Source organism: Halococcus saccharolyticus DSM 5350 (assembly GCF_000336915.1).
Lineage (GTDB): Archaea > Halobacteriota > Halobacteria > Halobacteriales > Halococcaceae > Halococcus > Halococcus saccharolyticus.
This window is the reverse complement of sequence record NZ_AOMD01000011.1, coordinates 36,946-93,165: the sequence shown is the minus strand read 5'-3', so window position 1 is coordinate 93,165 and position 56,220 is coordinate 36,946. Positions and strand designations below refer to the sequence as shown.

Annotated in this window: 56 protein-coding genes, 1 tRNA gene and 1 pseudogene (2 of these 58 cut by a window edge); 33 read left to right on the top strand and 25 right to left on the bottom strand. The window is 63.6% G+C overall.

All coding sequences use genetic code 11. The features are described from left to right. The 6 genes from C449_RS03105 to C449_RS03080 form a co-directional block, all read left to right on the top strand. On the top strand, window positions 1–397 hold the 3' portion of the coding sequence (locus C449_RS03105; protein ID WP_006076451.1) for a bacterio-opsin activator domain-containing protein. Its footprint begins 1,253 nt before the window's first position; 397 of the gene's 1,650 nt are visible here — the last part of the coding sequence; the start codon falls outside the window, past its left edge; it ends in the stop codon at window positions 395–397. 42 nt (window positions 398–439) lie between these two features. Further along, window positions 440–928 (top strand): Lrp/AsnC family transcriptional regulator, encoded by a 489-nt coding sequence (locus tag C449_RS03100; protein ID WP_006076450.1) that lies wholly within the window; start codon window positions 440–442, stop codon window positions 926–928. Window positions 929–1,043: 115 nt separating this feature from the next. Continuing rightward, window positions 1,044–2,183, top strand: coding sequence for a pyridoxal phosphate-dependent aminotransferase (locus C449_RS03095; RefSeq protein WP_049913860.1), 1,140 nt, complete (start codon window positions 1,044–1,046; stop codon window positions 2,181–2,183). A gap of 210 nt (window positions 2,184–2,393) precedes the next feature. Next, on the top strand, window positions 2,394–4,487 hold the full coding sequence (locus C449_RS03090) for a type II/IV secretion system ATPase subunit (RefSeq protein ID WP_006076448.1): 2,094 nt from the start codon (window positions 2,394–2,396) through the stop codon (window positions 4,485–4,487). Further along, the gene (locus C449_RS03085; protein ID WP_006076447.1) at window positions 4,484–6,535 is read left to right on the top strand and encodes a type II secretion system F family protein; all 2,052 of its coding nucleotides are present in this window, start codon (window positions 4,484–4,486) and stop codon (window positions 6,533–6,535) included. The genes C449_RS03090 and C449_RS03085 overlap by 4 nt, the downstream gene beginning before the upstream one ends. A gap of 4 nt (window positions 6,536–6,539) precedes the next feature. Further along, window positions 6,540–8,156, top strand: a complete 1,617-nt coding sequence (locus C449_RS03080) for a hypothetical protein (protein WP_006076446.1) — start codon at window positions 6,540–6,542, stop codon at window positions 8,154–8,156. A gap of 116 nt (window positions 8,157–8,272) precedes the next feature. Here C449_RS03080 and C449_RS03075 read toward each other — a convergent pair whose 3' ends face one another. Continuing rightward, window positions 8,273–8,575: a hypothetical protein gene (locus tag C449_RS03075; RefSeq protein WP_006076445.1), complete on the bottom strand. Its 303-nt coding sequence runs from the start codon at window positions 8,573–8,575 to the stop codon at window positions 8,273–8,275. 160 nt (window positions 8,576–8,735) lie between these two features. After that, window positions 8,736–9,104, bottom strand: a complete 369-nt coding sequence (locus C449_RS03070; protein ID WP_006076444.1) for a hypothetical protein — start codon at window positions 9,102–9,104, stop codon at window positions 8,736–8,738. Between the two features lie 275 nt (window positions 9,105–9,379). On the opposite strand from C449_RS03070, the gene C449_RS03065 reads away from it, so the two are divergent. Together C449_RS03065 and C449_RS03060 are read left to right on the top strand one after the other, a co-directional pair. After that, a complete protein-coding gene (locus C449_RS03065) occupies window positions 9,380–9,985 on the top strand; it encodes an HdeD family acid-resistance protein (RefSeq protein WP_049913852.1) in 606 nt (201 codons plus the stop codon). 320 nt (window positions 9,986–10,305) lie between these two features. After that, on the top strand, window positions 10,306–10,941 hold the full coding sequence (locus C449_RS03060; RefSeq protein WP_006076442.1) for a cyclase family protein: 636 nt from the start codon (window positions 10,306–10,308) through the stop codon (window positions 10,939–10,941). 197 nt (window positions 10,942–11,138) lie between these two features. Here the strand turns inward: C449_RS03060 and C449_RS03055 are convergent, their stop codons facing one another. Continuing rightward, window positions 11,139–11,552, bottom strand: coding sequence for a hypothetical protein (locus C449_RS03055; protein ID WP_006076441.1), 414 nt, complete (start codon window positions 11,550–11,552; stop codon window positions 11,139–11,141). A gap of 142 nt (window positions 11,553–11,694) precedes the next feature. On the opposite strand from C449_RS03055, the gene C449_RS03050 reads away from it, so the two are divergent. Next, complete coding sequence (locus C449_RS03050) at window positions 11,695–12,618, top strand: carbohydrate kinase family protein (protein ID WP_006076440.1); 924 nt, start codon at window positions 11,695–11,697, stop codon at window positions 12,616–12,618. A 109-nt stretch (window positions 12,619–12,727) separates the two neighbouring features. Then, on the top strand, window positions 12,728–12,973 hold the full coding sequence (locus C449_RS03045; protein ID WP_049913851.1) for a hypothetical protein: 246 nt from the start codon (window positions 12,728–12,730) through the stop codon (window positions 12,971–12,973). Window positions 12,974–13,044: 71 nt separating this feature from the next. On the opposite strand, the gene C449_RS03040 is transcribed toward C449_RS03045, so the two are convergent. After that, the gene (locus C449_RS03040; protein ID WP_006076439.1) at window positions 13,045–13,839 is read right to left on the bottom strand and encodes a BtpA/SgcQ family protein; all 795 of its coding nucleotides are present in this window, start codon (window positions 13,837–13,839) and stop codon (window positions 13,045–13,047) included. A gap of 172 nt (window positions 13,840–14,011) precedes the next feature. Here C449_RS03040 and C449_RS03035 point away from each other — a divergent pair, with 172 nt between their 5' ends. After that, complete coding sequence (locus C449_RS03035; protein WP_006076438.1) at window positions 14,012–14,749, top strand: beta-ketoacyl-ACP reductase; 738 nt, start codon at window positions 14,012–14,014, stop codon at window positions 14,747–14,749. A 42-nt stretch (window positions 14,750–14,791) separates the two neighbouring features. Here the strand turns inward: C449_RS03035 and C449_RS03030 are convergent, their stop codons facing one another. After that, the gene (locus C449_RS03030; RefSeq protein ID WP_049913850.1) at window positions 14,792–16,225 is read right to left on the bottom strand and encodes an MATE family efflux transporter; all 1,434 of its coding nucleotides are present in this window, start codon (window positions 16,223–16,225) and stop codon (window positions 14,792–14,794) included. A gap of 113 nt (window positions 16,226–16,338) precedes the next feature. Next, window positions 16,339–16,644, bottom strand: coding sequence for a hypothetical protein (locus C449_RS03025; protein WP_006076436.1), 306 nt, complete (start codon window positions 16,642–16,644; stop codon window positions 16,339–16,341). Window positions 16,645–16,786: 142 nt separating this feature from the next. Between C449_RS03025 and C449_RS03020 the strand changes: the two genes are divergently transcribed. Continuing rightward, complete coding sequence (locus C449_RS03020; protein ID WP_006076435.1) at window positions 16,787–18,040, top strand: MFS transporter; 1,254 nt, start codon at window positions 16,787–16,789, stop codon at window positions 18,038–18,040. A gap of 76 nt (window positions 18,041–18,116) precedes the next feature. Here the strand turns inward: C449_RS03020 and C449_RS03015 are convergent, their stop codons facing one another. The 3 genes from C449_RS03015 to C449_RS03005 form a co-directional block, all read right to left on the bottom strand. Next, window positions 18,117–19,451, bottom strand: coding sequence for an MFS transporter (locus C449_RS03015; RefSeq protein ID WP_006076434.1), 1,335 nt, complete (start codon window positions 19,449–19,451; stop codon window positions 18,117–18,119). A gap of 125 nt (window positions 19,452–19,576) precedes the next feature. Continuing rightward, window positions 19,577–20,179: a GNAT family N-acetyltransferase gene (locus tag C449_RS03010; RefSeq protein WP_006076433.1), complete on the bottom strand. Its 603-nt coding sequence runs from the start codon at window positions 20,177–20,179 to the stop codon at window positions 19,577–19,579. A gap of 345 nt (window positions 20,180–20,524) precedes the next feature. After that, window positions 20,525–22,345, bottom strand: a complete 1,821-nt coding sequence (locus C449_RS03005; protein WP_006076432.1) for a hypothetical protein — start codon at window positions 22,343–22,345, stop codon at window positions 20,525–20,527. A 193-nt stretch (window positions 22,346–22,538) separates the two neighbouring features. On the opposite strand from C449_RS03005, the gene C449_RS03000 reads away from it, so the two are divergent. The 3 genes from C449_RS03000 to C449_RS02990 all read left to right on the top strand — a co-directional run bounded on the left by C449_RS03000 (window position 22,539) and on the right by C449_RS02990 (window position 25,232). After that, window positions 22,539–23,657, top strand: coding sequence for a hypothetical protein (locus tag C449_RS03000; protein ID WP_152415641.1), 1,119 nt, complete (start codon window positions 22,539–22,541; stop codon window positions 23,655–23,657). A 69-nt stretch (window positions 23,658–23,726) separates the two neighbouring features. Further along, complete coding sequence (locus C449_RS02995) at window positions 23,727–24,140, top strand: Rieske (2Fe-2S) protein (protein ID WP_006076430.1); 414 nt, start codon at window positions 23,727–23,729, stop codon at window positions 24,138–24,140. A gap of 273 nt (window positions 24,141–24,413) precedes the next feature. Further along, window positions 24,414–25,232, top strand: a complete 819-nt coding sequence (locus C449_RS02990) for a formate/nitrite transporter family protein (protein ID WP_049913859.1) — start codon at window positions 24,414–24,416, stop codon at window positions 25,230–25,232. A 17-nt stretch (window positions 25,233–25,249) separates the two neighbouring features. Here C449_RS02990 and C449_RS02985 read toward each other — a convergent pair whose 3' ends face one another. From C449_RS02985 to C449_RS02970, 4 genes are all read right to left on the bottom strand, one after another. Beyond that, the gene (locus tag C449_RS02985; protein WP_445298233.1) at window positions 25,250–27,613 is read right to left on the bottom strand and encodes a heavy metal translocating P-type ATPase; all 2,364 of its coding nucleotides are present in this window, start codon (window positions 27,611–27,613) and stop codon (window positions 25,250–25,252) included. Window positions 27,614–27,697: 84 nt separating this feature from the next. Then, the gene (locus tag C449_RS02980; RefSeq protein ID WP_006076427.1) at window positions 27,698–28,156 is read right to left on the bottom strand and encodes a universal stress protein; all 459 of its coding nucleotides are present in this window, start codon (window positions 28,154–28,156) and stop codon (window positions 27,698–27,700) included. Window positions 28,157–28,216: 60 nt separating this feature from the next. Beyond that, window positions 28,217–29,470 carry a putative manganese transporter gene (locus C449_RS02975; protein WP_006076426.1) on the bottom strand — a complete coding sequence of 418 codons (1,254 nt, stop codon included), beginning with the start codon at window positions 29,468–29,470 and terminating at the stop codon, window positions 28,217–28,219. Window positions 29,471–29,857: 387 nt separating this feature from the next. Next, entirely contained in the window at window positions 29,858–30,250 is a 393-nt protein-coding gene (locus C449_RS02970) for a CopG family ribbon-helix-helix protein (protein WP_006076425.1), read from the bottom strand. Window positions 30,251–30,352: 102 nt separating this feature from the next. Here C449_RS02970 and C449_RS02965 point away from each other — a divergent pair, with 102 nt between their 5' ends. Further along, the gene (locus tag C449_RS02965; protein WP_006076424.1) at window positions 30,353–31,168 is read left to right on the top strand and encodes a hypothetical protein; all 816 of its coding nucleotides are present in this window, start codon (window positions 30,353–30,355) and stop codon (window positions 31,166–31,168) included. 47 nt (window positions 31,169–31,215) lie between these two features. Here the strand turns inward: C449_RS02965 and C449_RS02960 are convergent, their stop codons facing one another. Next, window positions 31,216–31,911, bottom strand: a complete 696-nt coding sequence (locus tag C449_RS02960; RefSeq protein WP_006076423.1) for a metal-dependent transcriptional regulator — start codon at window positions 31,909–31,911, stop codon at window positions 31,216–31,218. Window positions 31,912–32,318: 407 nt separating this feature from the next. Between C449_RS02960 and C449_RS02955 the strand changes: the two genes are divergently transcribed. The 4 genes from C449_RS02955 to C449_RS02940 all read left to right on the top strand — a co-directional run bounded on the left by C449_RS02955 (window position 32,319) and on the right by C449_RS02940 (window position 35,967). Beyond that, window positions 32,319–32,756 carry a DUF4870 domain-containing protein gene (locus C449_RS02955; protein ID WP_006076422.1) on the top strand — a complete coding sequence of 146 codons (438 nt, stop codon included), beginning with the start codon at window positions 32,319–32,321 and terminating at the stop codon, window positions 32,754–32,756. A 114-nt stretch (window positions 32,757–32,870) separates the two neighbouring features. Further along, window positions 32,871–34,046, top strand: a complete 1,176-nt coding sequence (locus tag C449_RS02950; RefSeq protein ID WP_006076421.1) for an NAD-dependent epimerase/dehydratase family protein — start codon at window positions 32,871–32,873, stop codon at window positions 34,044–34,046. After that, a complete protein-coding gene (locus C449_RS02945) occupies window positions 34,046–34,969 on the top strand; it encodes an NAD-dependent epimerase/dehydratase family protein (protein ID WP_006076420.1) in 924 nt (307 codons plus the stop codon). The genes C449_RS02950 and C449_RS02945 overlap by 1 nt, the downstream gene beginning before the upstream one ends. Further along, on the top strand, window positions 34,966–35,967 hold the full coding sequence (locus tag C449_RS02940; RefSeq protein ID WP_006076419.1) for an NAD-dependent epimerase/dehydratase family protein: 1,002 nt from the start codon (window positions 34,966–34,968) through the stop codon (window positions 35,965–35,967). Before C449_RS02945 ends, C449_RS02940 begins: the two co-directional genes overlap by 4 nt. 12 nt (window positions 35,968–35,979) lie before the next feature. On the opposite strand, the gene aglF is transcribed toward C449_RS02940, so the two are convergent. Then, a complete protein-coding gene (gene aglF / locus C449_RS02935) occupies window positions 35,980–36,768 on the bottom strand; it encodes a UTP--glucose-1-phosphate uridylyltransferase AglF (RefSeq protein ID WP_006076418.1) in 789 nt (262 codons plus the stop codon). Between the two features lie 126 nt (window positions 36,769–36,894). Here aglF and aglM point away from each other — a divergent pair, with 126 nt between their 5' ends. The 7 genes from aglM to C449_RS02900 all read left to right on the top strand — a co-directional run bounded on the left by aglM (window position 36,895) and on the right by C449_RS02900 (window position 40,809). Beyond that, the gene (gene aglM / locus C449_RS02930; RefSeq protein ID WP_006076417.1) at window positions 36,895–38,199 is read left to right on the top strand and encodes a UDP-glucose 6-dehydrogenase AglM; all 1,305 of its coding nucleotides are present in this window, start codon (window positions 36,895–36,897) and stop codon (window positions 38,197–38,199) included. Window positions 38,200–38,236: 37 nt separating this feature from the next. Beyond that, complete coding sequence (gene trmY, locus C449_RS02925) at window positions 38,237–38,833, top strand: tRNA (pseudouridine(54)-N(1))-methyltransferase TrmY (RefSeq protein ID WP_006076416.1); 597 nt, start codon at window positions 38,237–38,239, stop codon at window positions 38,831–38,833. Beyond that, a complete protein-coding gene (locus C449_RS02920; RefSeq protein ID WP_006076415.1) occupies window positions 38,833–39,207 on the top strand; it encodes a CHY zinc finger protein in 375 nt (124 codons plus the stop codon). The genes trmY and C449_RS02920 overlap by 1 nt, the downstream gene beginning before the upstream one ends. A gap of 66 nt (window positions 39,208–39,273) precedes the next feature. Next, window positions 39,274–39,346 (top strand) — tRNA-Pro (locus tag C449_RS02915). A gap of 178 nt (window positions 39,347–39,524) precedes the next feature. Then, a complete protein-coding gene (locus C449_RS02910) occupies window positions 39,525–39,827 on the top strand; it encodes a ribbon-helix-helix protein, CopG family (RefSeq protein ID WP_006076414.1) in 303 nt (100 codons plus the stop codon). Then, a complete protein-coding gene (locus C449_RS02905) occupies window positions 39,828–40,334 on the top strand; it encodes a hypothetical protein (protein WP_006076413.1) in 507 nt (168 codons plus the stop codon). 76 nt (window positions 40,335–40,410) lie between these two features. Then, complete coding sequence (locus C449_RS02900) at window positions 40,411–40,809, top strand: DUF7383 domain-containing protein (RefSeq protein WP_006076412.1); 399 nt, start codon at window positions 40,411–40,413, stop codon at window positions 40,807–40,809. A gap of 1 nt (window position 40,810) precedes the next feature. Here C449_RS02900 and C449_RS02895 read toward each other — a convergent pair whose 3' ends face one another. Then, window positions 40,811–41,581 carry a nucleoside phosphorylase gene (locus C449_RS02895; RefSeq protein WP_006076411.1) on the bottom strand — a complete coding sequence of 257 codons (771 nt, stop codon included), beginning with the start codon at window positions 41,579–41,581 and terminating at the stop codon, window positions 40,811–40,813. Between the two features lie 202 nt (window positions 41,582–41,783). Between C449_RS02895 and thsB the strand changes: the two genes are divergently transcribed. Continuing rightward, on the top strand, window positions 41,784–43,442 hold the full coding sequence (gene thsB, locus C449_RS02890) for a thermosome subunit beta (RefSeq protein ID WP_006076410.1): 1,659 nt from the start codon (window positions 41,784–41,786) through the stop codon (window positions 43,440–43,442). Between the two features lie 252 nt (window positions 43,443–43,694). Next, window positions 43,695–44,849 (top strand): MFS transporter, encoded by a 1,155-nt coding sequence (locus C449_RS02885; protein ID WP_006076409.1) that lies wholly within the window; start codon window positions 43,695–43,697, stop codon window positions 44,847–44,849. A 130-nt stretch (window positions 44,850–44,979) separates the two neighbouring features. On the opposite strand, the gene C449_RS02880 is transcribed toward C449_RS02885, so the two are convergent. Further along, window positions 44,980–45,936, bottom strand: coding sequence for a hypothetical protein (locus C449_RS02880; protein ID WP_006076408.1), 957 nt, complete (start codon window positions 45,934–45,936; stop codon window positions 44,980–44,982). A gap of 108 nt (window positions 45,937–46,044) precedes the next feature. Here C449_RS02880 and C449_RS02875 point away from each other — a divergent pair, with 108 nt between their 5' ends. Further along, window positions 46,045–47,031, top strand: a complete 987-nt coding sequence (locus tag C449_RS02875; RefSeq protein ID WP_006076407.1) for an alanine dehydrogenase — start codon at window positions 46,045–46,047, stop codon at window positions 47,029–47,031. Here the strand turns inward: C449_RS02875 and C449_RS02870 are convergent. Further along, complete coding sequence (locus C449_RS02870) at window positions 47,021–47,239, bottom strand: DUF7535 family protein (protein WP_006076406.1); 219 nt, start codon at window positions 47,237–47,239, stop codon at window positions 47,021–47,023. The two genes, C449_RS02875 and C449_RS02870, sit on opposite strands and share 11 nt — an antisense overlap. Before the next feature lie 117 nt (window positions 47,240–47,356). Here C449_RS02870 and leuS point away from each other — a divergent pair, with 117 nt between their 5' ends. Both leuS and C449_RS02860 read left to right on the top strand, forming a co-directional pair. Next, entirely contained in the window at window positions 47,357–50,056 is a 2,700-nt protein-coding gene (gene leuS / locus C449_RS02865; protein WP_006076405.1) for a leucine--tRNA ligase, read from the top strand. 53 nt (window positions 50,057–50,109) lie between these two features. After that, the gene (locus C449_RS02860) at window positions 50,110–50,610 is read left to right on the top strand and encodes a hypothetical protein (RefSeq protein ID WP_006076404.1); all 501 of its coding nucleotides are present in this window, start codon (window positions 50,110–50,112) and stop codon (window positions 50,608–50,610) included. Window positions 50,611–50,637: 27 nt separating this feature from the next. Here C449_RS02860 and C449_RS02855 read toward each other — a convergent pair whose 3' ends face one another. The 6 genes from C449_RS02855 to C449_RS18800 all read right to left on the bottom strand — a co-directional run bounded on the left by C449_RS02855 (window position 50,638) and on the right by C449_RS18800 (window position 54,167). Then, window positions 50,638–51,093 (bottom strand): peroxiredoxin, encoded by a 456-nt coding sequence (locus tag C449_RS02855; RefSeq protein WP_006076403.1) that lies wholly within the window; start codon window positions 51,091–51,093, stop codon window positions 50,638–50,640. A 37-nt stretch (window positions 51,094–51,130) separates the two neighbouring features. Beyond that, complete coding sequence (locus C449_RS02850) at window positions 51,131–51,550, bottom strand: Hsp20/alpha crystallin family protein (RefSeq protein ID WP_006076402.1); 420 nt, start codon at window positions 51,548–51,550, stop codon at window positions 51,131–51,133. A gap of 68 nt (window positions 51,551–51,618) precedes the next feature. Then, the gene (pheA, locus tag C449_RS02845; RefSeq protein WP_006076401.1) at window positions 51,619–52,425 is read right to left on the bottom strand and encodes a prephenate dehydratase; all 807 of its coding nucleotides are present in this window, start codon (window positions 52,423–52,425) and stop codon (window positions 51,619–51,621) included. Between the two features lie 65 nt (window positions 52,426–52,490). Next, complete coding sequence (locus C449_RS02840) at window positions 52,491–53,009, bottom strand: FxLYD domain-containing protein (protein WP_006076400.1); 519 nt, start codon at window positions 53,007–53,009, stop codon at window positions 52,491–52,493. A gap of 1 nt (window position 53,010) precedes the next feature. Then, entirely contained in the window at window positions 53,011–54,042 is a 1,032-nt protein-coding gene (locus tag C449_RS02835) for a hypothetical protein (RefSeq protein WP_006076399.1), read from the bottom strand. Then, window positions 54,039–54,167 carry a hypothetical protein gene (locus tag C449_RS18800; RefSeq protein ID WP_275039160.1) on the bottom strand — a complete coding sequence of 43 codons (129 nt, stop codon included), beginning with the start codon at window positions 54,165–54,167 and terminating at the stop codon, window positions 54,039–54,041. Before C449_RS18800 ends, C449_RS02835 begins: the two co-directional genes overlap by 4 nt. A gap of 119 nt (window positions 54,168–54,286) precedes the next feature. Here C449_RS18800 and C449_RS02830 point away from each other — a divergent pair, with 119 nt between their 5' ends. Continuing rightward, window positions 54,287–54,754, top strand: coding sequence for a hypothetical protein (locus C449_RS02830; RefSeq protein WP_006076398.1), 468 nt, complete (start codon window positions 54,287–54,289; stop codon window positions 54,752–54,754). A gap of 266 nt (window positions 54,755–55,020) precedes the next feature. On the opposite strand, the pseudogene C449_RS02825 reads toward C449_RS02830, so the two are convergent. Then, window positions 55,021–56,220, bottom strand: a pseudogene (locus C449_RS02825) (aldehyde dehydrogenase family protein) (it continues 223 nt past the right edge of the window).

Here is a 56,220-nt window from a genome sequence, read left to right as displayed (position 1 = left end):
ACTGGTCGAGGTCGGAGGAACGGTGCAGGAGTTCACGGCCGAGGACGGCGAGGCGCGGGTGGTGGCGGAGATCGCCACCGACGCCGACGTTCGCACCGTGGTCGACGCGTTCGAGGCGGCGTACCCGGGCGCGGAGCTGCTGTCGAAACGCACCGTCGAGCTCCCACTCCGGACCGAAGGCACGTTCCGGCAGTCCCTCGACGAGCGCCTCACCCAGAAGCAGCGCTCCGCACTCCGGGCGGCGTACTTCGCCGGGTACTACGACTGGCCCCGAGACTCCACCGCCGAGCAGGTCGCGAGTTCGATGGGGATCACCTCGCCCACCCTCCACAACCACCTCCGGAAAGCCCAGCGCGAGCTGGCGGCGGCGTTCCTCGAAAACGACCCCGACGCGTAGCCGGGCGGAAGTCTTTTGCCCCGGGCTGGTGGCCTCGGTAGTATGAGCGTTCGTGAGGAAGTGCTTTCGCTACTCGGCGAGAACGCACGCTACTCGACCGCCGACCTCGCCCGGCAGACCGGTGCCGATGAGGACGAGATCGAGGCCACCATCGAGGCGCTCGAAGACGAGGGCGTGATCCGGGGATACCAGGCGGTCGTCGACTGGCGGCGGATCGACGACGAACCGGTGCGCGCGCTGGTCGAGTGCAACGTCACGCTCGACCGCGAGACGGGCTACGACGACATCGCCGACCGGCTCGCGAAGTTCCCCGAGGTCGAGTCGCTCCGGCTGGTCTCCGGCGAGTACGACTTCTCGATGGGGGTCCGTGCCGACTCGATGAGTGCAGTCTCGCGGTTCGTCTCCGAGAAGGTCGCGCCGGTGCCCGAGATCACCCAGACCGTGACCCACTATCTGATGACGACCTACAAGGAGCGCGGGGTCGAGTTCGACGACGGCCACGACGACGATCGGCTGTCGGTCTCTCCATGAACGCCGAAACGGCAGAGCCGTTTCGAGCTCACCTCTGCTCACGGCGGCTTCGCCGCCGTTCGCATGGTCCGCGGAACCGTCGGTTCCGCGCTACTCGCCACCGGAGGTGGCTCACGTGAACCCCTCGGAGCGCACCCAACGCGTTCCTCCCTCGGGGATTCGACGGTTCTTCGAACTCGCCGAGGAGATGGACGACGTGATCTCGCTCGGGGTGGGAGAGCCCGATTTCACCGCACCCTGGAGCGCACGCGAGGCCGCCATCGACTCCCTCGAACGGGGCCGGACCTCCTACACTGCGAACCGCGGGATGGCCGAACTCCGCGAGGCGATCGCGACGACCGTCGACGAGCAGTACGATCTCGACTACGATCCCGACGAGGAGATCATCGTGACCGCGGGCGCATCGGAGGCGATCGACGTCGCCTTCCGCGCACTGCTCGACCCCGGCGATCGCGTCGCGGTCGCTCAGCCCGCCTACATCTCGTACGTGCCCGGCGTGATCTTCGCAGGCGGCGACCCAGTTCGAGTACCGACCCGCGAGGAAGACGCGTTCAAGCTCACCGTCGACACCCTGGAAGCACACGATGCGGGGGAGGCCGACGTGCTGGTGCTCTGCTATCCCAACAACCCCACCGGCGCGATCATGACTCGCGAAGAGCTCGCCCCGATCGCGGCGTTCGCCCGCGAGAACGACCTCACGGTTCTCTCGGACGAGATCTACGCCGAGCTCACGTACGGACGGGATCACACGTCGATCGCGACGTTGCCGGGAATGCGCGAACGGACGGTCGTGTTCAACGGCTTTTCGAAAGCCTACGCGATGACTGGCCTCCGGCTTGGCTACGCGCTCGCACCACCCGAAACGATCCGGGCGATGAACCGGATCCACCAGTATTCCTTGCTTTCGGCCCCGACGACCGCCCAGTACGCCGCACTCGACGCGCTCGAACACGCCGACGATGCGGTGGCGGAGATGCGCACCCAGTACGACCGCCGCCGCCGGTTCGTGCTCTCGCGGTTTGCGGAGATGGGAATCGACTGTTTCGAGGCCGAGGGAGCGTTCTACGTCTTCCCCGAGAGCCCGTGGCCCGACGCCGAGGCGTTCGCGGAGGCGCTGCTCGACGAGACGGGCGTGGCGGTCGTTCCCGGCGACGTCTTCGGTGCGGGCGGCGAAGGCCATCTCCGGGTGTCGTACGCCACCGGTCTCGAGGATCTCCGCGAGGCGATGGCCCGGATCGAGGCGTTCGTCGAGTAGCCCGTCGAGAGCGGTTCACACTAGCGGAACAGCCCGGTGTCGGTCGAGCCGTGGACCGGTCGTCCGAAACCCACGAACACGCTGCGAGTGGGACAAAGTTTTTGTACCATTGGCAGGCGACTATTAGTGATGAAATTCGGTGGTTTAAGGAGCTCTGAAAACGAAAACGAAGGAGATACGACACGAGGGAAATCGGAAGACGGAGCGGACGTGGGTGACACGGAGTCGGAGCCTACGGAACGGATCGCGGCCGCGGTCGAGACCGCGAGCACGCTTGCCCGAGTAGTCGATCGGCGAACGGTCGACACCGACCCATCTGTTGACGAGGATTCGTTTTTTGCGACCGCCGACGGACGGACGACGGTCGCCAACCGTTACGACCTCGCGAAGGCAGTCCCGATCGAAAAGCGTGCCCACTTTCGGGAAGTCACGCGGTACTGGGTCAACAAACCATACTCGTTCGTGGTGATCTTCCACTCCGCGAAGGAAAACGAGGAGAAGTACTACCTCGTCGAACCCCACGTCACGGAAATCGAGGCGGACTTAGAGGGGTTCCTGACCCGGAAGCTCAAGACGGCGATCAAGTATTCGAGCGACGAGGTCGTGGTCGAGGGGAGCGACGCCGACCGCGGGCGGGTCATCGAGACCGAGACCGCCCGACTGCTCGATCGCTATGGGTTGTACGACGGTCCGATCGCAGGGGCCGGCGAGTCGGGGGTAATCGCCCGACTGAAACGCGCACTCGGGATGGGGGCCGACGGCGACGACGAAGAACGCGACGGCAATCTCGACGGGATCGCGGCTCGTCCCGAGGCCGCGGTGCTCGACGAAGATGCAAAGAACCTCTCGGAATATCAGGTCGAGAAACTCCTCTACCGACTCAAGCGTGATTTCATCGGCTACGGCCGGATCGACGGCATCAAGCACGACGTCAACGTCGAGGATATCTCGTGTGACGGGTACAACAGCCCGGTGTTCGTCTATCACTCCGATCGCGAACAGCTGATATCCAACGTCCACCACGGCGAGGACGAACTCGACGATTTCGTCGTCAAACTCGCCCAGCGCTCGGGCAAGGGGATCTCGAAGCGCCAGCCCCAGGTCGACGCCACCCTTCCGGATGGGTCGCGCGCCCAACTTACCCTCGGCTACGAGGTGTCGGACCACGGGACCAACTACACCATCCGGCAGTTCAAGGACGTCCCGTTCACGCCGATCGACCTCATCAACTGGGGAACCTTCAGCCTGGAGGAGATGGCGTACGTCTGGCTCTGCATCGAGAACAACAAGTCGATGCTGTTCGCGGGCGGCACCGCGTCGGGCAAGACCACCAGTCTGAACGCGGTCTCGCTCTTTATTCCGAGCAAGGCGAAGATCGTCTCGATCGAGGACACGAGGGAGCTCGAGATTCCCCAGCGCAACTGGGTCGCCTCGGTTACCAGGCCATCGTTCAGCGCTGACGACGCCGGGGATGTCGACGAGTTCAAACTCCTCGAAGCGGGGCTCCGCCAGCGTCCCGACTACATCCTGATGGGCGAGGTTCGGGGCGAGGAGGGCCGGACGCTGTTCCAGGTGATGAGCACAGGTCACACCACGCTCACGACGTTCCACGCCGACAACGTCGGCGAGGTCATCAAGCGCTTCACGACCGATCCGATCAACGTCTCGAAGACGCTGTTCACCGCCTTGGATCTCGTGAGTATCCAGACAGCGACTCGCGTGCGGGGGCAGAAGGTCCGTCGGAACAAAGTCCTCACGGAGATCAACTACTACGACGCCGAGAACGACGAGATCAACGTCCAGGACGTGTTCCAGTGGCAGGCTGAAACCGACGAATTCCTTCGGATGGGCACATCGACCACTCTGGAGGAGATCAAGTTCGATCGCGGCTGGGGTCAGGAGCGTCTCTCGTCGGAGCTGTTCAAACGGAAGGTCGTGCTCGCCTATCTGATCGACAACGGGCTCAACACCTACACCGAGGCCGCCGCGACGCTCCAGGCGTTCATCAACGATCCCGAGACGATCCTCGGGCTGATCGCGAACGATCGGCTGGACGAGAGTCTCGACGATCTCCGTGGAATGGAAAGCGTCCTGATCGACACCGACCCGGCGGCGGAGGCAATGGTGCCCCGACCCGATCCCGATGAGGAGTTGGAGGATCTGACGGGTTCGATCCTCGACGAGGCCGACGATCGGCTGTTCGACGAGTACCGCCAGCAAGCGACGCCGCATCTCACCGCCGCGCTCGCTGACGGTGGGCGTGATACGGACGAAACTGGCCGTGGTGCGGAGGACGAGGAGTGAGCCACGAGATCGCAGGGGCGGGCTACGAAGGGGGATCGAGCACACTCGGCGATCGATTCTACCCGCTCTATCGATGGCTGTTCGACGCCGACGGCGACTTCGTCGACGACATGGAGCGGAAGATCGCCGAGGCGCGGATGGGCGACACCGTCGAGATGTACCTCTCGCGGGCACTCGCGATCGGCGTCATCGCTGGCGCGTTGCTGTGGTTCGTCGCCACGCTGGCCGGCTACGCCGTCGTGGAGCTCTACGTCACCGAAGTACCGAAACTGACCGATCTCCGTATCCTCTACGGCACCGCGCTCGAAGTCTTCGAGGCGATCAAAATCCCGCTGCTCGTCGCGGTTTCGGGTCTGGTGTTCGGACTCGTCGGCTTCGCGTTCGGGTTCGGGACGCTGATCGCGATCCCGTACTTCCGGGCGAACTCGCGAAAGCGCGAGATCAACATGCTGCTCGCAGACTCGGTCTCGTTTATGTACGCGCTCTCGATCGGCGGGCTGAACCAACTCGAGATCTTCGAGGCGATGGCCGAGGCCGACGACACCTACGGCGAGGTCGCAAAGGAGTTCGAGAGTATCTATCTCGAAACCGAGTATTTCGACACCGACTATCGAACGGCGATCAGAAAGCAGACCGCGCGGACGCCGAGCGAGGAGCTGAGTCAGTTTCTGACCGACATGCTCTCGATCATCGACTCCGGCGGGGATATGACCGACTTTCTGAAGGACAAGAAGGACAAACACCTCCGGACCGCGAAACAGGAACAGTCGCTGGTGCTCGAAACCCTCGAACTCTTCGGGGAGATGTACATCACACTCTCGGTGTTCCCGCTGCTGCTCATTATCATTCTCGTCGTGATGAGCATGATCGGCGGCTCACAGACCACGCTACTTTTCGTCACCGTCTACGCGCTGATTCCGTTGATCGCGATCGGGTTCATGATCTTGGTCTCGACGGTCCAGCAGGACGAGGTCGGCGACGGCTATCTCCGGCCGGACGACGTCGAGGGCGAGTGGACCGGGAAATCGGGGCTCGGCCGGATCACGGATCTCGGAGCTGTCGAGCGCTACGCCGGCACACACGCCGTGTTCGATAGGATCCGCGACCGCGAGGGGACGTATCAGACGGCGAAGCTGCTCGAACGGCCCCACCTGTTCTTCCGGGATCATCCGCTCGCGGTGCTCGCGCTCACGATCCCAGCCACGATCGTACTGCTCGGGTTCGCGCTCGTCTCGGGTGCCGCGCCGCTCTCGATCGATGGGTTCGTCGCGAATCCGATCGGAAGCACGGTGCTGTGGATCTACGTGCCGCTGTATCTGAATCTCTTGCCGCTCGCGGTGTTCTACGAGTGGAACGTCAGGTCGCGCCGACGGATCACCGGCAAACTCTCAGAGAGCCTTCGCAAACTGTCGAGCGCGAATAGTACAGGACTCACCCTGCTGGAGTCGTTGCGTCTGGTCGCCGACACCTCCTCGGGACGGCTCGCCGACGAGTTCCGAACGATGTACGCGAAGGTGAACTACGGGACGAGCCTGACCGCGGCGCTGGTCGAGTTCAACAACACCTATCACATCCCGCGACTCGCCCGGACGGTGAACGTGATCACCCACGCCCAGGAGGCCTCCAGCCAGATTACGGAGGTGCTCACCACCGCGGCGCGGGCGAGCGAGAATCAGGACGATCTCGAACGCGAGCGCCGGTCGCGCGCGAGGATGCAGGTCGCGATCATCGTGATGACTTTCCTCACGCTGCTCGGGGTGATGGCCATGTTGGAGGTCAACTTCCTCGGCACGATGGCGAGCACCGGCCAGGAGGCAAGTACGAGCGGCGCGAGCGGGGGTGCAGCGAGCGGTGCGAGCGGACCGGCGAGTTTCGGGAGTAACGTCGACGTCGATCTGATGGGGATGCTGTTCTTCCACGCGGTGACGATCCAGGGGATCATGTCGGGGTTCATCGCGGGCTACATCCGGAGCGGCGACCTGCTGACCGGCACCAAGTTCGCAGTGATCCTTCCGACTGCTTCGCTGCTCGTGTTCGCGGTGATCTAAGACCATGTTCGAACCACTCACACAGCGATTGGAACGGTTGCAAGAGGACGAGCGAGGTGTCTCCCCGGTCGTGGGGTTCGTGCTGATCTTCGCGCTGATCATGCTGGTGTTCACCATCTACCAAGCCGACGTGGTTCCAGCCCAGAACAAGGAGGTCGAGTTCGAACACAGCCAGGTCGTCGAAGCGGACATGGGCCAATTGAACGACGCGATACAAGAAGCCAGCACGAGTGGCCTCCCACAATCGGCAACTGTTGCTACCGGCCTGCAGTATCCGAGTCGTGCATTAGCGATCAATCCCGGCAATCCTTCTGGAGCGCTCGAAACGAGTGGTACACAACAGGTGGAGATTTCGGGTCTAAGCGGCAGTAGCGGGTATTGGAGCAGCAGTAGTCGCGATCCATTCGAGACCCGACTGGTCAGCTATCAGTCGAACTACAACCAGATGCAGCAGGAAACCGAATACACAGTTGAGAACGGGTTGCTGGTGAAAGATTACAGTCCGGAGGACGCCACGAGTGATGACTTTGCTCTCGGGTCAGATGGAACGATGATCTCCGAAAACGGAGAACAAATCAACCTCGTTCTCGTCGGCGGGGAGTATCAGGAGAGTTCCATCACGAGCAGCGTTACTGCAACGCCTGTGAGTACTTCCACAGAGTACCACCAACTGGAATCGAACAGCGGTATGATCCGAGTTCCGACCTCCCTCTCCGAGGATGTCTGGCAAAACGAAATCGTAGATGGTGCAGCCGGGATTCAGTCCGTGACAGTCAGTGAAGGGGTAGCAACGCTGAATCTGAAAGATCAGGAGTACGAACTCCGTTTGACGAAGGTGAGTCTCAGAACTAGTACTGAACCTAGTGCGACGTATCTCAAGAGCGAGAGTCCTTTCGACCCCAGCGAAACCATCGATACGACGGTAGGTGAATCGGAGACGTTCACCGTGAGTGTTCGTGACAAGTTTGGAAACCTCTACACCTCGGATGATGTCATGATATCAGCCGACAAAAACGGTGCTGCTGGCAATTTGTCCTCGAATAGTCAATCTCCGAACGATGAGGGGCGTGCTACTTTCACCTACAAACCTGCTGACACGGACGCTGGAACGGTCGAAATTGAACTTTCGATCAATGGCGGAGGCGAAGACTACGAAAGCGTCACCTATGAACTCAACGTCAGTGACGGTAGCGACGGGAACGGTGATGGTACCGCGCCCGCCTTCTCTCCCGGAGATCTCACCAATGGGTACCAGCTCGGTGTGATCGTCAAGAGCGCTTCGGCGGACGAAGTCGTTTTCGAAAACATCGGAAGCAAGGACGTCACCGCAACCGCTGTTCGGGTTAGTGGTGACTTCCGAAGACAGGGTAACAGCGGTGGATCTCCCCCCGAAACCGTCTCATTCGCCGGAAAGAATATCGAACTGAACGGTAACTTAACCTCGCTCGGATCTGATGAGTATCCGATCACGGCTGGCGATAGTACATCTGTGAGTTTCGATCCCAATACACAGAAGTCTGTAAAAGGGGGCTTCCTCATTATAACCGTTCAATATGAATACACGCAGGACGGCGAAACAGAAACGACCGCAGCGACGTACGCTGTCGCCATCGGGCAATGATGCGGCAACGAGAATGGGAACGGCAACGGAGCCAGTCTCTGTCATAGGAATTAACTAACAATGGCTGGCCAACGAGCGGTCCACCGAAATCATCCTTCGTGGAGCGGTGATCGGACTTACTTCGGCGCGTACCGCCACGTCGCGGTCCCAGGTCCGGGCGGTGAGACGCCAGGCAGTTCGTTCAACAGCGGTGCGACGAGCTTGTCGTACCACTCCTCCGAATCGAGCCCTGCGTCGCGCCGCGGGTAGACGTTCGCCACGAGACTCAGCCGCGAGGCGGTCCGGTGGGTGATGAGGTACTTGTACGCCGCGAGCACGGCGTCGTCGCGAGTGCGTGTCTTGTTCAGCGGCGAGTGTTCGTAGGAGAGCGCCTCCACGAACGCTCTCGTGTTCGCCGATCCGACGGCGGAACTGGCCATAATCCACCTCAATCGGGGGTACAAGAAAACGTTCAGTCAGACGGTCGTCTGACGCCGATCACGGCAATCGGGTCGGTGGTGTTCGAGAACGACGCTTCAGTCGGGCAGACGGCTCAACGGGAATGTGTGACGGTGAGCACTCCGGTGGAAGAGTCCGACGCTAGAGGCGACCACTTCCGATGACGGCAAGCCCGAGACTTCCGACGAGTAGCAGACTCGCGAACACGACATCCGGAAGCGGCACAGTCCCGTCACCCAGAGCACCGGCAACGATGGCTGCGATGGCGAGAACGGTCAGCAGCGGATGGATGACCAGTTGCCGAGCGAAAACGCGGAACGACCAGTAGCTCGTCTCCAGCATGGCGACGATGGCGGCCCCGAACGAACGGTTTCCATCCGGGTTTTCGGCAGGTTCGAACTCGTCGAAGGCGTCGTAACTGACAGTGATGATTTCGCCAGTGTGGATCCGCCGACCATCGGCAGCCCCGACTCTGAGGAGCGTCACACGCTCGTCGCCGGTTCCGACCACACGGTAAACACCGTCAAGAGAGTCAGAGTCGGTCGAGAGGACGTGATCATAAGTCGAAGGGGAGACCATTATCAAGCTGATATCATCCTCCATCACGGTAAGTATAGAGGCCGAATCCGTCTTCCGCTGCAAACCGATCCGGTTGCGACTCTCCATCGATATTGGCCTTGATCGGATCGTCCGCAGGCTACATGGGAAGACTACGAGACCAGTTTGTTATGAGCGTCTAGTTTATGCTGTTGTAGGCCCTATATTATAGTCGGTATTGAAATATCATGAGTACAGAAACAACAACTACTGGCAACGAACAGTCATTAGCGATGAGCTGGCGTTCGCTCGCGATTGTCGGCGTCCTGACCGCGCTGCTCGGCGTGTTAGCGATCGTGTTCCCGTTCGTGACCGGCGTGTCGCTCTCGGTCCTGCTGGGTGTGTTGCTCGTGGCCGGCGGCTTCATGCACGTCGCTCACGCGTTCACCGCACAGGGCTGGAAAGGAAGGCTTTGGCAGGTCCTACTCGCAGGGCTCTACGGAGTGGCGGGGATCGCCCTGCTGGTGAACCCACTGTTCACGCTGGCGACGCTAACGCTCATCCTCGCGGCGTTTTTCTTCGCCGACGGGATCATCGAGACGATCATGGGTCTCCGGCTTCGGGGTGAGAGCGGCTGGGCGTGGCTGCTCGCCAGCGGGGTGCTCGGCATCGTCGTCGGCGCTGCGATCTGGATCGGATGGCCAAGCACCGCCCTCTGGGTGGTCGGCCTCCTGTTCGGCATCAATCTCCTCAGCACCGGACTCTCGATGCTCATGCTCGCCATGGGCGGACGCAGCCACGTTCGTGAGACAGAGGACATCAGCCAACCCGGCACGAAGCCGCGCGGCGCGTGAGCGGTCCCGGGTAGCTCTCGGTGGCTATCCACTCCGGGGGAGATAGCACGACGGATTATAAGGAAGGGAGCACGTTTTTGCGGTCGGTGTACGGTATCGATCGAGTAGGGAGTGAATACTCCCGTTCATCGATCACCGTCCTGCCTGCGTCACGGAACCCGCCCATGTAGGCGCACATGATCCCGATGAACCCGAATGACGGTACGACGTATCGTCCGAAGGGACACAGGCGCGCTCGGGAAAACTTCACACGAGCCCACGACATCTCGCTTCCTCCCAGTGTAGACACAGTATTTGGCGATCGAGGTCAAGGAGAGAGCATGCAGATCGATCTCAGTCACCGGATCGAGACCGGAATGACGATCTATCCGGGCGATCCATCGGTCTCCGTCGACCCGCATGCGACGCACGTTCCCGACGGTTGCCACGTCGACAGCGTGGAACTGGGAAGCCATACAGGAACCCACGTCGACGCACCGCTGCATATCGCGCCGGACGGGCGAGCCCTCGGTACTTATTCGCTCGACGAGTTCACGTTCGAGGCCGTTCGGGTGGACTGTACGGCTCTGGACGATCGCGACCCTATTTCGATCGAATACGTTCCCGACTGTGAGGCGGAGCTCGTCGTCTTCTGGACCGGCTGGAGCTCACACTGGAACACCGAGCGGTATCTCGATCACCCCTATCTGACACCCGACGCTGCCGCGGCGTGTGCCGAACAGGGCTATGCAGTCGGTGTAGATACGCTGAATCCCGACCCAACGCCTACCGAAAACGTTGTCGAGAACGAGCCGGACGGGTTTCGGGCACATCGGACGCTCCTCGGTGCCGACGAGCTCATCGTCGAAAACCTCTGTAACCTCGGGGCGGTCAGCGAACGCTTCGAACTCCGTGCGTATCCGCTGGCACTCGGTGGCGATGGCGCGCCGGTTCGTGCGGTCGGCGTCGTCGAGTAACGGTGGACACCCGGTGATCGGCTGATCGGTAGTGTGGAGCCCATCCTCGGAGAACGAGGCTGAACGAGACGGGCCTCGAAAACCGCGTTTCTCCGAGATGTCGTCCCAGAGGCGCTAGTTCCCCGAACGGCCAGTGGCTGACCGATCGATAGCGACCGGCTGCAGGGGTAGCGATCCCGAATGGACACCGCTCTCGTTCAGTTGGAGGAAGCTGTATCCGCTGCAACGATCCGGTTCGTCACCGCAAGGGCGATACCGACGGCGAGCAGTGCTGCCAGAACCCATCCCCAGATCGGAATCAACGGTCCACCGGTTAACTCTATCAGACTGCCGGTCACGATAACGCCGATCAGTCCGAGGACGGTGGTGGTTGCAGTCACAGCCGGTCGGAGGTTCCGTGTCCGGTAGGAGTGGACACCCGCGGTGATCACCCCGAGACCGACTGCTACTGAAATCGCTTGAAAAACGCGAACCGCGATCGCGATCCGTCTGCTTTCACTCGGAGGGTGAATGGCGAACAGTGGAACGATAGCGACGAGAACCCCGAGGACGATCACCGGCAGGATGCGACGATCGCCGTTCGATGACGTCAGCTGTCCATCTTCGTTCATCGCCGACTCAGTTACCGTATCCAAGCAACCGCATCTTTATCCTTTCGGGAGCACAGCTACACATCAAATATCACCCAGTTTTCAGAACTGCGGACGGTTCGTTCCCGCACGTTCAAGTGATCCAGCCACATGAGTAGGGTCGATGTCGTTGCCGGAGGTCGTCACGGTCGGCAGTGCGGTCGTCGACCGGATCTACACGCTGTCGAACCTTCCCCAACCCGACGGTGGGGCGTTCGTCCGAGACCACACTACCGCCGTTGGCGGTGTCGCCGCGAACGTCGCGTCCGGACTCGTCGAACTCGGACACGAAACCGGGATCGTCACACGGCTCGGGACGGACGCTGCCGAGCGAATCGAGGCGGACCTGCGGGAACGCGGTCTCGACTGCACTCGGGTGCGTTCCGGCCCCGAAACGTCGTCGTACACCCTGATCCTGCGAGGACCGGATGGCGAACGGATGGTCATCGCCGGCGGCCAGAGTGTCCCGAATCTCCGACTCGACAGCGCCGATATGCGCTACGTCAGCGACGCAAGCGTGGTCTTCACGAGCGCCTACGCACCGGATGCAGTCGTTTCCAGACTTGTCTCGGCCCGTGAACGCGGTGCACTCTCGACACTCGTGTTCGATCTCGCTGGCCCGCTCTCGGAGCTCGAAGGACGAGGGACGTCGCCCGCGACCATCGATCGCCTCCTCGACGCCGCCGACCTCTTCGTGGTCGGTGCGGTCGCCGCACAGTCGTATTTCGGCGGGCACGACGAAGCCATCACAGCGCTCGAACGACGGGATGTCGGTCGTGCCGCCGTGACTCGCGGTGACGCGGGCGCAGTGGTGCTCGATGGACGGACGACGGTCGACGTTCCGGCTATCGAGGTGGCTGTCGCGGACACGACGGGGGCCGGTGACGTCTTCACTGCGGGGCTGATCCACGCATGGCTACTAAACGGGCTATCGGCGAGGGAAGCGGGACGGTTCGCCGCTGGTGCGGCCGCGCTCAACTGTACCGTCGAAGGTGCGCGCGGCCGCCTCCCGACCGAATCCGAGATTCGGGCGTTCCTGAAGGAATAGGTTGTCAGAGAACAGTTCACAGAGCGATTGAGACAGGACCGTCAGGAACAACTCGCCTGTCCAACGGGGCGTGCAAGCGATTATACGAACGGCACCCGTCGGATAGAGTATGGCGAAGTGGCTTCGGGTATTGACGAAAATACACCACTACCACCATCCAGTGATCGGGCTTTGTGGCCTGATAGCGACAATGGTACTGTATACTCCTGGAACCCATCCGGTTGCTGTGGGACCACTACGTCTGGACGCTTTCTATATTGCAGTAGCTGGGTTCGGGGCGCTACTGGTACTGTCCGTGATCGACGAATATGACCCTGAGGAATACGGTCTCGACCCGTCGAACCCCGAGGAATAGTGCTTCTGCATTGTGCCATTAGGAGAGTAAAGAACGAGTGTATGAGCCGGTATCGGGAATTCTCTGAGATGCTACGGAACGGCTTCAGCGACACGCTCGACTGCCGCTTCATCCACCGGGTTGGTCGTCTCAGTGCCCTGTTTGAGTGCTGTGCCGACGATCGCCCCATCGGCAACCGAGAGCAGATCGGGGGCCGTCTCGGGCGTGACGCCGCTCCCGAGGAAGACTGGTGCGTCGAGCCCGCGAGCGTCGCGGCACTCGACCACGCGATCGAGGAGTTGGGTATCGACGGTCGCGCCCGTTCCGGCCCCGCTCACGACCACGGCGTCGGCACCCCCGCGTTCGACGAGATCGGCGAGTTCCTCGGCAAGAGGACGCTCGGCAAGCGGTGCGGAGTGTTTCACGTCGAGGTCGGCGAGGATCGCGACATCGGCGTCGAGCCGCTCGCGGAGCCGCAACGTCTCGTGGGCCATACCCTCGACGACGCCCTGATCGGTGAGGCGCGCGCCGGTGTGAACGTTCACGCGAACGAACGCTCCACCTGTGGCGGCCGCAATAGCGAGCGCGCTATGGACGTCGTTCCTGAGAACGTTCACGCCGAACGGGATCGAGACGTGGTCGCGAAGCGTGGCAGCGAGCGCTGCGATGTCGGCGACGACGTGGCGAGGCACGCGGTCGGGATAGAACGGCGCATCGCCGAAGTTTTCAAGCATGATCCCGTCGACGCCGCCCGCTTCGAGCGCCGACGCGTCCTGCTGTAATCGCTCGCGGATCGCGTCTCGGTCGCCCTCGAACCTGGGCGATCCCGGGAGCGGCGGCAAGTGAACCATTCCGATGATCGGCGTGTCCGTGCGAAAAACATCCATAGACTGGCGTCGTCGTCGATGAACTTAATCCTACAGATGGCCGTTGGGACGGCTCCTCGCTCACTATCCGAGTTGGTGACGGACACGTACGCCATCGGCAGTCACCTGTCCACAGCCGCTGTGGATGACCGCAGCCCAATCTTCATACCGACTGCATCTCTATCCATATCATATGGAGGATCGAACATGTGTGGTGACCGGCTCGTCGCGCGGGATCGGACGGGGAATCGCCGAGTGCTTCGGAACGCAGGGGGCGAACGTCGTCGTCAACTACCGTCGGTCGGAAACGGAAGCCAACGAGGTCGTCGACCAGATCGAAGCGGCCGGTGGGCGTGCACTCGCGGTCCAAGCGGATGTCACCGATCAAGAGGAGGTAGAGGCGATGCGAGAGGCGACCCACGACGCGTTCGGTCGTGCGGACGTCGTGGTCAACAACGCGGGAATCAACCAAGACGTGCTGTTTACCGAGATGAGCCACGAGGAGTGGGACACGGTACTCGATATTCACCTCGATGGCGCATTTCACTGCACGCAGGCGTTTTACGACGACATCGCGGCGGCGGAGGAGGGCCGACTGATCAACATCTCGAGCATCGTGGGCAAAGGTGGCAACATGGGACAGGCCAACTACGCGACGGCGAAAAGCGGGATCTTCGGGTTCACCCGGACGCTGGCGTTGGAGCTCGCGGACGAGGGGTCGACGTCGAACTGTGTCGCCCCGGGGTTCATCGCGACCCGAATGCTCGACGGCGTTCCGGAAAAGCTGAAAGCGGGCATCGAGGACGACACGCCACTCGGACGGCTCGGCACCGTCGAAGAGGTCGCCGAGGTCGTCGGCTTCCTCGCGGGCGAGAAATCGTCGTTCATCACCGGCGAAGTGATCGACGTCAACGGTGGCAAGGACCTGTAACGACGCGCTTGTCGGGGTCGACCGCTCGGCTGACCGACGGCGTCAGTCGCCGGCGCTCGCTGCCGGTCGATACGACCGACTGATCGCTTTCCACTTGCCGGTCGAAAACCGGTAGTAGTTGACGATCGCGGGAGCCACCATCTCGATGACGATCGCAAGCCCCAGCCCGGCGAGACCGAGCGGCGTGACTGCTCCCAGGTAAGCGACCGGGATGGCGACCGCATACCCCAACACCTGTCCGTAGAACGGCCAGCGGGTATCGCCGCTCGCGCGGAGCGGGCCACTCGCCGTCCGTGAGAGCCCGCGGAACACGATTCCGATACAGGTGGCGTAGATCAGCGTCACCGTGATCGGTAGCGCGGGCGCGGTCGGATCGCCGACGAACGCGAGCGCGATCGGTTCGGCGAGCACGAACACGAGTCCCGCCGAGACGAAGTACACCACGACCGCGAACCGCATGACGTCGCGGCCGTACGCTTCGGCGCTCGCCTCGTCGCCGATCCCGAGTTCCTGTCCCACGAGGCTCGACGACGCGAGACTGAACCCCCAGCCCGGCGTGTTCATCAGGTCTCGTACCCGCAGCGCGATCACGAACGCCGCCGCGACCGCCGTCCCGAAGATGTCGACGATCGCGAGCAGCGGAAACTCGCCCAGTCGCCATGCCAAATTCTTCCCGATCATCGGCGTACCGATCTCGACCAGTTGACGGATGGTGTCGCGATCGACGTACGTCCCGAGCGGATCGAGCGTCACCGCAAACAATCCAACGAACGGGACGCGACCGTGCGTGAGACCGAGCGCGAACGTCGTGGTGACGACGACGTTTGCGACCACGGTGCCGATCGCCGCACCGACGACGCCGAGCCCGACGCCGAAGATCAACACGGCGTTGAGCGCGATGTTCACCACGGCTCCGCCGGCCCGGATCACCATCGGCGTCCACGCGTCGTCGGTGCCGACGAGCGTCCGACTCCCGATGAGGTTCAACCCGGCGAAGGGGATCCCCAACCCGACGACGCGGAGGTAGTCCCCACCGAGGGCCACGACGGTCGGATCGTTGCTGAGCAGGCCGATGAGTTCGGTTGGCAGCGACCAGAAGAGCGCGGCAACGGGGATCGTGAGCGCGAGTACGAGTACGACACTTGATCGGACGGCCTGCCCACCGCTCTCGTCAGCACCGTATGCCTGCGAAACGAGTGCGATGGTGCCGCTGGCGACGCCACCACCGAGCGCGAACGCGATGCCCCAGAACGAAGCTGCGAATCCGACGCCCGTGATCGCGCTCGTGCCGATAGCGATGCCGACCATCGCAACGTCGATGGCGTTTTTCGACATTCGCGCGAGACCGGTGACAATCCGCGGCCACGCGAGGTCGGTCGTTCGGCGCGCTCGCTCTCGGTCGATCAGCCCCGCGCGGACGAGCGCGAGACCGACCCAGTACACGACCAGCCGGATCGGGTTTGGAGGGCGTTCCACGAAGTCATCTCGGCGTTGTCGATGGACGTCAAAGCAGCTTCCGCAGGCGGCAGAGCGGGCTGGTTCCCGATAATCGATCGGCAATCCCGCGTCCATCAGGTTCGTTCGAAACGTCAGCTCGGGTGATGAAGGTTCTGCCAGAACATGTGCCCACCACCGCCTGTCATGATGCTCCCGACGATCAGTGCGAGGAGCATGGCTTCGCGGCTGAGCTGTTGGGTCGTACAGATCGATCCATCGATCCCGGCACCGTGGACGCACAGTTCCAGCGGCACCAACAGGGCGAACGCAACGATCAAGAGGCCACTACCGACGAGCACGCCGCCAAGCAGGAGAGCATCCGTTCTGGCCCGCCGTGCCGCAATCGCGTCCCAGGCCTCCCGCACCGCCTCCCGTTCGCGCTCCGTTCCCCGCTCCATCGTCTGTCGATACGGTTGTAGGATGTTAACACTACTGGTGCAGATTGAAGTCTGCGTCCCGATCACCGCTGCCCCTGTCGAATCTCCGATCCACCCGCCCCGGAAAGCCAACGCTCATTGGACACGACGGAGGAGCGATCACATGTCGCGGCCGTTCACCTCGCGACTGGTCTCGGTTTCGAACCCGCGTGAGGTGTGGCTCATTACGGTCGCACACGCCGTCAACGAGTTCTACAGCGTCGCACTCCCCCCGATCTTGCCGCTGTTGGTGAACGATTTCGCGATCACCTACGGCGAGGCCGGCGCGTTGCTGACCGTCTTTTTCGCCACGTACTCGATCTTTCAGTTGCCCGCAGGCATGCTCGCGGATCGGATCGGCCAGCGGTGGCTCCTCGCCGGCGGCATGGTCGTGCTCGCGGCCGGCATCCTCGTCGCGGCGGGTGCACAGGGATACTGGACGCTCGTCGCTGCCGAGGTGATCGCCGGCATCGGGGGCAGCACCTACCACCCTTCGGGCATGTCGATCATCAGCGATCTCGAAACCGGCGCTACCGAAGGCAAGGCAATGGGGATCCACGGGCTCGGCGGGGTCGTGGGCACCGCTCTCGCTCCGGCGCTCGTCGGGGGCTTGGCGGCGGTTTTCGACTGGCGGTTCGCGCTCACGGTCAGCGCGGCAGTCGGTGTCGTCTACGCGGTGGTGTTCCTGGCCGTGTTCCGGCCTCGACACCGCTCCGACGACGCACCCCCGGTCGAAGCCGACGGCGGGACCGACGGGGGAGCGTCCTCACGAACGACCGAGAACACCGGGGGTCGATGGTCCGGTCTCTCCGGGCTCGTTTCGGTGCCACTCGAACCCTGGGTCGCAGTGTTGTTTCTCGCCAACCTCGCGATCGCCACCGAACTCGGCGCAGTCCGGACGTTCGTTACGTCCTTCCTCGTCGAACACGCCGGCACGACCGCCGGTGTCGCCAACGGGATCTTCTTCGTGATGCTCGTCGGTGCCGGGATCTCCTCGCTCGCCGCGGGGTCCCTCGCCGACAGCATGGATCGGCGAACGCTCGGTTTCGGGGCGCTCGCGACTTCGACGGTCGTACTGGGGGCGACCGCGGTCGTGCCGCTGGTGCCGGTCGTGCTGTTCGTCTGGTTCTTCCTCCTCGGCGTTGCGATGTGGGCCGCCCTGCCCGCGATGAACGCGATCACCTCCCAGTACTCAGAACGCGGGTTCAGTGGGAGCCTGTTCGGGGTGATGTTGACGGCGGGGTCGCTCGGCGGCGCGATCGGGCCCCTGCTGTTCGGCGTCGCCGCCGAACGGTTCGGTCTCGGCGCTGCGTTCCCGCTCGTCGCGGTGGTGAGTGCGGCCGGTGCCGTCGCCTTCCTCGGAATGTACCGGCTCTGATCGTCACGGAACCACGCCCGGTCGAGATCGGTCGACCATCGGCGTGGGCGGGCATCGGTTTCGAAGCGCAACCCGATCAGTCAGCAGGTGCGGCCGTGTCGGTGCCGGTGTGGATCGGTGGTGCCCAGAGCGATAGCGCGGCCGCACCGACGAGAAACACCGCTCCCAGCGCAGCCACGGCGACGAGCGGCGACGCGTAATCGGCCACCACGCCGCTCCCCACCCGGAAGGGGACGCCGGCGACCGCCCGGACCATCGCCACCGCACTCAGCACGGTCGCCCGCCCGACCGACTCAATCCGGTCGTTCAGGTACCGACCCGAGATCGGGAACACGATCGAGAAGCCACCCCGCATGACGAAGAACATCGGGAAGGCGAGCAACGGGGCGACCACCGGCAGGAGGTAGATCACGGCCATCGCGACCGGGGCAAACAGGAGGGCGCGGCCGACGCCGAAGCGATCCTCGATATCGCCGGCGTAATCCGACGCTATCGCCGAAACGCCAGTGAACGCGGCGTAGAGGACACCGAGGGTGGCGGCTTCCGGCACGCCCCACGCGTCGAGCAACGGCCCGAGACTCGTCCGGAGCGCCTCTTGGGCGATGGGCTGGACGTAAATATCGGCCGTCATGAGCGCCCCGCCGAACAGCGCCATGTAGACGATGAACGATCGCAGCGCTGGCTGGGACAACTGCTCGCGGATGACCGGCAGCGCCTCCAACACCGAGAGGTGCTCCTCCTCGTCCGTTTCGTCTCCCTCACCGTCCGCCTCCTCCGAATCCTCCGCCTCAGAAGGTGAATCGGTCTCTGTCGTGGACGAATCAGTTTCGGCCGACCGATCGGCGTACAGCGTGTTCTTCGGTAACGAGAGCGCACTCACGACGTTCACACTATTGAGAACGACGGCCGCGATGAAGGGATAGTACGGATCGACGACGTAGAAGACGCCGCCAGTCAGCATCGCGATGGTCTGGGCACCACTGCTGATCGCGCTCGCACGCCCGCTGATGTGGGTAAACTCGTCTTCGAGGCCGTGCTCGTCGAGCGTGTCGTAGAGCCACGCGCTGCCGCTGCCGGAGACGAACGTCTGACCGAACGAGAGGGCGACGAACGTGAACGTGAACCCGATAAAGTCGGTCGCCACGAGATAGCTCGCCCCCGAGATGAGGAACATAATGGAGGCGATGACGAGGCTGTTGCGCCGACCGATACGGTCGCCGACGTAGCCGGACGGGACCTCACCGGCGATCACCACGAGCGACTGGATACTGGCGATCGCCCCGATCGCGGTGAACGAGAGTCCGTTCGCTTGGAGGAAGAGGATGTAGATCGGATACTGGAACCCGACGTGGCTGGTCGCACGGTAGAGGTAGTACCGCCAGACCGCCGAGGGCCGGTCAGTGAACTCCATCGTATCGCTCCCTTCCGGTCATGCGTCGACTCCCGTCCGATCTCCGTACGAGTGAGTCCTCTCGGCGGCGTCGTCGGTTCGGAAACCAGTTGGTTCGCAAGCGTCCTTGGGTCGGGTGGTCGCCCCTACCATTCCTCGGCGAGGAGTCCGTAGTGATAGACGTCCTCGAAATCGCCGTCGATGAAGCAGTTCTGCCGGAGTCGTCCCTCCTGAGTGAAGCCGAGCTTTTCGAGCACCCGCTGAGAGCCGGTGTTCGATTCGAGGACGTGGGCCCAGACCTTGTTGAGCCGTCGCTCGCGGAAGGCGTGGTCCACGACGAGTTCGGCCGCCTCGGTCGCGTACCCGTGGCCCTGGTGAGCGGGTGCGATCCAGTACATGAGCATCCCGCTGCCGTGGGTGTCCCGCACCCAGGGGATCGCGATCTCACCGACCGGCTCCGGTTCGTCGGCGGCGTTCTCGCGGTCGGCCTCCGACCGCTCGTCCGCAGACCGACTCGATTCGTCGGTGGTGCTTGCTGCGTCGGCACAGACGAGAAGGTTGATCGAACCCGTCTCGGAGACTTGTTCCTCCAAGTACTCGTCCATCTGTTCGCCGTTGCGGATGTCGGTATCAGTGAGCGGAACGCGAACGTCGGCGTGGTTGCGCCACCGCTGGATGAACTCGAGGTCCGCTTCTTCGATGGTCCGGAGAGTGATTCGCTCGCCGCTCGTGAAAACGGGACCAGGCATACCGGTAGCGCGCCCAGGAGGGGAATAAACGTTTTCTGAACCGTGCTTCAGTAGATTTTTTGATTGTTTCGAGAACTATTTCGTCCTCCAGTCGCTTCGTCGCACGGCGTTCATCGGCGACCGGACTGGCCCGACCTGGGGGCTCGTGACGTTGCATGACCATCTTCGGTGGCTTGGTCAGCGATCGAGGACGGCCACGAGCTCGAAGACCACCATCTCGAACGATCATCGGTCTGTGGACTGTCGATTGTTTTCCATCAGACAGAGCCGATCGCCCTGCGTCAACGCTCTCGGAACACGGCTGTCGGTGGGAAACTGCGTTCGTCAGTCAACTGTGTCCGTCGGTCAACTGCGTTCGTCATCGGTTAGACGAACGACGACGACGTCGCCGCGGACCTGGGTTGTGGACGATAGCTGCGGTGGAACCGACTCGACGGTCCGTGGCCGGACCAGACGAACGTGAGTGGACGACGATGACTGCTGGAGAGAGAGCCAGGCTTCGACCGAGTAGGACAGGAGTGGGGTCACCGAGTGTGCGTTCCGTCCGGACGCGTTTCGGGCGTCGAACTTGTTCGGATAGTCGACGAGGTAGACGACGGTCGCGTTCGGTGTGTCCTCGAGATCGTCGCTGACCGCGTTGAGCGAGCGCTGGTTGAGTTCGCCCGCCGCTTCCCAGCCATGGTCTGCGGAGAGTGCCGGAGAGGCAACACCCATCGACACGAGAACCACCAATAACACAGACACGGCTGTGAGGTTCCCACGACGGTCGCCGATCGCGGTCGTGTGTTCGAGATGGGCGCGGAGTCGGCTGACACACCCCACCACGAGCATCGAGAGCCCGGCCAACACCGGGACGAGGACGCTGTATGCGTTGCGAATCCCGAACCCGAACGACAGCGGCTGAAGAAGGATCTGCTTGGCCGAAAGCAGGCCCACGAGCGGGCCCACGAACCAGCATCCGAAGAAGAGCAGTTGTCGACGCGTGGCGGCGGTGAGCGGTTCACGGCTCAGCATCGCCGTCAGGATCGCCGCGCCACACCCACCGACGAACAGGACCGGGACGACGATATCGACGAGCGCCGGCGGACCGAGGCGAGTAGGTGTCTCCACTCCCACCCCCAAGACGTACGGAATCGCCGCAAAGGAGACGATGCAGCCGATCGCCGTGATCGTCCGCGAGACGGTGTGTCGACCACGGGTGAACCAGCCACGTCCGGCAAGCACGACGAAACCGACGACGCCGAGCGCCACCACGCCGACGAAGATCAGACCGACCGGCAGAGTCGCCGCGCCCGTTCCCGTTGCACTGAACTGAAACGGCAGCACGGTCCAGAGGACGTATTTTCCACCGGTCAGCACCACGTTTTCGAGCGTATAGGACGGCAACCCTCCGAACGGCGAGTGGTAGCCACCGAGATCGCCGAGAACCGCCACTCTGACCACGGCGTAGAGAAGCGTGACCACCGCGAACGGCCCCATCGCAGTGAGACCGGCGCGGAGTCGTTGCGTTGATCCCTCGTCTTGCTGGAGAACAGTCCAGACTAGCAGTAAACCCGGCAGGATGAGTGCGGTTTCCTTCGATCCGAGCGCCAACGTGTACGCAACGAGTGCGGCGACGAGCGGACGATGGGGCTGCAGCGTCCACTTACGATTCCGGTGTCGCTGCCACCGACGATGCCAGCGCACGAACAGCGAGATCGTTCCCAACACGAAGATCGCCAGGAGGATGTCCTGTCGCCGGGCGATCACGGGCACGACTTCGACGGTCACGGGATGAACGGTAAACAGGAGCCCCGTCAGGTAGCCGACGCGGGGACGATCGGTTATTTCCGTGATCGTGATCACCACGAGAACGGTCCCAACGGCGTGAAGAGCGACGTTCGTGAGGTGATATCCGAATGGAGCGAGTCCCCAGAGCGCGTGATCGATCGCGTACGTCAGGCTGGCTACCGGTCGATAGAACAGCGCCGTGGAAACGAAATCCGAGCCGGCCATGAGCGGCTGCGTGAACAGCGTGCCGATCGCTGCCAGATTCGTCACTCGACTCGTCTCGATGAGCGGCAACGTATCGGTGGCCACGAACCACAGGTCGAGAGACTCGGCGTGAACGAGAACCGCAAACAGTGCGATCGGGAAGAGCAATCGGGCGTCGAGTCGCGATCCCATCCGCCTAGAACTTCCAGTCGATGGTTGATAAGCAACGCGAACACCGACCGACACAAGATCCGGACTGCTGGACGGACTGTAGTCGCGCTCGACGCCGCAAACGGGTATTTCTGGACCATGTGGGTACACCGGCAGAGGGCACCGCTGGCGATCCGGCCATAATTCTCACGTGACCCCCCGACGCACTACCGTCGTGATCGCCACCGCCTATCGGTCGCTCGATCGGCTGTTCCGTCGATGGTTTCTCGCAGCCGACCCGCTCAAACGCGTCTGTGCCTGGCTCACGGTGGCTGTTTGTGTCGTCGCCGTCGTTCTGGGCGCGCCGCCTACCTACTCGCTCGACTCGCTGTACACCGACCATCTGCATCACGCCTACGCCGCGTGGGCACTCCTCAACATCGGTCCGGAAGTCTTCACGACACCGATCGATCAGTGGGACTTCGGTGCGCTGCGGCCGTTCGTAAACTGGGCGGCCCTCCCGTATCTCTATCCGTTCGGGTCGTTACTGCTGTTTTTGCCGTTCGGCGTGGTGAACAACCTCGGGCTACTCCCTGCGTCGGTGGTCAATCTCGCGATGGTGATAACTTTCGGGCTCGGCGGTGTGGGTGCGACGTGGCTGCTCGCCCGGACGCTGCGTGAGAGCTATCGTCCCGTTCTCGTAGGGGGTGTCCTCCTCGTCGCTGCGCCCCTCTACGTGTTCTGGGGACTGAACGGCTTTTTCGATTCAGTCGCTGCCGCAGTAGCGTTGTACGGAATCCTCGCGTACAGACAGGGGCGGGACGGCGTCGCCATGCTGGCGCTCGTCAGTGCGCTCTCGTTGCATTATCGGCTCTGGTATCTCGGTCCACTGGCGGTTGTGGTCACCGTTCGGTACGTGCAGGCGCGAAACTGGGCCGTAGATTGGCGGTTGGGACTCGTCGGTGTGCTCGGTGGTGCATCGGTAGCGTCGTTCGTGCTGTCGATTCCCGGGTTCACACGACTGAGCGAAACGCCACAGTTCAACGCGAGCCCCATCGCAGTGACGGCTGGAATCACGCCGCTCGTCGCGGCCACGCTCGTCTGTGGAGCGCTCGTTCTCATGGTCGTCTATCGGTACGAATCGAACCCGGTCACGCTCGCGACAGTAACACTAGCGATCGTGTCGATGTTCGTTCTCACGCAGTGGTCGCCCTGGTATCCGATACTCCTGACGCCCGTGTTCGGACTCGTGAACCACCGTCGGAGTCACGTCACGCTGGTGGCAGGGTTCTACGGAGTGACCCTCCTCCTCGGGTTCGTGGCGGCGAATCACTCGCTGCTGCGCTTCCTGTAGAACGCCCTCGCCGGCACTGGATGGCCGGTGAGCGCCACAACTTTACAGCGAACGCACGTCTCTCGGGCAATGCCCGATGGAGCACACATCGCCGACATCGCCGACGTACCCGACGTCGGTTCCTATCTGTTCACGGCGGAGGATGCGTTCACCAACGAGCAGGAACTCATCCTCGTCCGCTGTGACGACGAGCCCGGTATCGAAGGCTGGGTCAACAACTGTACCCACGAGAACCAGCGTCTCGACCGCGGAGCGGGGGCAGCGATGCGCGACGGGGAGATCATCTGCCCGAAACACGGCTCGATGTTCGACGCCTGTTCCGGCGAGTGTGACAACGGGGAGGCCGCCGGGACGACGCTCCCGTCGGTCGAGATCACCGTCGCCGACGGCAGTGCGTTCCTGACCGACGACAACTACACGTATCTGCACGACGGCGGCGTCGGCGACGACGACCCGAGTTCGACGTCACACATCTCGTTCTGACCCCGAGAGCCCTCGCCGCCGAACCAAAATTTCCAGAGGGATACTGAATTTTTCGACAACGGTGTGACCGTCTTTCCGCCCGGAGTCACACGATCGAGACGAAGCGCGGGTCCGGACGACGCGTCCGCCGAGTGGGCGTGGATGATTCCCGGACCGGAGAGCGGCGAGTCCGTCGTCGCCACGATCCTCGACCGGCAGCGAAACTGCGCCATCAGCCACCGCGATACCGATGGCAGCGGCCGATGCCGATTCCGGAATGCAGGTACACCACACATGGAGCACACACAAACCAGTTCGAAGCACATTCTGCGACAGCAGATCGAGGAGGGACTCACCCAACTGCAACGATCGGCCGATGGACTGTTTCTGTCGGGCCTCTCTGCCGGGTTGGATCTCGGGTTCGGACCCCTGGTTGCCGCGGCGGCACTGACCCTCCTCGGGGGGAGTGGTTCGGCGCTCGTCGAGCAGTTGCTCGTGGCGAACGCGTACACCATCGGATTCGTGTTCGTGATCCTCGGGCGAACGGAGCTGTTCACCGAATACACGACGCTCGCGGTCCTACCGGTGCTCGACCGACGAGCAGCGGTCACACGACTCGGTCGCCTGTGGGGGATCGTCTACCTCGCCAACCTGATCGGCGGCCTCGTCTTCGCCGCGGTTGCCGTCGTAGTCGGGCCCGCGTTCGGTATCACGGAGCCGGCTGCGTTCGGCGCGATAGCCACGCCGCTGATCGCGCCCGCGTCGGTGACGCTGTTCGGTGGCGCGCTGTTGGCTGGCTGGCTCATGGGGTTGGTTTCGTGGCTCGTCGCCGCCGCCCAAGAGACCATCAGCCGGGTGTTTTTCGTCTGGCTCATCACGTTCGTCATCGGGTTCACGCATCTTCCACACAGCATCGCCGGAAACATCGAGGTCCTGCTTGGTCTCTTCGGCACGACGACCGTCGGTTTGGCCGAGTACGGCAGGTTCCTCGCTGTCGCAACCGCTGGCAATGCGATCGGCGGAACGACCTTCGTCGCGTTGCTGAAGTACAGCCACGTCGTCCGCGGCGGTGACCGATTCGGTGCCGAATCCGAGTCGGAGAACAATGGGTAGCCCCGACGTCACTCGCTCTATTCGACTGTATCGGTCGCGGTGTCCGGCCGAATCCGTGAGAGCCGCATCGCGTTGCCAGTCACGCCGACAGTCATTCCGGCGTCACCAGCGAGCACCGCCAACCAGATCGGAACATAGCCGAACGGAACCGCGACCGCGAGTCCGGCCTTGACGAGGAGGCTGCCAACGATGTTCTGGCGGATGACGGCGTTCGCGTCGTTCGCGAGTTCGTAGAGGTAGGGGAGTTTCGCGAGATCGTCGCCCATCAGCGCGATGTCGGCAGTTTCGAGCGCCGTATCGGTGCCGGCCGCGCCCATTGCGACCCCGACCGTCGCGGTCGCGAGCGCCGGCGCGTCGTTGATGCCGTCGCCCACCATCGCGACGCCGTCATGTTCTTCGACAAGTTTCTCGATAACTTCGACTTTCTCGTCGGGGAGAAGCTCCGCGCGGTGCTCGTCGACACTGACTTCGTCGGCGATCGCCCGCGCAGTGCGGTCGTTGTCACCCGTGAGCATCACCGTCCGCTCGACACCGAGCTCGTGGAGGCGCGCGATGGTCCGCTTCGCCGCAGGGCGCACTTCGTCCGCGACGGCGACGACGCCCTCGATCTCGTCCTCCGTACCGACGAGCACCACGGTCTTGCCCTCGGACTGGAGTTCGGGCACCGTCTCCTCCAGTAAGTCGAGGCAGTTGTTCTGCTCACAGAGTCGGCGTGTCGTCCGGGTCACGACGCCACCGTCGGTCGTCGTGTGGACATGTGAGAGATCGAAACCGAGGTCGTCGAACAAGCCGGGTTTCCCGGCAAAGTGTGGCGTGCCGTCGAGCTCCGCCCGCACTCCCTTGCCCGTGATGGCCTCGAAGTCGTCGATCTCGCGCTCGGTGACGTCCGCGCTCCCGGCCTCGGCGACGATTGCCTCGCCGATCGGGTGCTCGCTGCGCGCTTCGAGACCGCGAGCGCATCGGAGGACGTCCTCCTCGGAGTTGCCGTGGAGCGGGACGATGTCGGTCACGGTGAGTTCACCCTTCGTGAGTGTGCCGGTTTTGTCGAACGCGACGACGTCGACCGCGCCCATCGCTTCGAGGTGGTTGCCACCCTTGATGAGCACGCCGTTGTCGGCCGCGCTCGTGATCCCCGACACCACCGAAACGGGCGTCGAGATCACGAACGCGCACGGACACGCAAGGACGAGGAGCGTCAGGCCGTAGACCACGGCGGTCGACCACGCGGTTCCGAGAACGAACGGGCTCCCGAGCGTAACGAGGACGGCAAAGGCGACGACCACAGGCGTGTACCACGCCGAGAACCGCTCAACGAACTGCTCGCGCTCGGTCTTGTTCGACTGGGCATCCTCGACCATTTCGACGATTCGCGAGAGGGTATTGTCCGCGGCTTCCGACGTGACCTGGATCTCGAGGTAGCCCTCCTCATTGATTGTGCCGGCGTAGACCTCGTCGTCGGTGGTCTTGTCGACTGGGACGCTCTCACCGGTGATCGGGGCCTGGTTGACCGCGCTCTCTCCGTCGATCACGTCGCCGTCCATCGGGATTTTTTCGCCAGGTCGTACCACCACGACATCGCCGACCGAGACGTCTTCGACCAGGACCGTCTCCTCGCCGTCGTCGACGGCTTCGCCGTCTGCTCGGGGCGTCTCCGACGCCCCGGTGTCGCGTTTGACGGTCGCCTCGTTCGGCGAGAGATCCATGAGTTCCTGAAGCGAGTTACGGGCCTGGTCCATCGAGGAGCGTTCGAGCAACTCGGCGACGCTGAACAGGAACGCGAGCGTCGCGGCCTCGAAGTAGAGCGCCTCGCCGAACGCGAGACTCGCGATCAACGCGCCGAGGATGGCGATCGACATCAGGAAATCGATGTCGAGATTGAGATTTCGCGCCGAGTAGTAGCCATTACGAAGGATTTCCTGGCCCCCGACCGCAACGCCGATCAGAAACAGGAGATCTGCGACGAGGAGCTCACTCCCGAATATCATCCCGACCGCGGCGTTCTGTGCCGTCAGAAAGAACTCGAAGAGGAGACCGAGCGCGAGAAAACCCCCACTGATCCACGTCTTGAGTGCGCGCGAACTCGTCCAGATACTGTCGTTCGAATCGGCCGCGTCGCCGCCGGTCGTTCCCTCGCTCGTCGTATCGGTGACGTCGTAGCCGGCGCTCTCGATGGCAGTTACGACATCCGTTTCCTCAACGGACGTTACGTCGTAGGTGACGGCTACCTTGCCAGTTGTCGGTTGGGTTTCGTACGTCGAGACGCCGGCGAGTCGGTCGAGGGCGTTCTCGACTTTGCCCGCACACGAGGGACAGTCCATCCGCGGAACGGAGAGTTTCGTGGTCGTTTCGCCCGAGTCCATTACCGACGCTACGAACCGCATTTTTATGAACTTAACTGCCAAGATAGTCGGCTTTGATGGTAGTAATTGTTAATAGATTGCCTCTGAGATAGTAATCAGGTCGTTTCAGGTGGCGTCTCCGTCGTCAGTACTGACCGCCATGACGGGGACATCGGCTCCTCGAATGACCCGCTCGGTGACGCTCCCGAGGAGACGGCGTTGGAGCCCCGAGTGGCCATGCGTCCCCATCACGATGAGATCCGCGCCGTCGTCGGCGGCACACGTGAGAATTCGCTCGTCGGTCGTTCCCTCGAGAACCTCCGTGACAAGTTCGACACCAGCGTCCGCAGCCGTGGCTTCGACCTCGCCGAGGACTTGTTTGCTGGTCTCCTGCCCGATGTCCCTGATCGCGTCGTCGACCTCGGTTCGCGAGACCATCAACCAGCTCTTGTCGGTGTCGATGACGAACAGGGCGTGGAGGATCGCATCGTGCTGGGTGGCGAGCTCGAGCGCGTGCTGGACCGCAGCGGTTGCGGGATCGCTCCCATCGGTCGGGACGAGGATACGCTCGTACACGTCAGTCACCCCTCACACAGTTCGTTCGCGCCGGTCTTCCATCGCCGGTGTCGTGAATCGGAACGACCGTCATCCGATCACCCCGAAGCCGAACTGAGCATATGGCCAGAAGTAGTAGACGAGGACGCCGACGATGACCCCTGGGATCGTGGTGTAGATGGTCGCGATGATGGCGGCCTTCATATCGATCGCCATCAGCGGGAACAGCGCGTCGCCGTCCTGACTGATGGCGTTGGCGACGAGCGCCGAGAAGGGGATCGCCTCTTCGAGGGCGTACAGCTGTGCGAACACGATGTGGGCCGCACAGCCGGGGATGAGGCCGAGGGCCGCGCCCGCGATCGGGGCAAGAATACCCGCGGCTGCCGCGAGCCCGGCGATATCCAGCCCCGTAAGTAAGAGCCCGTACTCGTAGAGCAAGTAGCCGGCAACGACCCAGACGGTCACCATCGCGGTCTCCATCGCGGAGTGCTGGAAGGTCTTGTAGAGGCTGTCGAACGAATCCATGACGCGGCCGGTCTCGCCCTCGCCGATGTAGTGGCGGCCGATGAAGTAGAGATAGAACGACAGCGTGGTACCGAGGAGGCCAGCCATCGTGAACAGACCGTCGTACGTGGGCGCGATCTCCCATGCGGGCTCCTGTGCACCTTTCGCGAGATAGAGCACACCGGCGACGAGCGCGCCCGCGAGGACCGTCCACCATAGGACGTGGACGGCATGACTCGCGCGTTCGAGCAGCCGGGAGTTCGGCAGATAGCTCGGCATATCGCTGCCGTGATCGTGGTCGTGGTGGTCAGGACCGTCGTAGTCGGCAATGCTCGGGCCGCCCTGAGCGACACTCGTTGTCGAAAACCCGCCGTCAGTCATCGGACGACCGATGCGCTCGACCGCGTTGTCGACGTAGCCGACACCGAGCCCGAAGATGTCGATGGCGTAGCCGAACAGGACCGCCGCGACGAACGCGAGCCCGTAGGCGTACAGTGCCGCTTCGGGAGCGAGCGCGAGGATGATGAACGCCGAGTCGCCCGCGGTTGCTGCAAGGGCTGCGACGACGGTCCCGAAGCTAACCGTCCCACGGATGTACAGCGGCATCGCGATGATGGCACCGCCACAGCCCGGCGTCAGCCCGAGCAGCGCACCGGTGAGCGGTTGGGCGCGTTCGTTCGCCTCGAGCCATTCGGTAAGTTGGCCATCGAACCGATACTGGACGAGACTGAACAGGAGAATCGTCGCGCCGACGAACGCCGAGACCTGGACGAATGCTTCGCGCCAGGAACCGACGAGGATACCGAGGCCCTCCGGTAGGCCGAGTTGGAGGGCGATCACCGCTCCGCCACTCCTTCACGACGGTTCCAGCCCTCGAAGCTGGAACCGAAACGTGAGCTAACACGAAGTATACCGTTCATCTCACACGAGAGTGTAGCTGCAAAGGCAATAAAGGTTCCGCACTAAGTATTGAATTAGATTAGGCTAAACGCTGCCGATCGACTGGAAGCTCCAACGGCTGCTGGGAGTTATCCACGCGAATGCTGACACGACCGCTACCGGAACAGTGGATCGAGGATAGTTAGTAAACCCACTGACAGAGCGGTACGCTTCGGTAACGATTCGCTGTCGTGGACCATCTAACTTCCGAGGGATCGGGAAAGACGGAGTACCTCCTTCCCCCCTGGAAACGCGTCCGAAACCGTTTCCGGGACCAACGAGCGTGTGTTATTGTGTCGGCTGTAGGAACGTGACGTTGACGCGACCGACGGCATCGAAATCCCGCAGTTGGTAGACGAGTTCGCGGATTCGGTCGGCCGGCCCGTGACAGAAAACCGATTCGAGACACCACTCCCCCTGGTGGAGGTGATGGGTCGTCGCGATCACGTCCTCAAACTCGTGTTGGAGTGTGTGGAGTTCCTCGATGATCAGCGTATGTTCGTAGTCGAACGCAATGGCAGCGACGGCGTCACCGTCGATCTCTTCGAGAGTGGTGTGTCGCTCCACGTACTCGTGGATCGCTTCCCTGACCGCACGCGATCGTGATTCCATCCCTTGGGTTTGCCACGTCTCGTCGAACGTTCCCAGAACTTCCTCGGGGATGTTCACACTCGTCCGCATAGATCGCCGTTCGGACTCCGCGGTCTTTAGCCTCCGTTATTACGATCTCTCCGAATCGACCATAACAATCGCTTTACACGGAGATCCACATCTACCGATGAAATGGCCGGAGGCGAACCCTTCGCCCTCTTTCTCGGGGCGACCGTTCTCGGCCTGATCCACGGAGCCGAACCCGGACACGGGTGGCCGATCGCCGCAGCCCACGCCCTCAACCGCTCGAACAAGTGGTGGAGCGGTTTCGTCGCGAGCTCGTTGTTGGGACTCGGACATCTCGTGAGTTCGCTCGCCGTGGTCGCCGTGTTCTTCCTCGCCAAATCGTATTTCGATCTGACCCAGATCAACGATCCCGTTTCGGTTCTCGGTGTCCAGATCGGCGGGCCCGTCAGTCTCGTCGCGGGATGTTTGCTCATCCTTCTCGGAATTCGTGAGTACAGCTCCGGTCACGGACACGACCACACCCACGATCACGGTCATAACCACGACCAGCACGAGCACCACGAGGATCACCACCACCACGAGGACGATCGTCACGATCACGGGGACGCAGAAACGTCGGGAGTGACCGAACGAGTGAAGCGCGTCTTCCGGGGCGGCGGACACTCCCACGACCGCTCCTCGATCGAAGGAGATGGGGCACAGAATCTGTCCGGAATCGTCTGGACGGCGTTCGTGCTCGGGTTCGCCCACGAAGAGGAGTTCGAGATCATCGGTCTCTGTTTGGGCTCCGACCGGTGTCTCGAACTGATGATGACCTATGCGCTCGCCGTTCTCGTCGCCCTCGTCGGGCTCACGATGGTGTTGATCGCGGGGTACCAGCAGTACGAGGAGCGGATGGAAGGCGTTGCAGAGTACTTCCCGCTGTTTTCCGCCGTCGTCCTCGTCACCATGGGCGTGGGATTCGTTCTCGGGGTTCTCTGATGCCGACCGTCGGTGCAGAGATCGGTCGCGTCGGGATGACGATGGGATCAGCTGGTCAGCGTCATCCCGTTATCGGGAGCCTCGGAATCGGTATCGCGAACGCGGATGGCGGTCGCGATTTCTTTGGGGAGCGAGACTGTATCGTCGGCGTCGTCGGACGCGACAGTAAGCATCCCGAACGGCGCGATCTCGGTGATATCGAGACGTGTACCGGGCGTGATGCCGGCGTCGGCGAGGTAGTCGAGCACCTCCGCGTCGCTGTCGGCCACTTGTGTGACGATCACCGTCTCACCCTCGTCGTACTCCGAGAGCGGATCGTCGTCGGCGTCGGTGGGTTCGAGGTCTTCGGTCGGAATCGGCGCGCCGTGAGGGTCGGCGCTCGGGTTCTCGAGGACGGCTGCGAGTTCGGTTTCGAGCCGCTCGCTGATGTGATGTTCGAGCTGGTCGGCCTCGTCATGAACCTCGGTCCAGTCGTACCCGAGATGCTCAGTGAGAAACAGTTCGAGCAGTCGGTGATGGCGGATAGTTTCGAGCGCGACCAGCTCCCCCTCAGCGGTCAGTCGCACGCCTTTGTACTCCTCGCGCTCGACGAGCCCCTGTTCTTGGAGCCGCTTCATCGTCGCTGTCACCGTCGGTGCTGTGACGCCAAGCGCATCGGCGACGTCCGACGTGGCGACCGGCTCGTCACCGTCTTGGAGCTGGTACACCGCTTTGATGTAATCCTCTGCCTTCGCGCTCGGCATACCAACGCCTAGTTGTCTAGCTACTAAATCGTTGTTGTAGCGTGTCTAAGTACGTCTCCGCGTGGGGACCGTGATAACCGAGTCCGGAATGGGATTTCCGGTGATCCCTCGCTGCGGCGGAATAACGTGAGAGTACAGCACTGCCAGCACACTCGATTGGTCCGTACGCGTCCACGACTGCGTCGAGATCCATTTGTGTTCCCGAGCACGGTAACCACGGCCGGAGGACGTGTGCGAGAACGTACACATCGAGTGAATCTGTCTCACGTGATGAGATCGTCTCACGGCATGAGACGATCTCGTTCGGTGAGTATAACCCCTCAACACGCCTCAACATACCCGTTGGCGGCGATCCCGCCGGCGGTTCGTACGGGCGGACGAACACCCACCATACAGCGGAGCAACCAATGGCAAGCAGCACACAAGACATCGACATAGAGAACGAACCCACAGCGGCCGTAGAGAGCGACTCGGGACTCGACAGCAACACTGCAGGCGCGCTGTCGTACCTGTTTGGGATGGTCTCGGGGCTGATCTTCTATCTGATCGAGAAAGATGACCCGTTCGTGCGGTGGCACGCCGCCCAGAGCATCGCGTTCACTGGCGTGCTCCTCGTGGCGTACATCGCGCTGACGTTCCTCGGCACGGCAGTGTCGGTAGCGACGTTCAGCGGGTCCACCGGCGGGTTTCTCGTCGGGAGCCTGTTCTCGCTGATCCTCGGACTGGTCTGGCTCGTGGCCGCGGTCGGCGGGTTCGTCGCGTGGGCCTACCTCATGATCAAAGCCTACCAGGGCGAATCCCCTCGGCTGCCCATCGCTGCAGGGATCGCCGACCGGCTGACGTGAGCCACGATCGAACCCGGGATCTACTTTTCGCTAGGTCTGTTCGTGTGAACATCACCCATACCCGAGGGGAAAGCGTTTTGTTGGTGGAATAGTTACTCAGAAACTGAGTAACCAATGTCGATCATCGTCACTGGAGCGGACGGCTACGTCGGCTGGCCAACGGCCCTCAGGATCGCGAAGCGGACCGGCGAGCGCGTACTCGGCGTGGACAACGGTGCGCGCCGCGAGTGGGTAGCGTCGGTCGGCGCGAAAAGCGCTACACCAGTCGTCTCGATCGAGGAGCGCGTCGCGGCCGCCGAAGAGCAGGGGCTCACGAACCTTTCGTTCGTCGAGGGCGACCTCACGGATCGAGCGTTCGTCGATCAATTGTTCGCAGTCCACGAGCCGGACACGGTGGTACACACCGCTGCCCAGCCCTCCGCGCCGTACTCACAGATCAACGGCGAACACGCGAACGAGACCCAGCACAACAACATGCAGGCCACTCGAAACCTCCTGTGGGGACTCCACGAGGCAGGACTCGACGACACCCACTTCGTCGAGACCACCACCACGGGCGTCTACGGTGCGCCCGAGTTCCCGATCCCGGAGGGTGGTGCGACGATGGAGAACGACGGCGACCGCGACGAGGTCCCGTTCCCCGCGATGGCGGGCTCGTGGTACCACCTCACCAAGAGCCACGACGCGGCGAACCTCCGGCTCGCGAACACCCAGTTCGATCTCCCGATTAGTGATGTGCGGACCGCGATCGTCTACGGGTCGGGTACCGACGAGACCCGTGCGGACGACCGACTCGCAACTCGCCTCGACTTCGATTACTACTTCGGGGTGGTCGCTCATCGTTTCGCGGCCCAAGCGGTCGCGGGCTACCCGCTGACGGTGTACGGCAAGGGTGAGCAGCGAAAGCCGTTCGTGAGCCTGGAGGACGCGGTCGAGGGGCTCGCACGCCTCGCGCTGTGTGATCCCGACGACCGGCCCGCGCCCCACACCGTTTACAACCAGGTCACGCGCGCGATCAGCATCGTCGAGATCGCCGAAACCATCGCCGACGTGGGTGCGGAGTACGATCTCGATGTTGCGGTCGAGCACGTCGAGAACCCCCGTGAGGAGGACGAAACCCACAAGATGGAGATCGAGAACGACCGCTACGACGACCTGATCGACGGTCAGTCGGTAGACTTCGAGACCGGGATGGACGAGGTGCTCAGGGCGATGACCGACCAGGCAGAGATCATCACGTCCCACGAGGACCGGTTCCTGCCGGACGTGCTCGAAGACCGGGAGGACTGATGGATCTCCTCGTCACCGGCGGCTGTGGCTACATCGGGAGCGCGCTGGTGCCGCTGCTGTGCGAAGACGATCGTGTCGACCGAGTCGTCGTGCTCGACGACCTATCGACGGGGTCGCCGCGGAACCTGTTGGGCTGTGTCGAGGCCATCGACTTCCGACAGGGCGATGTCCGGGAGTACGGCGACGTCGAGAGCTCGGTCCGAGGCGTCGACGGGATCGTCCATCTCGCGGCGATCACCGGCGCGGACAGCACCCACGACCGCCGGGAGGAGACCTACGCGACCAACTTGGAGGGAACCCGGAACGTGCTCACCGCCGCCGGGAAGATCGGCGTCGGGCGGGTCGTCGTGGCCTCCTCGTGTAACATCTACGGCCGAGCGACCAGCACGGATATCGACGAGACGGTCGACCCCGATCCGATAAACCCCTACGCCGAAACCAAACACGAGTCCGAGCAACTGCTCCGCGAGTACACGGCCGAGTACGACATGGACGGGACCGCGATCCGGCTGAGCACGGTGTACGGCGACGCGCCAGGCATCCGGTTCAACCTCGTGGTGAACCAGTTCGTCTTCCGGGCGCTCACCGGCCGCCCACTCACCGTGTACGGGGATGGCTCGAACTGGCGGCCGTTCATCCACGTTCGTGACGCCGCGCGGGCCTACCGCGACGCCGTGCTCCGCCCGGGCGAGTGGTCGAAACCCGTCTACAACGTGGGCACGAACGACGGGAACTATCGGATAGCGGATGTCGCTACACTCATCAGCGAGGAAATCGACACGGTGGACGTGACATACCTCGAAGACGAACACCCCGGCCCCTCCTACCACGTGAACTTCGACCGGCTCGACGAGACCGGTTTCGAACCCGAATACACGCTCCGCGAGGGCGTTCGCGAACTCGCAGGGAGGTTCACGGGATGAGCGGGACCGACACCGAGGTCGGCAGCGAGAGCGAGGAAACCATGACCGTCGCGATCACCGGCGCGGCGGGGTACATCGGAAGCTGTGTCGTCAAACAGCTCCAAGCCGCCTACCCGGCGTGGGAGATCAGGGCGTTCGACAACTTCTATCTCGGCGACATCCGCCAGATCGGGGACGTCGCGGTCGAACACGTCGACGTCCGCGACCGCGATCGACTCGAAGACGCGCTCGCCGGCGCGGACATCGTGATGCATCTCGCCGCCCTCAGCGGCGTCGACGACTGTGCGGACCACTCGGACCTCGCCTACGAGGTCAACGTTCAGGGCACCGAGAACGTGGCGTGGTTTTGCCGGAAGCACAGGGCGGGGCTGATCTTCCCGTTCAGCATGGGCGTCATCGGCGATCCACAAGAGTTCCCGATCACGGTCGACCATCCCCGGGATCCGCTCAACTGGTACGGCCGGACCAAGCTCCTGAACGAGCGGGCGATCGAATCCTTTTCCGAGGGAGCGTTCCCGGCCCACCAGTTCATGATCGCGAACCTCTACGGCGATCACACGATCGACGGCGATCGGGTCTCGAAAGGGACGGTGACGAACTTCTTCCTCGATCGTGCGCTCGCGGGCGAGACGCTTACCGTGTACGAGCCGGGCACCCAATCGCGCAACTACGTCCACGTCGAGGACGTCGCACGGGCCTACGTCGACAGCGCAGAGGCGATGGTCGAGGCACTCGATCGCGGCGACACCGGCACCACGAAGTACGAACTCGCAAGCGACGAGGACCCGAGCGTACAGGAACTCGCCCAGTTGATCGCCGACGTGGCGGCCGACGAGCGCGACATCGACACCGACGTCGAAATCATCTCGAACCCACGGTCGGGCGAGACGCTCGTCGACTCGTTCCCAGTCGACACGTCACGCACGGCTGCTGACCTGGGGTGGTCGGCCGAACACACCGTCGAGGAGACGATCCGCGAGCGGCTCCGTAGCGCGTAGTTCTATCGTTCGTTACTCGTTCCCAGTCGCGTCCGCCGTCTCGGCTTCTGAATCGGACTCAGCGTCCGCATCCGCACTGGCCTCGCCACGTTGTTCCTGGAGGCGTCGTTCGGCTTCGTCCCTGTCTTCGGGATAGCCCACGTCGATCCGCCAGCCGTCCATCCGGATCGCGTCGATAGTCCGTCCGGAGCGGAGCAGGAGGTCGACCGCCTCGGAGATTTCGTACTCGCCGCGCGCGGAGGGCTGGACGAGATGGCAGGCGTGGAAGATCGCTGGCGTGAACGTGTAAAAACCGGTGAGGACGAGGTTCGTCGGCGGGTTCTCGGGCTTTTCGACGACGTCGGTGACCTCGCCGTAGTCGTTGGTGTCACAGACACCATACCTGTTGGCCTCCTCCATCGGGACCTCCTCGACGAGGAAGGCCGCGTCGGCGCGGTCCTCGCGCTGACGGTTGATGACGTCCGCGAGGTTCGCATCGAAGATGTTGTCGCCGAGGATGAGCATGAAGTCGTCGTCGATATGCTCCTCGACGGTGAGGAGGGCGTGGGCGAGCCCCGCCTGCTCGCGCTGGTGGGCGTACGTGATCGGGACGCCCTCGAACTCGTCGCCGTAGTGGCTGATGATGACCTCCTTCTGGTAGCCCACCACCACGAGGAGTTCGCTCGCGCCCAGCTCGACGAGCTGTTCGAAACAGTGCGTCAGGATAGGTTTTCCGTCGATCTCGACCATTCCCTTCGGCTTGTCCTCGGTGAGCGGCCGGAGACGGGTTCCCTCGCCGGCAGCCAGCACGACAGCTTTCATGTCTTCCCGTCCAGCGCCGGGTCGCAAAAATCTGTTCATCGGTTCGATCGGCCTTTGGAATGGATTGTATTGGCTGAATCGGCATCCATCCGAACGCTCAAGGCAGGAGGTGGTGAACGAGCCAGCATGGACATCTCAGTCGTCGGCAGCGGTTACGTCGGCACGAGCGTCGCAGCCTGTCTCGCCGATCTCGGGCACCGCGTGGTCGCGATCGACATCGACGAAGACATCGTGGCAGCGCTCGACGCAGGCGAGACACCGATCCACGAGCCGGGGCTCGACGAGCGCGTTGCGGCCCACGCCGGTGACCGGCTCCACGCGACCACCGATCACGCCGCCCTCCGCGAGACCGACGTCACGTTCGTTGCGCTCCAGACCCCGACCCGCGAGGACGGCAGCATCGATCTCTCGGTGGTTGAGGCGGGCATGCAAGACATCGGCGAGGAGCTTGCCGCGACCGAGGGCTACCACCTCGTCGTGGTCAAAAGCACCGTGATTCCGGGGATGGTCGAGGAACGGCTCGTGCCGATTCTCGAAGAGACCTCGGGCAAGCGTGCGGGCGAGGAGTTCGGCGTCGCGGTCAATCCCGAATTCCAGAGCCAGGGCTCGGCAGTCACGGACTTCCTCGAACCCGACAAGCTCGTTTTCGGTACCGAGGACGGCGATGATCGCGCGCTCGAACGACTGCACGGGGTATACGAGCCGCTGGTCGCTGCGAACGATGAGGATGTGCCGATCGTCGAGACCGGTCGGCGCGAGGCCGCGATGGTAAAGTACGCGAACAACGTCTTCCTCGCGGGGAAGATCAGCCTCATCAACGAGCTCGGCAACGTCTGCAAGGAGTTCGGCGTCGACTCGTACGAGGTCGCCGACGCGATCGGGCTCGACGACCGGATCGGCGAGCGGTTCCTCCGCTCCGGTGTGGGGTGGGGCGGCTCGTGCTTCCCGAAGGACACCGACGCGCTGCGGGCCGCCGCGCGCTCGGTGGGCTACGACCCGACGCTGCTCAACGCGATCGTCGACGTCAACGATCGCCAGCCAGAGCGGATGCTCGAACTGCTCGAGCGCCACGTCGATCCCGCGGGCAAGCGGATCGCGGTGCTCGGATTGGCGTTCAAGCCCGGCACCGACGACATCCGCGGGTCGCGCGCGACGCCGATCATCGCGGGGCTGCTGGAGCGCGGCGCTGACGTGGCGGCCTACGATCCGGTCGCTGCGGGCGCGATGGCCGAGAAGTACCCCGACATCGAGTACGCCGATTCGGCGGCCGACGCGCTCCGAGATGCAGAGGGAGCGCTCGTGGTCACCGATTGGGACGAGTTTGCGGCGCTCGACGACGCGTTCGGAGAGATGAGTAGTCAGATAGTGGTCGACGGTCGGCGGATCGTCGAGCCGCGTGAGGGGCTCACCTACGAAGGCCTGACGTGGTGATCGACGGGGCTATTCGTTCCCGGTCGTCAGGAGGAATATGCGCCAGTTCGTCGTCTCGGGTCACGACGCCCCCACGACCGCCGACTTCTCGCTCGACGATCTCGCCGGTGGTGCGGGGCGGCTCGACGTGCTCTGTCGGTGTGTGAACTCGGCGTTCTTCCTCTCGCACGACCTCCGCGAGAACGTTCGGGTGTGGCTCGTGCTCGCCGACGAGTTCGCGGTGCGCTTCGAGGGGGGCGAGCTCCGTCGGCTGAATCCCGACGAGCGCTCGACGGCCGCGCTGATCCGGAACGCGCTCGATTCGCGCGAGGAGGCCATCGGCCACATGGAAGTCGAGAGTTCGCCGGGCGTCTTCCTCTCACGGCGGGGGTTCGAACCGGTGTTGGAGAAGGTCGCTGAGGAGAGCACCGTCGTCGCGCTCCACGAAGACGGTGACCCCGTCGGAGAGATCGACCCACCGGAGGAACCGGCGTTCGTGCTGTCGGATCACCGCGATTTCGCCGACGACGAGACCGGCCTTCTGGAAGGAGTCGCGGACACGCGGGTGCGCCTCGGTCCCGAACGACTCCACGCCGACCACGCTATCACGATCGCACACAACTGGCTCGACACCGCAGGGTACACGCAGTACTGATGACCGATCGTGCCGACGCGGGCGATTCCACCGCGACCGACGACCACGCACTCGACGTGCCGCTCCGCGGCGTCGAGGTTGACGCCGAAACGCGCTGTCGGCACTACCGGACCGATCGCGACGTGGTCGCCATCGCGCTCCCGTGCTGTGAAACGTTCTACCCCTGCATCGAGTGCCACGAGGCGCTCGCCGATCACGAGGCCAGCCGATGGCCGCCGGCGCGCTTCGACGAACCGGCCGTGCTCTGCGGACGGTGTGGCGCGCAGCTCTCGATAGCGGCGTATCTCGACTGCGACCATCGCTGCCCGCAGTGTGACGGCGGGTTCAATCCCGGCTGTCGGCATCACTGGGATCGCTACTTCGCCGTCGAGTAGCTGCTCCGAGTCGAGACCACGCTGAGACGGAAGGGTTAACACGCTCGTGCTCGTGGTTTCGGCCGCGGGCCGGTGGGGTAGCTTGGTATCCTTCGGCCTTCGGGTGGCCGTAACCGCGATTCGAATTCGCGCCGGCCCATTCAACCCCACCTTTTTGCACCTCACTCGGTCGCTACGCTCCCTCGTTCGGGCAAAAATCTGGACCAAAAATACCGCGTACTCCCTCCGGCGCTCGCTTCGCTCGCTCACGGACACTACAAGACTTGGCTCACATCGTACACAAACCTCTTTGCAGCCGGCTGCCAACCAGCACACAGATGAGCAGCGACAAACGCCGCGTCCAGTTCCGCGCCTCCGAGAAGCTCGTCGAGCGCGCGGACGCGCTGGCGACGGTCCTCGGGACCGACCGCACCGACGTGCTGACCGACGCGCTCCGCGAGTACCTCCGGGACGCCGCCCACGACGACCGGCTGACCCAGGAAATTGCGGGTGCGTACTACGACGACGAGATCACATTCGAGCAGTTGAAGGCGCTCGTTGGCCCCGAAGAGGCGGCGAACTTCCGGGTGCTAAAGCGCCAGCTCGACGACTCTCTCACAGAGGAGCTGGCCGACCTGTAGATGGCGCGCGTCGTTGCCGACACGTCGGCCCTCGTCAGCCTCGGGACCGTCGCCGACCACGATCCGTCGCCGCTCGACTGTCTCTACCGCGAGTACGAGCTTCTCGTTCCAAGAGCGGTCGTGAGCGAACTCGAAGACGTCGCGTCGTACGCGGACGCGCAGGGCCAGGCTGCGGAAGCGGTACTCGATCGACGCGACGAACTCGATGTCCGGCAGAGCGAGCTCGATGCGGACTTCCCGCTCGACGACGGGGAGAACGCTGCGGTCACGCTCGCGAACGACACGGATGCGGCGATGTTTCTGTGCGACGAGTTCAATCGGCTCGGCCTGGTCCACGCGTCGCTGATCGACACTCGCCTGGTGACGACGCCGAAGCTGCTGGCGGTGTTCGTCCGGAACGGCGTGCTCACCGAAACCGATGCAGCAACGCTACTCGACGGGATGAGCGACGCCCGTAGCTGGGCGAACAACAGCTACGTCCGGCGTGCGCGGGAGACGTTTCGGTGATGGATCGAAGGTCGATGACGTCCCGTCCCGAGTGGAGACGGCGGATTTAGGTCCCCAGCAGGCGAGAACGCACACGATGGATCAGCCCACCCGCGCGAACTACGCGCTCCTCACCGTCCAAGAACACCTCGGCGACAGCGCGGACGGACTCGACGTGTCGTGGGCGGAGTTCGTCGGTAACCACCGCTCCTCGGAGTTCGAGTTCACCGTTCCCACCGAGCCGGTCATCGACCCGTACCTCGAGCTCCAGATCTTCGATATCTCGGCGTACGATCACGAAATCCTCGTCAATGGCGACGCGCTCACGGGCTTCGACATCCCGCCCGCCGACGGCTGGCAGTACTGGATGGATCCGATCACCGGCGCGGACCTCGTGGAGGGCACCAACACGCTCCGGTTCGTCCGCGACGCCAGCACGGGCGACGACTTCGTGATCGGGACTGTGACTATCCACTGGAAGGAACCCGTCGAGTGAGTCACCCAGTGAGCGCCGCGACGGCCCGCGCGAACGCGCGTTCGAGGTGTTCGTCCGTCTCGGCGAACCGGGGCTCCCAGCCCGATGGGTCGAGATGGTCGCTGATGGTGAACAGTGCGCTCGCATCGACGCCGCGACGCTCCGCGATCGCAAACACCGCCGCGGCCTCCATGTCCACCGTCACGATCCCGTCCTCACGATAGCGTTCGATTTCGGGAACCGTTTCCCGGTAGATCGCGTCCGTGGTCCACGTCGGGCCGGTGTGGTAGGTGTCGTCGACCGCATCGAGTGCGGCTTCGAGTTGGCCACACAGCGCGGGTGTCGCGTCGACGTACGTCCCAGCATCGAGGTAGTGATGCGAGGTTCCCTCGTCGCGCAGCGCGCGATCGACGATAACCAGATCGCCGAGCACCACGTCCGGCCGGAGGCTGCCGACGTGTCCGAGCGCGAGGAACCGATCGGCCCCGCGGGCGATCAGTTTCTCCATCACGAGGGGGGTCACCGGCGCGCCGACGCCAGGCACGCGAACGATCCCGACCCGCCCATCGGTGGTGTCAAGTGCGTACCCCGTATCCCACGTCTCGAACCCGGTGACGGCGTAGCTCTCGGCAACGTGGTCGAGAAGTCCGTCGTGGAAACACAGGACGAGCGATTTCGGTACCGGGTCCGGCTCGTCGTGGAAGTAGTCGAGACTCGCTCGCGGCGTGATCAGCGCCTCCCAGTCGTGTTTGCCCGGACTGTTCGGGTACGGCATTCGTCCGAGGAACGTCATGGATGTATTTAAATTCCGGTCGCCGAGAGCGTGGCTCGGGTCACATCTACTGATAACACTTCACATGATCCGTCGTTCGTGAGCACACCATCGGGCGGTTTGCGTCTCTCCTATTCGTGAGCGTCCTCGGGCTCGCTTCGGTAGCGATAGATAGTTTTTTATAGAAGCACATTCAATCGGTCGGTGAATCATGAGTCAGCGAATGCAGGGCCAACCCATGATCATCATGGGCGACGACTCCCAGCGCGTCCAGGACGAGGACGCACAGTCCCACAACATCAACGCAGCACGAGCAGTATCGGATTCGGTCCGGTCGACACTCGGACCGAAGGGGATGGACAAGATGCTCGTCTCCTCGATGGGCGACGTCACCGTGACGAACGACGGCGTCACCATCCTGACCGAGATGGACATCAACAACCCGACCGCCGAGATGATCGTCGAGGTCGCCGAGACCCAGGAGGACGAGGCGGGCGATGGCACCACGACGGCGGTCGCGGTCGCGGGCGAACTCCTCAAGAACGCCGAGGGGCTCCTCGAACAGGACATCCACCCGACGGCGATCATCAAGGGCCTCCAGATGGCGAGCGAGCAGGCTCGCGCGGAGATCGGCGAGCTCGCCGAGGAGATCGACGCTGACGACACCGAGCGGGTCCGCAAGGTCGCCGAGACCTCGATGACCGGCAAGGGAGCCGAATCGAACAAGGAACAGCTCGCGAACCTCATCGTCGACGCGGTTCAAAATGTGACCGTCGAGACCGAGACCGGCGAGAACGTCGTCGACCTCGAGTACGTCAACATCGAGACCCAGACCGGCCAGTCGGTGGGCGATTCCACGCTCCTCGACGGCGCGGTCATCAGCAAGGACCCGGTTCACGACAACATGCCATCCGAGGCCGAGGACGCCTCGGTGCTCCTGTTGAGCGAGGCCGTCGAGGTCGAGGAGGCGAACGTCGACTCCCAGGTCAGCCTCTCCGATCCGAACCAGCTCCAGCAGTTCCTCGACCAGGAGGACGAGCAGCTCAAAGCCAAGGTCGAGCAGATCAAAGAGACCGGTGCCGACGTCGTCTTCTGCCAGAAGGGCATCGACGACCTCGCCCAGCACTACCTCGCGAAAGAGGGCATTCTGGCCGTCCGCCGGGCGAAGAAGTCCGACATCGAGTTCCTGAAGGAGGTTCTCGGGGCGAACATCGTCTCCGATCTCGACAGCGCGCGCGCCGACAACCTCGGTACTGGCTCGGTCACCCGCGACGAGGACGCCGGGCTGTTCTACGTCGAGGGCGAGGACTCCCACGGCGTCACGATCCTCCTCCGCGGCTCGACCGACCACGTGGTCGACGAACTCGAACGCGGCATTACGGACGCGCTCGAAGTCGTCGCCCAGACGGTTTCGGACGGGCGCGTGCTCGCCGGCGGCGGCGCAATCGAGGTCGAGCTCGCCTCCCGGCTTCGCGAGTACGCCGACTCCGTGAGTGGCCGCGAACAGCTCGCAGTCGAAGCGTTCGCCGACTCACTCGAACTCGTTCCACGGGTGCTCTCGGAGAACGCCGGTCTCGATCCGATCGACACCCTCGTCGACCTCCGCTCGGCCCACGAATCCGGCGACGAGCACGCGGGCCTGAACGTCTACGACGGCGAGGTCGAGGACACCTACGAGGCCGGCGTCGTCGAGCCCGCCCACGCCAAGGAGCAAGCCCTGTCGAGTGCGACCGAGGCCGCGAACCTCGTGCTCAAGATCGACGACATCATCTCCGCCGGCGACCTCACCACCGAGGGCGGCGATGACGCCGGCGGCCCCGGTGGCGCACCCGGCGGCATGGGTGGTATGGGCGGTATGGGTGGCATGGGCGGCATGATGTAAGCTCGGCCCGACCACCACTCTCCACTAAACAGTCATCGAACGTCTCCGGCGGCTCAAAGACCGTCGAGAGAGATCCGAACGGCGTTTCGAGGCAATCGATCCGACGGCAGTTTTCGTTGTCGGGCGGACCGATCCACACCGAGAGAGCGGTCTTCTCTCTGGTAACCATCCCGAAAAGTTCTGTAGCGAGTCAGTACGTTTTACCAGACCACGTGGATACTACGAGTAGTGAGTCGAGTATGGGGCTATCGGGTGACGCTCGTCGTCCTCTGTACGCTCGCGTTCTTCGCGACGATGGTTGCTCGATTGGTCATCAGTCCAGTCGTCCCGGAGATCGTCGATACGTTCGATTCGTCGACGGGAATTCTCGGGCTCGCGCTGACGGGTCTCTGGATGGCGTACGCGTTCGCACAGTTCCCGAGCGGCATCCTGGCCGATCGGTACGGTGAGCGGCGCGTCATCCTCGCAGCAGTTGGGCTAACAACGGTCGCCAGCGCGCTGCTCGCGCTCTCGCCATCGATGCCGGTCTTTCTCGTCCTCACGCTGGTTTTGGGTGGCGTTGCAGGGTTGCATTACAGCGTTGCGACGACGCTGCTGAGCCGGGAGTTGAACAACATCGGCACCGCGATCGGGCTTCACAACTCCGGGGCACCGTTGGCGGGATTGCTAGCGCCGATCGCGGCGGCCGCCGTCAGTCAGTGGTTCGGTTGGCGGGCGGCGATCGCGCTCGGAGCCGCCGCTGCGTTACCGGTGTTCGTTCTCTTCCGCTGGAAGGTGCGTCCAACGGAGCCCGCACGTCCCGAACAGTCGATGACGGACCGGTTCGCGCTCGAACCGGTTCTCGAACTCCTCTCCCGGCGGAAGATCGCCTTCACTGCCGTGCTCGCGTTTCTGTTCGAGTTTATCTGGCAGGCGACGGCGTCGTTTCTCCCGACGTTTCTGATCACGTATCACGGCTACTCGGTGACGTTCGCCAGTACACTGTTCTCGGCGTATTTCGTCATCCAAGGGCTCACACAACCCGGTATCGGGTCGCTCTCGGACCGGTACGGTCGCGAAGAGATCGCAGGCCTCTGTGCAGTCTTCGGGATCGGTGGCTATATGCTGCTTCTCCTCGGCTCGCGATTGAGTGTCCTCCTCGCCGGTATCTTCTGTGTCGGCATCGCGATGGGCTGGAGTGCGGCACTCTTACCCCGCTTCGTCGACAATCTCTCGGCCGCCGAACGCGGTGCCGGGTTCGGTCTCGTGCGGACGACGTACATGATGCTGAGTGCGACGGGAAGCGTCGTCGTGGGAACGGTTGCGGACGCTGCGGGCTGGGCGGTTGCGTTCGGGATCTTCGTCGTGTTTCTCGCCGTGATCTGTGTGTCGCTCGTCGGTAATCAGGTGCTCGACCTCGGTTTCTGAGGTGAAGACGACACACCACGCCGCGACGCGATATGCGTCATCTCATCGTCCCAGTCACCACTTTGGCGCGTCCGTTGGGCGTGGACCACCGCTGTTGTGGGTCGAGCGTCTGGCTGAGAGAACCGTGTCGTCAGCTACTAATATTGAGGGTCGTCACATCGCCCGCTGTCGTCGTGTTCCGATTAGCCGTCGGTTCCGATGTGGTCGTGGCTGTGGTGGTCGTCGCGTTCGGCGAGGGGGACAGCCGATTCGGTACCGGAGTCGTTCGGTTCGTCGCTTCGTTGATCCACGACGGTCGGGTAGGCGTATCGGTCGCACCGATGGACGAAAATCGGGTCGTACTGACGACACGCGAGAGATTTTCGCTGTTCTGTGGCTGCTGGACGATCCGATAGCTATGGATGACACCCTGGGGATCGACGAGCATTCGGAGACTCATACTCTCTCGCCCGAACGTCTGATTGCTTCGTATTTTCCCGCGAACGAGATACAGGGTAGTTCCGTTGCGGTCTCGTTCCGTTACCGAAGTGGTAGTGGTATCGAACGGTTCGAGACGGTATCGGAGTCCGGCTCCCGCAGCACCATACCGTTCTTCTGTACTATCCCTGTATCGTTCGTACGTCGTGGTTCCATTTGCGTACGTTCGATTCAACAGCAGTCGTTCGCCGTTCGTCCAAATTGCGGTACGAACGGGAACGGTCTCCGGAGACACATACCGATAACTACCGTTCGTTACGGAGACCGAATACACCCCCTCACCCCGTGGTCCTGCACGAAGCGTATCCGTTCGTTGAATGACGACCGAGCCGTTCGTCGCCAGCCCAGTCACGTTCGTCCTCGTGGTGAACGATCGATTCTGGAGAAACGAGCTATGCGCTGCCACGAGCGCGCTCGCGTTCTCGATACCCTGACCCGTAAGTCCAGGCGCGAGCTGTGGTACCGGCGTCGGGGTGGGCTCGTCGGTTGGAACCGTCATCGGCGTGACCGTCGGTGTCGATTCGCCGCCACCGTCGCCACCGAACACCCCACTACAGCCGGCAAGCACGATCAGCACGACGACAAGAACCGTTCCCACGGCACGCTGCATGCTGCCTTTCGGACACATCGTGCAAAATGTCTTTTCGTTCATTGGTCACGATCGGTGTGGCGACCCCGAGAGTGGTAGAATTAAGGCTGCCGCGCAGATATCGCCGGTATGGAAACGCTCCTGTTGGACCAGACAGCAGTCGACGCGAACGCACGGATGGACGAGGTCATCCGGGCGGTCGAGGACGCGTTCGCGGCCTACGAGCGCGGCGACGCCCAGATGCCGGCCAAATCCTACATCGATCTTCCCGAGTACAACGGCGACTTCCGGTCGATGCCCGCCTATCTCGACGCTGGCGAGTGGGACGCCGCCGGCATCAAATGGGTCAACGTCCACCCCGACAATCCCGAGAAGTTCGACCTTCCCACAGTGCTCGGGACGATGATCTACTCCGATCCTGAGACCGCACGCCCGCTCGCGATCATGGACGGCACCGAACTCACGATGCAGCGCACCGGCGCGGCGGCCGCGGTCGCGACCGATTACCTCGCCCGCGAGGACGCTCGAACGCTGGGCCTCGTCGGAGCCGGCGTCCAGTCGTACACCCAGGTCGAAGCCATCGCCGCCGTCCGGGACATCGAGGAGATCGTCGTCGCGGACCTCGACGACGAGGCGGTCGCGGCGTTCGTCGAGTATTTCGACGACCGGTTCGACGTCCACGGCGGCTCGATCCCGGAGGCTGCCGCCTGCGACGTGCTTTCTACGGTGACCCCGAGCACCGAACCGCTCGTCTCGCGGGACGACCTCGGCGAGCACACCCACGTCAACGCGATGGGAGCCGACGCCGCCGACAAACAGGAGCTCGATCCCGCAATCCTCCGCGACGCCCGCCTCGTGATCGACGACCACGCTCAGACGACACACTCCGGCGAGATCAGTATCCCGTACGCCGACGGCGTGATTGACGACGCCGACATCGACGGCGCGGTCGGCGAGATCGTCGTCGGCGAAGCGTCGGGTCGCACCCCCGAAGACGGCATCTCGGTGTTCGACAGCACCGGCCTCGCGATCCAGGACGTAGCGACCGCTCACGTGGTCTACGAGCACGCCCGCGAGAACGACAACGGTGAGTCGTTCGCGTTCGTCAGTCAGTAGCTCGATCCGCGCCTCGATCAAAGAGTCTCGTCAGCACCCAGACGATCACGAGCACCGGCAGCAACGGCAGCGCGACGATCAGGAGGCCGACGAGGATCGACCACCCGATGACGTCCATTTCGGTGTCGCGGTGGCCCTGAGACGGGGGAGTGACCGTTCGTAGTGCTTTCCGCGGGAGTGATGGATCGTCGGATTCGTCCTGGCTCATGTCGTCGTCTACGCGTCGCGTGATAAAGAACGTCGCGGCCGGAGCGGGTGGTTCTCCGGTGGTCGATGACAACCTATAGATGGATGCGTCGGTTACGACGGACAACGCGGCTCTCTCATGCAACAACAGGACACCTACGACCACGCTGACGTCGAACAGAAGTGGCAGGCCCGCTGGGAGGAGTCGGACGTCTTCCGCATCCCCGACGACGCCACCGATCCGAGCTACGTCCTCAGTATGTTTCCCTACCCGTCGGGCGACCTCCACATGGGCCACGTCCGCAACTACACCATTACGGACGCCTACGCCCGCTACAAGCGGATGCAGGGCGAAAGCGTGCTTCACCCGATGGGGTGGGATTCGTTCGGGCTCCCTGCGGAGAACGCCGCGATCGAGCGCGAGATCCATCCCCGGGAGTGGACGATGGACTGCATCGACACCATGCGCAGCCAGATGAAATCGATGGGCTTTGGCTACGACTGGGAGCGCGAAGTCACGACCTGCGAACCCGACTACTACCGCTGGAACCAGTGGCTGTTCAAGCGCTTTTACGAGGAGGGCCTCGCCGAGCGCAAGGGCGGCGAGGTTAACTGGTGTCCCTCCTGCGAGACCGTGCTCGCCGACGAGCAGGTCGAGACCGAGGCCGGAGAGACCCCCGAGGGGCCTCACGGAGACGGCGGAGCCGTCGAAGTCTGCTGGCGGTGTGACACCCCCGTCGAGACCAGGACGCTCGATCAGTGGTTCCTGAAGATCACGGAGTACGCCGACGACCTGCTCGACGGGATCGATAGTTTGGAGCAGTGGCCCGAGAGCGTCCGGGGGATGCAGCGCAACTGGATCGGCCGTCAGGACGGTGCAACCGTGGAGTTCGGCACCGACTACGGTCCTGTCGAGGTCTTTACCACGCGGCTCGATACCCTCTACGGCGCGACCTTCTTCGCGCTCGCACCGGATCACGAGGTGACGCGGGAGATCGTCGCCGACGACCCGGACCTCGCCGCAGCGGTCGACGAGCTCGATCCCGAGGCCGACACCGACGAGAAGAACGGCGTGTTCACCGGCGAGTACGCCACGAACCCCGCGACTGGCGAGGAGATCCCGATCTACGTCGCCGACTTCGTGCTCGCCGACGTAGGGACGGGCGCGCTGATGGGCGTCCCGGGCCACGACGAGCGTGACCACGAGTTCGCGACCGAGTACGACATCGAGATTCGCCAGGTCGTCGTACCCGAGGACGAGGGCGAAAGCGACACTGCGGAGATCTCAGAGGGGGCCTACACCGATGACGGCGTGCTGGTCGACAGCGGCAAGTACGACGGCGTGCCGAGCGCCGAGGCGCGCGAGCAGCTGATTGAGGCGGTCGATTCTGCCGCTCACCACACCCAATACCGGCTGCGCGACTGGCTCATCAGTCGGCAGCGGTACTGGGGCACGCCGATCCCGGTGATCCACTGCGAGGAGTGCGGCCCGGTCATGGTCCCCGACGAGGATCTTCCTGTGGAGCTGCCGGAGTTCGTCCCGACGCCGACGGGCAACCCGATCGAGGAGGTCGAGTCGTTCGTCGAAACCGAGTGTCCCGAGTGTGGTACGCCGGCCGAGCGCGAGACCGACACGATGGACACGTTCGTAGACTCGTCGTGGTACTTCCTCCGATTCACCTCGCCCGACCGCGCGGACGTGCCGTTCGACACCGAGCGCGCGAACGACTGGCTGCCGGTCGACGAGTACGTCGGCGGGATCGAGCACGCGGTCATGCATCTGCTGTACTCACGGTTCGTGACCCGCGCGATTGCGGACATGGAGCTACTCGACATCGACGAGCCGTTCGAGCACTACCTCCCCCAAGGGATGGTCCAACTCGACGGGGCGGCAATGTCGTCCAGCAAGGGCAACGTGGTTTCGCCCGTCGAGATCATGGAAGAGTACGGCGCGGACACGGCCCGACTGTTCATGATGGGTGCGGCTCGTCCCTCCAAGGACTTCGACTGGACCGAGCGCGGCGTCCGGTCGAGCAACGAGTTCATCCGCCGGCTATACGAGACGATCCGCGGGTTCGCTGACGGCGATTTCCCGACGGCCGACGCGGGCGATCGGCCGATCGATGCGTACGTCGCCCGCGAGATCGATGCGACGATCACGGAGGCGACCGAGGGGTACGAGGCGTTCCGATTCAACGAGGCACTCCGGGAGGCGCGCGGCCTAGTCTCGCTGCTCGGCCAGTACCGCGAGTACACGACCCCCGACACGGCAACGTTCGAGCGAGGGCTCCGGACGGCGGTCAGGCTGCTCGCGCCCGTCGCGCCCCACGTCACCGAGGAGTCGTGGGCGACGCTTGACAACGAAGGGTTCGTGGCCGAGGCCGCGTGGCCCGATCCCGACGGCGGTGTCGAGGACTACACCGCCGAGCGCCGCCTCGTCGAGAACACCCGCGAAGACGTCCGTGACATCCTCGATGTCGCCGGGATCGAGAACCCCGAACGGATCGAGGTCGCCGTCGCCCCCGAGTGGAAACATCGTGCGCTCGGAGTCGCGATCGAGGCCGACGACGACGTCGTGGGAACGGTGATGACCGACGAGGAACTCCGGACGCACGGCGAGGACGCAGCCGACTACGCGAAGGATCTCGCCGCGAATCCACAGGCGCTCTCGGCGACGCTCGCCCCCGAGCGCGAGTACGACGCACTCGACCGCGCGTCGTGGCTGCTCGATCGGGAGTTTGACGCCGAAATCGTCCTCGAACGAGCTGAGGAGGCTCCCGACGACCTCGCAAACAAGGCCCGACCGGGCCGACCCGCGATCGAAATCCACGAAGGATAGTCCGCACAGTGGCCGCCAAAAAATAAAGGAGTGATGGGCGACTGCACGAGCTCGTGGGTACGTTCGCCACCGCGGTCCAGAATCGGCTGTGTGATATGCTCGCGGAGCGGTGCGTCAGCTACAAGTGGGAAACGGAACGCCGGATCGCGGGAACGCCGGTCGACATCGCCGGCCGCCGTTCGGCGGAATGGGTACTCGTCGAACTCGAATGGCGACGCGCCGACCCCGCCGACAACACCGCGAAACTGTTTCGTCATCTCGCCGAGGGCGCGCTTGATAGGGACAACGTTTCCGACGCAAGCGACACACCCGACGCCGATCGTGTTGCCGTCTTTCAGGCGTTCACTAGCTACTACGACCTCACGAGCGGCGGTGTCTCCGCGAAACGGGAAAACGCCGAGTTCGTCGGTCGGGTCGCGAGCGGCGCGCTCGATCGGTTCACCTACACGCCGATCGAGTTCGAACTCGAGCCGCCGAAACGCGGCGGTGAACGCCCGGACGACTGGCGGGCCGTCGCCGATGCGACCGCTCGGACGATCGCATCTGATCTCTGATTTGACGTCGTTGCTCCGCTTCCCGTCTCAGTCGTCGAGCGTCGCGAGGCCCGCATCGAGCGTGTCCCCGAGCACCGTCCGGGCGTGGCCATCGGGATCGACGCCGGTGTAGACCCGCTGGATCTCGCCGTCGTCGATGACGAACGTCGTCCGTGCGGCCGCGCCGCTGGACGTGTCGACGCCGAACGCGTCGGCGACCTCGCCGTCGGGGTCGGCGAGCAGGTCGAAATCGAGGTCCTCCTGGTCGGCGAACGCGCGGTGGGAGTCGACGTCATCGGTCGAGACGCCGTAGACCGTGACGCCGGCCTCGCGGTAGCTCTCGTACTCCTGCTCGAATTGGTTCGCTTCGATGGTACAGCCAGGGGTGTCGTCGCGCGGGTAAAAGTAGACGACCGTGGGCTCGTCGAAGGCGGGCGCGACGCGGTCGCCGTCCTGATTGAATGCTGTTACGTCTGGCGCGGCGTCACCGGCTGCGAGCGTCATACCCCCGATCCGATGTCGAGGCTGAAATCTTCCTCGGTCAGTCGATATTGATGCTGCGCGAGTCGTCGAGATCCGTGGCCTTCGGCAGCGTCACCGTCAGGACACCGTTGGTATAGGTGGCGTTCGCTTCCTCTTCCTCGACGTCCTCGGGTAGCGACAGGGTGCGGCTGACCGAGTGACGGCGGCGCTCGCGCCGGAGGTAGTTCCCCTCACCCTCCTCGGTGGATTCGTCGCGCTCGGCGGTGATCCGGAGGGTGCGGTCGGCCACCGAGAGATCAATGTCCTCGCGGTCGTAGCCGGGCAGGTCGGCGGTGACCTCAAACGCGTCGTCGCGATCGGCGAGGTCGACCGAGAGCTGCTGGGTTCCGGGAACCGGCATGTCGTTGAACTGGCCGAGCTGCTGGTTCATCCGTTCGAACATTTGCTCGATCTCCTCGAAGGGGTTGCGTCGTGACATGGCGGTTCCGTATAGGCCCGCGATGGACTTAACTTTGACAGGTAGCCGAGTGTGCACCCACGACACGCTCACGCTACGACGTGTTCGGTGTCGTAGGAGCCGAGCCGGCAGACCCAGCCCTCCTCAGCGATGGCTTCGATGGCCTCGACCGCCTCCTGAGTGCGCTCCTCGTAGAGCCCTGCGGCGACATCGATGTGGAAGACGTAATCTCCGAGGCGCTCGCCGCTCGGGCGCGACTCGGCCCGGGTGAGGTTGATCCCTCGATCGGCGAACGGTTCGAGCAGATCGAGCAGAAGTCCTGGATAGTCGTCGTTCGGGTAGACGACGAGCGAGGTCTTCCCGCCGGCTTCGGAGCGTTCGGCGCGCGGGGCGATCGCGACGAACCGCGTGGCGTTCGAGGCCTGGTCCTGAATCCCCTCGGCGAGCACCGAGAGGTCGTCGCCGGCGGTGTCGGGGTGGGCGATCGCCGCTATCGTCGGGTCCTCGCGGGCGCGCTCGACTCCCTGGGCGGTGGAGGCGACCGCTTCGAGCGCGACGTCGGGATACTCGACATCGAGGAACGCCCGACACTGCGCGAGCGCCTGGGAGTGACTCGCTACGGTGTCGAAGTCGGAGCCCTGGGCGAGCAGCGCGTGGCGGATCGGGGTGACGAGTTCGCGGACGACCGCGACCTCGTACTCGGTGAGCGCGTCGAGGCTCTCGGTGACGGAACCCTCGATGCTGTTCTCGACCGGGAGCACGCCCCGCGGGGCCGCGCCGTCGGCGACCGCCGCCACGATCCCCGTGACCGATTCGCGGAACTCGACCTCGTCGGCGATCGCCCCTGCCGCCCGATGGGAGTAGGTTCCTTCGGGACCGAGCGTGACTGCCTTCATGCGCTCTCGTGCCGTGGGTGGGTGAAAAGGACATCGTCCCATCCCGCGTGTCGGCGCGGCGGGGACTACCCGAGCGATCCGAGCGCCACGATGTCGTACGAGCCGACGGTTTCGGGGTCTTCAAGCACGACGACATCGAAACGCCACCGAGTACCGGCAGTGAGGTCCGACGTGCTGTCGAGATAGACCCCGAGCTGCGCGCCGTCAGTGTCAAAAACCCGGGCCCGGACTTCGGCGCGTCTAACCGTGACGCTCCCGGTGTTCTCGACGATTCCCTCGATCACCAGACCCCGGTAGTCGTCCGTGACGCCGGGTTCGTGGCTGCGGAGCGAGAGCGCGTCGAGGTCGGCGGCGTAGCTGTCGCCGTGGCGTTCGGCCCGTGCACTCGCCGCGATCGCCACGCTCGGATCGGACGCGTTCGCGGCCGGGGTCGGGAGGTCGCCGACGGTGGCGTTCTCCTCGTACTCGATCGACTGTGTGCTCCGTCCGCTACAGCCGACGACGGCGACCGCGAGCCCGCTACCGAGGAGGGACAGTGCCCGTCGCCGGTCGATCGGTTTCGTATCGGGGGCGGTTCGACCCATCTCAGCCCTCCAAGTCGAGGTCCCCGGACTGCTGTGCGTCGCGGAGGACGAACGGTCCGACAGTCAGTGTTCGCTTCGCGATTGTTCCGAGTCGAACGATGTACGCCACGACGAGGAAGAACGGCGTCGCGGCGACTGCGGTGGCGGCGCTGACGACCAGAACGAGGTTGTCGACGCCGGCCGTCGTGCCGGGAAACGAGTTCGGGTCCAGATACACGAGCGACAGGATCGAGATGGCGAGCGCAGGAACCCCGATGTAGAGGATCGTTCGCGAGAAGTTCACCAACTCCCATCGGAAGTACAGCGCCTTGAAGTGCTGGCGGGCGGGCCCGAACAGCTCCAGCACCTCGACGAGGTCGTCGAACGCGGCGCGTTCGTCCTCGTCGAGCGACTCCGCGTGCTCCGCCCGAATCGAGCGCGTTCGATACACCAGCCACGAGTAGTTGTAGTTCAGGATTGCCCGCACGACCTCGAAACGGCCGAACTGAGCGTCGTCCAGCCGGTCGTCGACTGCGGCTGATTGTGCGTGGAGTCGGTCGACGAGGTCCGCGATGTCGTCCCGAAGCTCGCGGTCCGTGTTTCCGTCCGTCACGCTTTGAAGCTTCGTCCCGTGGTCGGTGCACGAGGTGACGAACGTTCGCATGAACGAGCCGGGTTCGGGGGACGTGACCGAGCCGATCAGCTCCTCGGCGTCGAGACGGAACTCCATCGCCCCGGCCATCCGGTCGCGCTGTTCGTCGAGCGATCCCATTTCCTGTGAGAGGACGAGCTGATTGAGCCCGACGACGATGGTGATCCCCGTGATCAGCGACATCGTGAACGACTGGAACAGGCGTTCGAGATGGGTTCCCTCGCGCACCATCACTCGGAGTGGCGTCGTGTTGATCGCGCCGACGATCATGATCGTGAGGAAGAGCCCGAACGTGAGCAGTCCCGTGAGCAACCGCCGATCCGCATCGAGCAGGAGCCACAGCCGAAGCCGGTCGCCGCCACTCCGGTCGCGGATCGACCCGTTCGATGCTGCGTCGCTCATCGCCAACCCTCCCCGACCATCGGCGCACTCCCGGCGTCGGTCATCCCGGAAAGCAGGACGACCGACCCGCGGGCGCGGTCGGTAGCGGACTGCCGGCAGCCGATTTCCTCGCTGTTCGTGGTCATGGCACGGTACTATCGTCCGCAGCCATCTCACCGCTGTTGCCTGCACTCGAAACCCGGAACCGACGTTGGAACCGTCGCTTGATCGATGGGATTATTTTTCTCTGACAGCATGGAGGTGTATGTCACTCGACTCCCGTCGCCTGCTCAAAGAGAGTGTTCCCCTCGGTGGACTGCTGTCTGCGTGGTACGTGCTGGGTGCGCTCGTCGCAGCGATCGCGAGTGGGTCGTTTCTCGGGACGCTCTCGACCGGGTTTCGGATCGTCGGAACCGCCACGGCGGCGGTGTTCGTGGTCTCCCGCGGTGTCGCCCTCGCCCGCGAAACCCGACCGATCCGCTTGTCGGGTGACCTCCGAGGGCTCCTCGACGAGAGTACCGTGGTCGCGGTTCCGGTTCTCGCCTGGGTCGGTCTCGCTACCCTCGTTGCGCTGCCGTTCAGCGTCTTCAGGATTTTGACCATCCCCTCGTTTCTCGTCGCCGCCTTCGTCCAGACAGCGATCGCGACCGCGGGGCTGTACGTCGTGATCCGGGTCGTCCCTGTTCTGTGCTCGGGACCCGGGTCTGGCAGAGCCACCCTCGGTGACGACTGACGCGACCGCCGCAGGCGGTTGCGGCGGCGGCGCGGTGGCGGTGCAGCCGCGGTGCGAGCCTGGTGGATGAAGGGCGAACGAGCGAAGCGAGTGAGGGCTTCTGCGGTGCTGTACGGTTGCGGGGCGGTCGCGGAGAGCGCCAGCAGTTCTACCGCGAAGCGACCGAGCGGAGCGAGGGAGTGAGCAGGTGTTTTTAGTCCAGGTTTTTGGACGGGGGTTGAGCGCGAGCGCAGCGAGCGCGATTCCCCCGTCCAAAAAAGTGGGTCTTAATAGTTGTCGTAGACGGTTTTGATGATGGTGAAGTAGTCCATCCCCTCCTCGCCCTGCTCGCGGTAGGTCTCGGAGGAAGAGGCGTTCATCCCGCCGAAGGGAACGTGGAGTTCGAGGCCGGTGGTGGCCTCGTTGACCTTCACGACGCCGAAGTCGACCTCGTCGACGAAGCGGTTAGCCTGCGTGTGGTCATTGGTGACGATCCCGGCCGCCAGTCCGAACTCGACGTCGTTCGCCAGCTCGATTGCCTCGTCGAGATCGCTCACGGTCATGATCCCGACGAAGGGACCGAACACCTCCTCCTGCATCACGGTCGCATCCGAATCGAGGCCAGAGAGGATCGTCGGTTCGACGAAGTAGCCGTTCTCGTACTCGTCGCCGTCGGGCCGGCTGCCACCGTACTCGACGGTCGCGCCTTCCTCTTTGGCAGTCTCGACGTCGTCGAGGGTGCCTTCGAGCTCGCCCTCGTTCGCCTGGGGACCCATGTCCGCCCCGTCGAGAGCGGGACCGATCTCGATCGACTCGGCGTACTCACAGAGGGCGTCGACGAACTCCTCTTCGATCGACTCGTGGACGATCACTCGCTCGGTCGCCGTACACGCCTGGCCGGTGACGCCGAATGCACCGCCGCCGACGATCTGGGCTGCCTCCTTGACGTCGGCGCTCTCGGTCACGACGGTGGGATTTTTCGAGCCGAGTTCGGTCTGGACGCGCTTGTGGGCGTCGGTGGCCTGCTCGTAAATCATGTCTCCGACCGACCGGCTCCCCGTGAAGGAGACTGCGTCGACCTCGTCGTGTTCGACGATCGGGGTGCCGATTTCGCTGCCGCTCCCGGTCAGGACGTTGACGACACCATCGGGGGCGTCGACCGCCTCGGCAGCCTCGGCGAGACACTCCGTGACCTTCAAAAAGACCGTCGGGGCGTCCCGCGAGAGCTTACAGACCACGGTGTTGCCCGTCGCAAGCGCGGGGGCCATCTTCCAGGAGGGGATCGCGATCGGGTAGTTCCACGGCACGATCAGGCCCGCGACGCCCATCGGCTCCCGGACGGTGTAGAGATTTTGGCCGGTAGCACTCGGATTGCTGGCCTCGCCAGCGTAGTCCATCGCCTTCTCGGCGTAGTAGTAGAAGATGTTGATCGCGCGAGCGGCCTGCAGGGGATGGAAGCGCCGGACGTGTGGGTACCGGACAACGAG

What these genes read in the sequence shown, in the direction of transcription:
- C449_RS03100 (WP_006076450.1), top strand. Translation starts at nt 440, where the DNA reads ATGAGCGTTCGTGAGGAAGTGCTTTCGCTACTCGGCGAGAACGCACGC.
- C449_RS03080 (WP_006076446.1), top strand. Translation starts at nt 6,540, where the DNA reads ATGTTCGAACCACTCACACAGCGATTGGAACGGTTGCAAGAGGACGAG.
- C449_RS03075 (WP_006076445.1), bottom strand. Translation starts at nt 8,575, where the DNA reads ATGGCCAGTTCCGCCGTCGGATCGGCGAACACGAGAGCGTTCGTGGAG.
- C449_RS03065 (WP_049913852.1), top strand. Translation starts at nt 9,380, where the DNA reads ATGAGTACAGAAACAACAACTACTGGCAACGAACAGTCATTAGCGATG.
- C449_RS03060 (WP_006076442.1), top strand. Translation starts at nt 10,306, where the DNA reads ATGCAGATCGATCTCAGTCACCGGATCGAGACCGGAATGACGATCTAT.
- C449_RS03055 (WP_006076441.1), bottom strand. Translation starts at nt 11,552, where the DNA reads ATGAACGAAGATGGACAGCTGACGTCATCGAACGGCGATCGTCGCATC.
- C449_RS03050 (WP_006076440.1), top strand. Translation starts at nt 11,695, where the DNA reads ATGTCGTTGCCGGAGGTCGTCACGGTCGGCAGTGCGGTCGTCGACCGG.
- C449_RS03045 (WP_049913851.1), top strand. Translation starts at nt 12,728, where the DNA reads ATGGCGAAGTGGCTTCGGGTATTGACGAAAATACACCACTACCACCAT.
- C449_RS03040 (WP_006076439.1), bottom strand. Translation starts at nt 13,839, where the DNA reads ATGGATGTTTTTCGCACGGACACGCCGATCATCGGAATGGTTCACTTG.
- C449_RS03035 (WP_006076438.1), top strand. Translation starts at nt 14,012, where the DNA reads ATGGAGGATCGAACATGTGTGGTGACCGGCTCGTCGCGCGGGATCGGA.
- C449_RS03025 (WP_006076436.1), bottom strand. Translation starts at nt 16,644, where the DNA reads ATGGAGCGGGGAACGGAGCGCGAACGGGAGGCGGTGCGGGAGGCCTGG.
- C449_RS03020 (WP_006076435.1), top strand. Translation starts at nt 16,787, where the DNA reads ATGTCGCGGCCGTTCACCTCGCGACTGGTCTCGGTTTCGAACCCGCGT.
- C449_RS03015 (WP_006076434.1), bottom strand. Translation starts at nt 19,451, where the DNA reads ATGGAGTTCACTGACCGGCCCTCGGCGGTCTGGCGGTACTACCTCTAC.
- C449_RS03010 (WP_006076433.1), bottom strand. Translation starts at nt 20,179, where the DNA reads ATGCCTGGTCCCGTTTTCACGAGCGGCGAGCGAATCACTCTCCGGACC.
- C449_RS03005 (WP_006076432.1), bottom strand. Translation starts at nt 22,345, where the DNA reads ATGGGATCGCGACTCGACGCCCGATTGCTCTTCCCGATCGCACTGTTT.
- C449_RS02995 (WP_006076430.1), top strand. Translation starts at nt 23,727, where the DNA reads ATGCCCGATGGAGCACACATCGCCGACATCGCCGACGTACCCGACGTC.
- C449_RS02990 (WP_049913859.1), top strand. Translation starts at nt 24,414, where the DNA reads ATGGAGCACACACAAACCAGTTCGAAGCACATTCTGCGACAGCAGATC.
- C449_RS02985 (WP_445298233.1), bottom strand. Translation starts at nt 27,613, where the DNA reads ATGCGGTTCGTAGCGTCGGTAATGGACTCGGGCGAAACGACCACGAAA.
- C449_RS02970 (WP_006076425.1), bottom strand. Translation starts at nt 30,250, where the DNA reads ATGCGGACGAGTGTGAACATCCCCGAGGAAGTTCTGGGAACGTTCGAC.
- C449_RS02965 (WP_006076424.1), top strand. Translation starts at nt 30,353, where the DNA reads ATGGCCGGAGGCGAACCCTTCGCCCTCTTTCTCGGGGCGACCGTTCTC.
- C449_RS02960 (WP_006076423.1), bottom strand. Translation starts at nt 31,911, where the DNA reads ATGCCGAGCGCGAAGGCAGAGGATTACATCAAAGCGGTGTACCAGCTC.
- C449_RS02955 (WP_006076422.1), top strand. Translation starts at nt 32,319, where the DNA reads ATGGCAAGCAGCACACAAGACATCGACATAGAGAACGAACCCACAGCG.
- C449_RS02950 (WP_006076421.1), top strand. Translation starts at nt 32,871, where the DNA reads ATGTCGATCATCGTCACTGGAGCGGACGGCTACGTCGGCTGGCCAACG.
- C449_RS02945 (WP_006076420.1), top strand. Translation starts at nt 34,046, where the DNA reads ATGGATCTCCTCGTCACCGGCGGCTGTGGCTACATCGGGAGCGCGCTG.
- C449_RS02940 (WP_006076419.1), top strand. Translation starts at nt 34,966, where the DNA reads ATGAGCGGGACCGACACCGAGGTCGGCAGCGAGAGCGAGGAAACCATG.
- aglF (WP_006076418.1), bottom strand. Translation starts at nt 36,768, where the DNA reads ATGAAAGCTGTCGTGCTGGCTGCCGGCGAGGGAACCCGTCTCCGGCCG.
- aglM (WP_006076417.1), top strand. Translation starts at nt 36,895, where the DNA reads ATGGACATCTCAGTCGTCGGCAGCGGTTACGTCGGCACGAGCGTCGCA.
- trmY (WP_006076416.1), top strand. Translation starts at nt 38,237, where the DNA reads ATGCGCCAGTTCGTCGTCTCGGGTCACGACGCCCCCACGACCGCCGAC.
- C449_RS02920 (WP_006076415.1), top strand. Translation starts at nt 38,833, where the DNA reads ATGACCGATCGTGCCGACGCGGGCGATTCCACCGCGACCGACGACCAC.
- C449_RS02910 (WP_006076414.1), top strand. Translation starts at nt 39,525, where the DNA reads ATGAGCAGCGACAAACGCCGCGTCCAGTTCCGCGCCTCCGAGAAGCTC.
- C449_RS02905 (WP_006076413.1), top strand. Translation starts at nt 39,828, where the DNA reads ATGGCGCGCGTCGTTGCCGACACGTCGGCCCTCGTCAGCCTCGGGACC.
- C449_RS02900 (WP_006076412.1), top strand. Translation starts at nt 40,411, where the DNA reads ATGGATCAGCCCACCCGCGCGAACTACGCGCTCCTCACCGTCCAAGAA.
- C449_RS02895 (WP_006076411.1), bottom strand. Translation starts at nt 41,581, where the DNA reads ATGACGTTCCTCGGACGAATGCCGTACCCGAACAGTCCGGGCAAACAC.
- thsB (WP_006076410.1), top strand. Translation starts at nt 41,784, where the DNA reads ATGCAGGGCCAACCCATGATCATCATGGGCGACGACTCCCAGCGCGTC.
- C449_RS02880 (WP_006076408.1), bottom strand. Translation starts at nt 45,936, where the DNA reads ATGCAGCGTGCCGTGGGAACGGTTCTTGTCGTCGTGCTGATCGTGCTT.
- C449_RS02875 (WP_006076407.1), top strand. Translation starts at nt 46,045, where the DNA reads ATGGAAACGCTCCTGTTGGACCAGACAGCAGTCGACGCGAACGCACGG.
- C449_RS02870 (WP_006076406.1), bottom strand. Translation starts at nt 47,239, where the DNA reads ATGAGCCAGGACGAATCCGACGATCCATCACTCCCGCGGAAAGCACTA.
- leuS (WP_006076405.1), top strand. Translation starts at nt 47,357, where the DNA reads ATGCAACAACAGGACACCTACGACCACGCTGACGTCGAACAGAAGTGG.
- C449_RS02855 (WP_006076403.1), bottom strand. Translation starts at nt 51,093, where the DNA reads ATGACGCTCGCAGCCGGTGACGCCGCGCCAGACGTAACAGCATTCAAT.
- C449_RS02850 (WP_006076402.1), bottom strand. Translation starts at nt 51,550, where the DNA reads ATGTCACGACGCAACCCCTTCGAGGAGATCGAGCAAATGTTCGAACGG.
- pheA (WP_006076401.1), bottom strand. Translation starts at nt 52,425, where the DNA reads ATGAAGGCAGTCACGCTCGGTCCCGAAGGAACCTACTCCCATCGGGCG.
- C449_RS02840 (WP_006076400.1), bottom strand. Translation starts at nt 53,009, where the DNA reads ATGGGTCGAACCGCCCCCGATACGAAACCGATCGACCGGCGACGGGCA.
- C449_RS02835 (WP_006076399.1), bottom strand. Translation starts at nt 54,042, where the DNA reads ATGAGCGACGCAGCATCGAACGGGTCGATCCGCGACCGGAGTGGCGGC.
- C449_RS18800 (WP_275039160.1), bottom strand. Translation starts at nt 54,167, where the DNA reads ATGACCACGAACAGCGAGGAAATCGGCTGCCGGCAGTCCGCTACCGAC.
- C449_RS02830 (WP_006076398.1), top strand. Translation starts at nt 54,287, where the DNA reads ATGTCACTCGACTCCCGTCGCCTGCTCAAAGAGAGTGTTCCCCTCGGT.